Origin of the sequence: Lujinxingia litoralis (genome assembly GCF_003260125.1) — a bacterium.
Lineage (GTDB): Bacteria > Myxococcota_A > Bradymonadia > Bradymonadales > Bradymonadaceae > Lujinxingia > Lujinxingia litoralis.
Window position 1 is genome coordinate 5,001 of sequence record NZ_QHKO01000009.1, and the last position, 57,671, is coordinate 62,671.

Annotated in this window: 44 protein-coding genes and 3 tRNA genes (2 of these 47 cut by a window edge); 28 read left to right on the plus strand and 19 right to left on the minus strand. The window is 65.3% G+C overall.

Going from position 1 to position 57,671, the window contains the following annotated elements:
* The 3 genes from DL240_RS15930 to DL240_RS15940 all read left to right on the plus strand — a co-directional run.
* A protein-coding gene (locus DL240_RS15930; RefSeq protein WP_111730896.1) for a hypothetical protein crosses the window boundary here: on the plus strand, positions 1–320 show its 3' portion. It extends 307 nt beyond the left edge of the window; the window shows 320 of its 627 coding nt (coding positions 308–627); its start codon lies beyond the left edge, outside the window; its stop codon occupies positions 318–320.
* A 125-nt stretch (positions 321–445) separates the two neighbouring features.
* Positions 446–1,369, plus strand: a complete 924-nt coding sequence (locus DL240_RS15935; RefSeq protein ID WP_146618347.1) for a hypothetical protein — start codon at positions 446–448, stop codon at positions 1,367–1,369.
* A gap of 74 nt (positions 1,370–1,443) precedes the next feature.
* Entirely contained in the window at positions 1,444–1,926 is a 483-nt protein-coding gene (locus DL240_RS15940; RefSeq protein ID WP_111730898.1) for an FKBP-type peptidyl-prolyl cis-trans isomerase, read from the plus strand.
* Here DL240_RS15940 and DL240_RS15945 read toward each other — a convergent pair.
* Positions 1,923–3,512 (minus strand): hypothetical protein, encoded by a 1,590-nt coding sequence (locus DL240_RS15945; protein ID WP_111730899.1) that lies wholly within the window; start codon positions 3,510–3,512, stop codon positions 1,923–1,925. The genes DL240_RS15940 and DL240_RS15945 overlap by 4 nt on opposite strands.
* A gap of 461 nt (positions 3,513–3,973) precedes the next feature.
* On the opposite strand from DL240_RS15945, the gene DL240_RS15950 reads away from it, so the two are divergent.
* The gene (locus DL240_RS15950) at positions 3,974–5,701 is read left to right on the plus strand and encodes an Ig-like domain-containing protein (RefSeq protein ID WP_158542633.1); all 1,728 of its coding nucleotides are present in this window, start codon (positions 3,974–3,976) and stop codon (positions 5,699–5,701) included.
* An 83-nt stretch (positions 5,702–5,784) separates the two neighbouring features.
* Here the strand turns inward: DL240_RS15950 and DL240_RS20985 are convergent, their stop codons facing one another.
* Positions 5,785–6,216 (minus strand): sigma factor-like helix-turn-helix DNA-binding protein, encoded by a 432-nt coding sequence (locus tag DL240_RS20985; protein ID WP_111730901.1) that lies wholly within the window; start codon positions 6,214–6,216, stop codon positions 5,785–5,787.
* A 285-nt stretch (positions 6,217–6,501) separates the two neighbouring features.
* Here DL240_RS20985 and DL240_RS15960 point away from each other — a divergent pair, with 285 nt between their 5' ends.
* Genes DL240_RS15960 through DL240_RS20805 form a run of 3 tightly spaced genes read left to right on the plus strand, consistent with a single transcriptional unit; the run spans position 6,502 to position 15,471 of the window.
* Complete coding sequence (locus DL240_RS15960; RefSeq protein WP_111730902.1) at positions 6,502–10,755, plus strand: translocation/assembly module TamB domain-containing protein; 4,254 nt, start codon at positions 6,502–6,504, stop codon at positions 10,753–10,755.
* A gap of 31 nt (positions 10,756–10,786) precedes the next feature.
* Positions 10,787–14,149, plus strand: coding sequence for a POTRA domain-containing protein (locus tag DL240_RS15965; protein ID WP_158542635.1), 3,363 nt, complete (start codon positions 10,787–10,789; stop codon positions 14,147–14,149).
* Complete coding sequence (locus DL240_RS20805) at positions 14,146–15,471, plus strand: Lnb N-terminal periplasmic domain-containing protein (protein ID WP_146618348.1); 1,326 nt, start codon at positions 14,146–14,148, stop codon at positions 15,469–15,471. Before DL240_RS15965 ends, DL240_RS20805 begins: the two co-directional genes overlap by 4 nt.
* Positions 15,472–16,024: 553 nt before the next feature.
* Here DL240_RS20805 and DL240_RS15975 read toward each other — a convergent pair.
* The 4 genes from DL240_RS15975 to DL240_RS15990 all read right to left on the minus strand — a co-directional run bounded on the left by DL240_RS15975 (position 16,025) and on the right by DL240_RS15990 (position 22,866).
* Positions 16,025–18,655: a response regulator gene (locus tag DL240_RS15975; protein WP_111730905.1), complete on the minus strand. Its 2,631-nt coding sequence runs from the start codon at positions 18,653–18,655 to the stop codon at positions 16,025–16,027.
* A 152-nt stretch (positions 18,656–18,807) separates the two neighbouring features.
* Complete coding sequence (locus DL240_RS15980; RefSeq protein WP_111730906.1) at positions 18,808–20,682, minus strand: AMP-binding protein; 1,875 nt, start codon at positions 20,680–20,682, stop codon at positions 18,808–18,810.
* 34 nt (positions 20,683–20,716) lie between these two features.
* The gene (locus DL240_RS15985) at positions 20,717–22,609 is read right to left on the minus strand and encodes an enoyl-CoA hydratase/isomerase family protein (protein WP_111730907.1); all 1,893 of its coding nucleotides are present in this window, start codon (positions 22,607–22,609) and stop codon (positions 20,717–20,719) included.
* Positions 22,606–22,866 (minus strand): acyl carrier protein, encoded by a 261-nt coding sequence (locus tag DL240_RS15990; protein ID WP_111730908.1) that lies wholly within the window; start codon positions 22,864–22,866, stop codon positions 22,606–22,608. The genes DL240_RS15985 and DL240_RS15990 overlap by 4 nt, the downstream gene beginning before the upstream one ends.
* A gap of 526 nt (positions 22,867–23,392) precedes the next feature.
* On the opposite strand from DL240_RS15990, the gene DL240_RS15995 reads away from it, so the two are divergent.
* Complete coding sequence (locus DL240_RS15995; RefSeq protein WP_111730909.1) at positions 23,393–24,724, plus strand: cytochrome P450; 1,332 nt, start codon at positions 23,393–23,395, stop codon at positions 24,722–24,724.
* Positions 24,725–24,868: 144 nt separating this feature from the next.
* On the plus strand, positions 24,869–25,474 hold the full coding sequence (locus DL240_RS16000) for a hypothetical protein (RefSeq protein ID WP_111730910.1): 606 nt from the start codon (positions 24,869–24,871) through the stop codon (positions 25,472–25,474).
* A 117-nt stretch (positions 25,475–25,591) separates the two neighbouring features.
* On the opposite strand, the gene DL240_RS16005 is transcribed toward DL240_RS16000, so the two are convergent.
* Positions 25,592–26,167: a CAP domain-containing protein gene (locus DL240_RS16005; protein ID WP_111730911.1), complete on the minus strand. Its 576-nt coding sequence runs from the start codon at positions 26,165–26,167 to the stop codon at positions 25,592–25,594.
* A gap of 9 nt (positions 26,168–26,176) precedes the next feature.
* Positions 26,177–27,514, minus strand: a complete 1,338-nt coding sequence (locus DL240_RS16010; RefSeq protein WP_111730912.1) for a GAF domain-containing sensor histidine kinase — start codon at positions 27,512–27,514, stop codon at positions 26,177–26,179.
* Between the two features lie 255 nt (positions 27,515–27,769).
* On the opposite strand from DL240_RS16010, the gene DL240_RS16015 reads away from it, so the two are divergent.
* The 5 genes from DL240_RS16015 to DL240_RS16035 all read left to right on the plus strand — a co-directional run bounded on the left by DL240_RS16015 (position 27,770) and on the right by DL240_RS16035 (position 33,890).
* Complete coding sequence (locus DL240_RS16015; RefSeq protein WP_158542637.1) at positions 27,770–28,123, plus strand: cell division protein ZapA; 354 nt, start codon at positions 27,770–27,772, stop codon at positions 28,121–28,123.
* Positions 28,124–28,226: 103 nt separating this feature from the next.
* Positions 28,227–28,838 (plus strand): 5-formyltetrahydrofolate cyclo-ligase, encoded by a 612-nt coding sequence (locus DL240_RS16020; RefSeq protein WP_488253869.1) that lies wholly within the window; start codon positions 28,227–28,229, stop codon positions 28,836–28,838.
* Between the two features lie 3 nt (positions 28,839–28,841).
* A complete protein-coding gene (gene rny / locus DL240_RS16025) occupies positions 28,842–30,539 on the plus strand; it encodes a ribonuclease Y (protein WP_199589840.1) in 1,698 nt (565 codons plus the stop codon).
* 61 nt (positions 30,540–30,600) lie between these two features.
* Positions 30,601–31,932 (plus strand): tyrosine--tRNA ligase, encoded by a 1,332-nt coding sequence (gene tyrS, locus DL240_RS16030; protein ID WP_111730915.1) that lies wholly within the window; start codon positions 30,601–30,603, stop codon positions 31,930–31,932.
* A complete protein-coding gene (locus tag DL240_RS16035; RefSeq protein WP_146618349.1) occupies positions 31,929–33,890 on the plus strand; it encodes a class I SAM-dependent methyltransferase in 1,962 nt (653 codons plus the stop codon). The genes tyrS and DL240_RS16035 overlap by 4 nt, the downstream gene beginning before the upstream one ends.
* A gap of 109 nt (positions 33,891–33,999) precedes the next feature.
* Here DL240_RS16035 and DL240_RS16040 read toward each other — a convergent pair.
* From DL240_RS16040 to DL240_RS16050, 3 genes are all read right to left on the minus strand, one after another.
* A tRNA-Glu gene (locus DL240_RS16040) sits at positions 34,000–34,072 on the minus strand.
* 74 nt (positions 34,073–34,146) lie between these two features.
* Positions 34,147–34,219: transfer RNA gene (locus DL240_RS16045), tRNA-Glu, on the minus strand.
* Between the two features lies 1 nt (position 34,220).
* Positions 34,221–34,293, minus strand: a tRNA-Lys gene (locus DL240_RS16050).
* Between the two features lie 395 nt (positions 34,294–34,688).
* On the opposite strand from DL240_RS16050, the gene DL240_RS16055 reads away from it, so the two are divergent.
* Positions 34,689–35,219: a hypothetical protein gene (locus DL240_RS16055; protein ID WP_146618350.1), complete on the plus strand. Its 531-nt coding sequence runs from the start codon at positions 34,689–34,691 to the stop codon at positions 35,217–35,219.
* Positions 35,220–35,367: 148 nt separating this feature from the next.
* Here DL240_RS16055 and queD read toward each other — a convergent pair whose 3' ends face one another.
* Positions 35,368–35,730, minus strand: a complete 363-nt coding sequence (gene queD, locus DL240_RS16060; RefSeq protein ID WP_111730918.1) for a 6-carboxytetrahydropterin synthase QueD — start codon at positions 35,728–35,730, stop codon at positions 35,368–35,370.
* Between the two features lie 121 nt (positions 35,731–35,851).
* Here queD and DL240_RS16065 point away from each other — a divergent pair, with 121 nt between their 5' ends.
* Genes DL240_RS16065 through DL240_RS16085 form a run of 5 tightly spaced genes read left to right on the plus strand, consistent with a single transcriptional unit; the run spans position 35,852 to position 42,197 of the window.
* Positions 35,852–37,765, plus strand: coding sequence for a bifunctional homocysteine S-methyltransferase/methylenetetrahydrofolate reductase (locus tag DL240_RS16065; protein WP_199589841.1), 1,914 nt, complete (start codon positions 35,852–35,854; stop codon positions 37,763–37,765).
* Between the two features lie 15 nt (positions 37,766–37,780).
* Entirely contained in the window at positions 37,781–38,707 is a 927-nt protein-coding gene (gene cysK / locus DL240_RS16070; RefSeq protein WP_111730920.1) for a cysteine synthase A, read from the plus strand.
* A gap of 43 nt (positions 38,708–38,750) precedes the next feature.
* Entirely contained in the window at positions 38,751–39,593 is an 843-nt protein-coding gene (gene cysE / locus DL240_RS16075; protein ID WP_111730921.1) for a serine O-acetyltransferase, read from the plus strand.
* 37 nt (positions 39,594–39,630) lie between these two features.
* Positions 39,631–40,434 (plus strand): outer membrane lipoprotein-sorting protein, encoded by an 804-nt coding sequence (locus DL240_RS16080; protein ID WP_158542641.1) that lies wholly within the window; start codon positions 39,631–39,633, stop codon positions 40,432–40,434.
* A gap of 14 nt (positions 40,435–40,448) precedes the next feature.
* On the plus strand, positions 40,449–42,197 hold the full coding sequence (locus DL240_RS16085) for a hypothetical protein (protein ID WP_146618352.1): 1,749 nt from the start codon (positions 40,449–40,451) through the stop codon (positions 42,195–42,197).
* Between the two features lie 85 nt (positions 42,198–42,282).
* On the opposite strand, the gene DL240_RS16090 is transcribed toward DL240_RS16085, so the two are convergent.
* Both DL240_RS16090 and DL240_RS16095 read right to left on the minus strand, forming a co-directional pair.
* Positions 42,283–42,849: a hypothetical protein gene (locus tag DL240_RS16090; protein WP_111730924.1), complete on the minus strand. Its 567-nt coding sequence runs from the start codon at positions 42,847–42,849 to the stop codon at positions 42,283–42,285.
* A gap of 113 nt (positions 42,850–42,962) precedes the next feature.
* The gene (locus DL240_RS16095) at positions 42,963–44,078 is read right to left on the minus strand and encodes a coiled-coil domain-containing protein (protein WP_146618353.1); all 1,116 of its coding nucleotides are present in this window, start codon (positions 44,076–44,078) and stop codon (positions 42,963–42,965) included.
* A gap of 227 nt (positions 44,079–44,305) precedes the next feature.
* Here DL240_RS16095 and DL240_RS16100 point away from each other — a divergent pair, with 227 nt between their 5' ends.
* Both DL240_RS16100 and DL240_RS16105 read left to right on the plus strand, forming a co-directional pair.
* Positions 44,306–47,056 (plus strand): CpXC domain-containing protein, encoded by a 2,751-nt coding sequence (locus DL240_RS16100; protein WP_111730926.1) that lies wholly within the window; start codon positions 44,306–44,308, stop codon positions 47,054–47,056.
* A gap of 106 nt (positions 47,057–47,162) precedes the next feature.
* Positions 47,163–47,903: a metallophosphoesterase family protein gene (locus DL240_RS16105; RefSeq protein ID WP_111730927.1), complete on the plus strand. Its 741-nt coding sequence runs from the start codon at positions 47,163–47,165 to the stop codon at positions 47,901–47,903.
* A gap of 17 nt (positions 47,904–47,920) precedes the next feature.
* Here the strand turns inward: DL240_RS16105 and DL240_RS16110 are convergent, their stop codons facing one another.
* The gene (locus DL240_RS16110; protein ID WP_111730928.1) at positions 47,921–50,314 is read right to left on the minus strand and encodes an outer membrane protein assembly factor BamB family protein; all 2,394 of its coding nucleotides are present in this window, start codon (positions 50,312–50,314) and stop codon (positions 47,921–47,923) included.
* Entirely contained in the window at positions 50,311–50,790 is a 480-nt protein-coding gene (locus DL240_RS16115; RefSeq protein ID WP_111730929.1) for a hypothetical protein, read from the minus strand. Before DL240_RS16115 ends, DL240_RS16110 begins: the two co-directional genes overlap by 4 nt.
* Before the next feature lie 262 nt (positions 50,791–51,052).
* On the opposite strand from DL240_RS16115, the gene DL240_RS16120 reads away from it, so the two are divergent.
* The 5 genes from DL240_RS16120 (at position 51,053) to DL240_RS16140 (ending at position 54,145) form a co-directional block, all read left to right on the plus strand.
* A complete protein-coding gene (locus DL240_RS16120; protein WP_111730930.1) occupies positions 51,053–51,472 on the plus strand; it encodes a hypothetical protein in 420 nt (139 codons plus the stop codon).
* A 29-nt stretch (positions 51,473–51,501) separates the two neighbouring features.
* Entirely contained in the window at positions 51,502–51,954 is a 453-nt protein-coding gene (locus DL240_RS16125) for a tetratricopeptide repeat protein (RefSeq protein WP_111730931.1), read from the plus strand.
* Between the two features lie 56 nt (positions 51,955–52,010).
* The gene (locus tag DL240_RS16130) at positions 52,011–52,499 is read left to right on the plus strand and encodes a hypothetical protein (RefSeq protein WP_111730932.1); all 489 of its coding nucleotides are present in this window, start codon (positions 52,011–52,013) and stop codon (positions 52,497–52,499) included.
* A 134-nt stretch (positions 52,500–52,633) separates the two neighbouring features.
* On the plus strand, positions 52,634–52,927 hold the full coding sequence (locus DL240_RS16135; RefSeq protein WP_111730933.1) for a hypothetical protein: 294 nt from the start codon (positions 52,634–52,636) through the stop codon (positions 52,925–52,927).
* Positions 52,928–52,993: 66 nt separating this feature from the next.
* Entirely contained in the window at positions 52,994–54,145 is a 1,152-nt protein-coding gene (locus DL240_RS16140; RefSeq protein WP_111730934.1) for a GAF domain-containing protein, read from the plus strand.
* 111 nt (positions 54,146–54,256) lie between these two features.
* On the opposite strand, the gene DL240_RS16145 is transcribed toward DL240_RS16140, so the two are convergent.
* Positions 54,257–54,592 (minus strand): hypothetical protein, encoded by a 336-nt coding sequence (locus DL240_RS16145; RefSeq protein ID WP_111730935.1) that lies wholly within the window; start codon positions 54,590–54,592, stop codon positions 54,257–54,259.
* Positions 54,593–54,820: 228 nt separating this feature from the next.
* Between DL240_RS16145 and DL240_RS16150 the strand changes: the two genes are divergently transcribed.
* Positions 54,821–56,689: an AMP-binding protein gene (locus DL240_RS16150; RefSeq protein ID WP_158542643.1), complete on the plus strand. Its 1,869-nt coding sequence runs from the start codon at positions 54,821–54,823 to the stop codon at positions 56,687–56,689.
* An 8-nt stretch (positions 56,690–56,697) separates the two neighbouring features.
* On the opposite strand, the gene DL240_RS16155 is transcribed toward DL240_RS16150, so the two are convergent.
* Both DL240_RS16155 and DL240_RS16160 read right to left on the minus strand, forming a co-directional pair.
* Positions 56,698–56,928 carry a hypothetical protein gene (locus DL240_RS16155; RefSeq protein WP_111730937.1) on the minus strand — a complete coding sequence of 77 codons (231 nt, stop codon included), beginning with the start codon at positions 56,926–56,928 and terminating at the stop codon, positions 56,698–56,700.
* Positions 56,929–57,033: 105 nt separating this feature from the next.
* A protein-coding gene (locus DL240_RS16160) for a hypothetical protein (protein WP_158542645.1) crosses the window boundary here: on the minus strand, positions 57,034–57,671 show its 3' portion. 295 nt of this gene lie beyond the right edge of the window; the window shows 638 of its 933 coding nt (coding positions 296–933); its start codon lies beyond the right edge, outside the window; it ends in the stop codon at positions 57,034–57,036.

The window sequence follows — 57,671 nt, forward strand, 5'->3', positions numbered from 1 at the left end:
CAAAGAAGTTCAGCGAGCACGAAGGGTTGAACTATCGCTCGAAGGTGCTGGTTGATGAGTCGCTGAAGGATCCGGCGAATCATCTCTTCTGTGAGGCGGAGCACCTGTATGTCGCTTTGTGGCGGGGGTACGAGCCGGATCGCTGGGGGTACTCGTTGTGGTCGGGCTGTGGGGAGGATAACGAGTTCGCCTGGAAAGAGGTGCTTGATCCGGTGGGATTGGACGGTGATCTGGTCGATGCGGTGGCACCGCTGGCGGAGAGCATTGCGGAGAGTGTGTATCAGGCATCTGAGGCGCAGTGTTATCTGGCGCATTGTTAGATGAGAGCGTAGGTACGCCGCGGGGGGGGGCGGTCGCCCGGGTGGGGTGGGGACGTGGGACGCAGCGTGTGTGATGGCGATAGTAATAGACGTAGGCGGTCGGAGCGGCTGCGAAGGGTGTGCGTTTGAAGAAGCGGAGTGCGTTGTGGACGCGGGCTTATCCGGCGCTGGTGTCGATGGTGGGCGGCGTAGGTCTGGGGCTGGCGTTGACGTTTCTGGTGGGGGCCTGGCTCTCCGCGCAGCCGGGGTGGGAGAGCTGGGAGGCGTTTTTTCGGCCGCGGGCGTTAAGCATGATGTTGGTGCCCTATGTGTTCTTGCTGGCGCACCTGGTGTTGCGGGTTCATGTGGGGCATTTTTTGCTGGAGCGCGGGGAGCTGGAGGCTGCGGAGCGTTATGCGTCTCGGCGGGGGCGTCCCTCGTGGATGAGGAGCCGGCGGGAAGCAGCAAATCATTGTGGGGTGTGGGCCAGAGCGCTGCTGGGGCAGGGGCGTTATCAAGATTGCGAGAAGGTCGTGGGAGAGGGGCTGCGTTTTGCACCGAGCTACTATCAGGCGGAGTTGAGGCGCTGGGGAGTCGAGGTTGCGTTGCGGCGAGATGATCGGCTGGGCGTGCGGGAGCAGGTAGCGGCGCTGGGGCAGGACCTTGGGAAGGGCCGGCGTCAGGCCGCGTTGCGGGCGTGTCTGGCAGAGTTGGCGCTTCGGGAGGGCGATATGAAGGCCTATGAGGAGGAGATGACGCGGGCGTTGTGGGCTGATGCCGGTCATCCCAGGGCACGCATCACGCGAACGTTGGCGATGGTGGAGTTTGCCGGAGAGGGGGCCGAGCACGGCGACGCGCTGGCGATGCTTGCGCTTGTCGAAGCCAGGGTTGGCGACGAGATTCCAGCACGCAGGAGTGAGTTGGCGGCGTTGCGCGCGTGGCTGCTCTCGGCTTTGGCGAGGCATCAAGAAGCAAGGGATGCGCTGGCCGAGGCGGAGTCGGGGCCGCAGGATCTCTGGTCAACACGGGTGCTCGAGAGCGTGCGTGCGGAGCTGGAGCACGCAGGTTGAGCCCGGGAGCAGGCCGCTGAGGAGAAGTATACAAGCGGTCGAGGTCCGGGATGAGGGTAAGGCGCGATTGCAGGGTGGGGTTAGCGTATAAGGTGTGCGACGAGTGCGGCGAGCTTGTGGAGGAGGTCGGCCGCGATCGTCCACGCTTTTATATCCACGGTTACGAGCAGATCTTGCCGGCGCTGGAGCACAAGCTCAGCGGGCTTCATGTGGGAGAGAAGTTCTGCGTGACACTGAAGCCGGGAGAGGCTTTTGGGCGATATGAGGAGCGCCTGTGTCAGCGGGTTCCTCGGTGGCGTTTTCCGTCCGATGTCTCACTGGTCGTCGGGGCTCGTCTGGAGTTGGGGATCGACGACCACGGGCTGGGGATTGATTACGGGACGGTTCTTTTTTGTATCAAAGAGGTCGGGGCCGACGAGGTGGTGGTGGATGGGAACCATCCGTTGGCCGGCCGAGAGCTGACCTACCGCGGAGAGATCGTGGAAGTCCGCGTGGCCAGTTACCGAGAGCTGGAGGCGATGGGGCCTCAGACGTTGCCGCACGGGTTGCGTCTTTAGGGGGCGAATTGCCAGCGCAGGGGCGAGGGGCCCGTAGGCAGGGGCTCGTCGGAGGCTGGTGCGATGGTCTGCGGCGAGAGAAGCAGCGCCTCTGTGGAGGTCAGGCTTCCGCCGGGCTGCCACAGGATCGGGGTCCGGGCGGAGTTCTGGGCACGGGCTCGTGTGGCGAGTGCGGTGATGGCGAGTTCCGGGCGGTCTTCACGGAATTCGAAGCCCACCAGTGCGCGAATCATGTCTTCGTGGAGGGTCCAGTGTCCCTGGCGTTCGGGGACCAGCAGGGTGTGCTGGTAGCTATCGACCAGGGGGTTGCGTGAGGCGACCAGGGGAGCTTCCACAATCGTGAGCCGTCCCGGGCGTAATCCACCGGTGTGGCCGACCTGGGGAACCAGGGTACGGAGGATGTCGTCACGCTGGGGAGGAAGCGCGCGGAACTGCGGCATCTGCGGCAGCCAGGCCCCGAGGTTCACCGGGGCCGCATCTGTGGTGGGAGTGGCGAGTACGAAGGAGCGTTCGGCGATTGTGGCGCATTCCACCGGAGCGTCGGTGCGCAGGGGGAGCGTTGAGGGGGCGTCTTCCGGGATGTCAGTGGCCAGGATGAATTCCATCGGGGTATCGCTCAGGTCGTTGCGAAGCCGGGTGATGGGAGGGGCCTCCCACCAGTCGGCCGGTATGGCGAAGCTTGCACCGATATGCTGGTAGAGGAGGCCGCCGTTTCCGTAGCGCGGGTCTTCGGGATCGGAGTGCCCGAAGGTCAGGGCGCGGATGCGCCTGGCGAGTTCGAGCGGCGTGCGGGCACGTCCCTCCTCCCAAGGATCGCCACCACTGTTGGGCGGCTCCACAAAGATGGGGATCAGCTGCGTACGGGCGTGTTCCGGAGCCAGCCGAGGGACGGGAACCGGGACATCGCCGAGGGTGAGCGTAAGGCGGAGATCGACGGGTTGGCTGGCGAGGCTTTCGCAGTGGCGAGGCAGGGGGGCGAGGCGAAGGCGTCGGCGATTGCCTTCTGACTCCACGTAGGCCAGCGCAGGCCCCTGAATGGTCAGGGTGAGGGGAATGGTGGCGGTCTTAATCGTCAGCCCCACTACGGGCGTTGTGGCGATCTGAGAGAGGTCGTCTGTGGCAGCGAGGAGGTCGGTGGGGTAGGCGCGTAGCGCTCCCTGTGGGAGGTCCAGGAGCCAGTCGCCGCGTTCCAGATCGACGTGGAGTTCCAGAATCGCCTGGGGGTTCCCCGGGGCGATCCACCAGGTGGCTCGGTCGCCATTATCGGAGCGAGCATCCAGCGCGTGCCACGGGCCGATCACGAGGTGGGAGAAGTCCCAGTAGTGAGAAGTAGGCGCCGGGGTGGGGGCAAAACGCATTCCGTCGGGCCATCGAAGCGTGGCGGGAGCCCCCGGAGTCCAGGTGAGTTCGGGGGCATCCTCGGCATGGGGCCATTCGATGGACGGAATGGCGGGGGGCTCGGGGAGGTCGACTTCGGCGGGCGGTGGCGGGGCCTGGCGAGGCCATAACAGGATGGTTGCCAGGGCGACGAGCGCCAGCGAGGCGGCCAGAAGGATGGCGCGCGTGCGAGATGAGAGAGAGGCCATAAGGAGTGGCGAGGGCTGGGGTCCCGGAAGGTGTGTGCTTGCCTGGGGGGGAGTGTAGCGTCGGGGGACTCGGGCGCCAGAAAATGGCCCCTGGCATGCGAGTAGCGCGGCCTGCGGGGGCTAAGGCCGGGCGTTGGAGTGATTAGGTGGCGAGCAGCTCGACTTCGGGGAGGGGGGGCGTGGCCAGGCTGTCGAGGTTGGGGGCTCGGGGGGGATGTAAGTTGCTATCAGGCTATGGTTTTTGCGTCATCAGGGCTGTGCTAGGCTCAGCGTCGATGGTGAGGTGGCCTTTGTGTAGCCGTGGAGGCGGTATGCGAGCGAGTGTCGTGACGAGGCGGCGTGGGGTGCCGGTCGGCGGGATAGGGTGTTGGATAGCTGTGGCATTGCTGATGGTGCTTTGTGGCGGTTGTATTGAGGACCCAGACCTGTTTCAGCCGCGTTTTCGTGGGGATGCTGGCGAGTTGCCTGATGGGGGAGAAGACGCCCCCAGCTGCGAAGAGGAGCCGGTGGATTGTCAGGCAGCCGGCGGATGCGGTTGGGTTGAAGATCGCTGCGGTGAGCTCGTGGATTGCGGATTGTGTCCCGGGGAGGAACGCCTGGAGCTTCGGCCGGATGAGTTGGTGCTGAGCCTGGGAGAGCGTGCCGAATTGCGGGCGGTGTGGCGAAGTTTGGAGGGAGAGCGCGCGGTGGAGCAGGAATTGCGCTGGTCCAGTGATTCGGCCGCGGTGGAGGTGGATGCCTCGGGCCAGGTCCAGGCGATAAGTTATGGCGAGGGGGTGATTCGCGCTTCGTCGGCCGATGGAGGACAGGAGGCCCGTGCCCGGGTTGCCGTGGCGGCGCCCCTGGCGCGTTTGGAGCTGAGCCTGGAGTCGTCGCGCGTTCATGTAGGGGCCGAAGGGGTGGTGGAGGTCGCTTTTTTTGATGCGTTGGAGGCGCCCACGGCGGCGCGGGCGCTGCGCTGGGAGTCGAGCGATGAGAGCGTGCTTCGGGTGGATGATGAAGGGCGCGTTCAGGGGATCGCCAGCGGCCGGGCGCAGGTGTCGGCGCAGGCCGGTGAGGTGCGCGCGTCGCTGGAAGTGGAAGTGTACTTTGTCTGGCGCGACGTGACGCCTGGCGAGATGTTTAGCTGTGGCCTCTCCGGTGCTCGTCGGGCGTATTGTTGGGGGGCCAATGAGGCCGGGCAGCTGGGGGATGGTACGACGGAGGCGCGCGCGGAGCCGCGGGAGATCCTGGGTGGGCTTCGGTTTGAGGCGTTGAGCGCCGGGAAAGACTTCGTCTGTGGGATCGGGGCTCAGGGCGGGGTCTACTGCTGGGGCAATAATGCGCAGGGGCAATCGGGGCAGCCGATCGGAGAGGAGACGCGGCGAGTGCTGGAGCCGACGCAGGTGATTCGACGCACGGCTGCTGGTGCGGAGGCGCTGGAGCTTTCGCGGATGGACTCCGGGCTGGCGTACACCTGTGGGGTGCACGATGCCAGCGCGCGGGTGTACTGCTGGGGGATCAATAACTCCGGGCAGATCGGACGTGTGCCGGCGGATGGCTATCCGGGGGTGTACGATAGTCCGATGGTGATCGGGGGCGATGCGTATGAGGCTGTGCTGGTGGCCACGGCCTACCCGGTGGGTTGTGCGACAAGCCCGAGCGGGGAGGTGGCTTGCTGGGGCTGGCAGAAAGATCTGTTATTGAGTCTGGTAGATGAGGAGGCGCCCGACGTAATCGGTGAGCCGATGCCCCTGGCTACGCAGGTGGCGTTTGTGCAGATGGCCGGCGCTCGACGGCACTTCTGTGGTCTGGATGTCGGGGGGCAGCTTTACTGCTGGGGGCGCAACGGTCTGGGGCAGCTGGGAACGGGGGATCAGGCAACGAGCGGGGCGCCTGTCGAGGCCAGCACCGAGGCGCGCTTTCAGAAGATTTCGATCGGGGCGAGCCACGGGTGTGCGGTGACCCTGGATGGCTCGGAGGTGCACTGCTGGGGAGACAGCCGCTCGGGGCAGGCCGGGCCGTCGCAGGACCGGGTGCTGGCTCCTGTGCCGGTGACGCTTTCGGAGGGCAGTTTTGTGGATGTGGGCGCCGGCGGCCAGCATAGCTGTGCGCTGGCGGCGTCGGGGCGCCTCTATTGTTTCGGCCGGGGGGATGAGGGGCAGTGTGGCCCTGGCGAGGGGGCGGTGCGCGAGGTGCCAGGCTTCTGAGGACAAGGTGGAGCCACAAAAAAAGCGCGTCCGGGAGCGGACGCGCTTTTGGCGTTTCTTGGGGGGGCTGTGCAGCGGGCCCCTTAGTCGTCGTATTCGTCGCGCAATTTCTCCAGCCCGGTGGCTTCGACCTGACGGATGCGCTCGCGGGTGAGGTTTAAGAGCTCCCCGACCTCTTCGAGGGTGATGCCGCCACGGTCGGCGACGTCCAGCGCGCAGGTCTCGGAGAGCTCCCAGACTTCGAGCCCGGGGAAGTTGAGCTTGATGGAGCCGGTGTTGGGGTTGACGTCGAGGTAGAGGTGGTACTTACACGAGACGTAGGGGCAGGGGCGCTCGGCCATGCGGCACTGGTCGCGGTGGGCGGGGCGCTTGCTCTCGATGGAGTTGAAGACCTCGGCGATCTCCTGACGTTCGGCCTCGGAGAGCTTTTTGAGGGCGATCGTTTTGCTGCGGCGGAGCCCTTTTCGGGCGCCGCGTTTGTTGGCGGTCCGCCGTCGCTTTTTATTCTCGGCCATGCGCGTCGACTGCCTCAAAAGGGTTGGCGATCAGGGAAAGTTACGCTAGCCGAAGGTAAGCCGCGCCTCTTCTCTGTGTCAACCGCGGCGGTGAGCGGGCCCGGGAGGCGGTTTTGGGGGTGAATTCGGGGTCGGGAGCGCGCGTCGAGAGGAAGCCGGGAGGCGGCCCGGGCCGCGCTCGGAGCGCGGGGGCAATGGTGGTAGAGTGGCGCGCGACGAGGAGTGGTTGCGCGTATGCGCGACCGATAGGAGGGCGACCGGTGGTCGCTCGGCAGCAGAGCAGTCATGGCACTTCTGGACGACATTCAGTTTCGGGTCTACCGAAGCTACGTGAAGATCCCGCTGATCTTCTTTGTGCCTGCGCTCACGCTGCTCTCGCTCTGGGCCCTGGTGTATTTCGGGGCGAACCATCCCGCGGTCTGGCGCGGGGTTCAGGGGCAGCTGCATCGGGTGCTCAAGGGGCATCTGGAGTTTGAGTACGCCGCGCTCGGCCCGAGCCTGACCACGGTGCGCGGATATCAGGCCCGGCTGATGACGCCGGAGCGCGAGCCGGTGATCGAGGCCCCGGAGCTCTACGCCGACCTGAGTGCGTTGATGCTGATCGGGGGGCGGTTGGAGTTTGAGGAGGCCCGGGTGCGCGAGCCGCGTATCGGGCTCCACTTTGATGAGGGGGGGCGCCTCAATATTTTGCGGGCGCTGGGGATCGGCGACGAGGAGCGGGACCCGGAGAAGGAGGTGCCCCTGTCGGTGGGCTTTGCCCGGGTGCATCTGCAAGACGCTGATTTTGAGTTTGCCGAGCAGCGCTTTGACTTCCGGGTGCCCGATATCGTGATCGATGGGGGCAGCGTGTATGTGGAGCCGGAGACGGTGCTCATCAATGTGGATGCGCTCCACATCGCCGAGGCCGACTTTCGGTTTAAGCCGGAGCTCTTTTATTTTCCGCAGGAGCGCGGCGACTGGACCTTCAAGGTGCGTGATTTTGCGCTGGAGGGCTGGCAGTGGGCCAACAAGGGCTTTGCGGTGGAGCGGGTGGAGGCCGATGTTGAGGGGTTCGGGCTGATCTTCGGGGGGCGGATGACCTTTCCGGGCGGGGAGCGGGCTGAGGGCGGAGGGATGTTTTACGATGCCTGGGGACGGCTCTCGGCGCCCTTTCATAGCCCGCTTCTGCAGTATTTTTTGCAGGATAATCTGCATTTTGACATCGAGCGCCTGGACCTGGAGTTGACCGGGAGCCTGGAGGAGGTGCGGGGTCGTGCCGAGGTGGATGTCAACGTGCTGGAGGGCAACGGTCTCTACTTCGAGGGGTTGGAGGGCACGCTGGCGCTGAATAATCGTTTTGTGACGACCAGCGACCTGCGTGGGGAGTTCTATCAGGGGGAGATCGAGGTCTTCGACGCGTTTTTCAACATTCTGGAGCAGCGTTTCGGGGCACACGCCGCGCTTAAGGGTGTGGACCCGGCCCTGGTGGCCGGCGCCCTGAATCAGGATCAGCCCTTTTTGCACGGGGCACTCGCCGGGGAGGTGATGCTGACCGGGGAGTTGCCGGCGAGCTCGCGGCCTGATCCGGAGACGCCCTTTGCGTTGTTGTATGCGGCGCATAGCCGCTTTGCGCAGGTGGAGGTCGCCAGTCGCGTGCGTCTGGTGCGGGATAACGATCTGCTCTTTCCCAACCGGGAGCTGGTGTTGGAGCGGGGCAGTCAGGTGTGGCTGGATCCCTGGCGGGTGGGGGTGCCCTTTGCCCGGGTGCGTTCGGGGGAGGACCGCCTGCAGCTGCGGAACTACGTCCAGGAGATCGCCTCGATGCGCATCGACGCGCATGCCGGGCCGCCCCCGCGCTTTACCGGGAGGCTGGCCGATATGACGCCGTACGCGGCGTACTACGGGATGGGCGGGCTGAGCGGGCCGGCCGATCTTGAGATGACGATGAAGGGCTTTGTGGGGAGTCCGGAGCTGGCGCTGAGCCTGCGCATGGCTCAGCCGGGCTGGCGTCTGGATGAGGATAACCTGTTGGTTGGCGATCGCCTGGCGCTGGATCTGGAGATCGAGGATGGCGATGTGATCATCCGCCGGGGGGAGTTTGACTCGAACTTCGGGGATCTCAGAGCGAAGGGGCGAGTGGGGTGGATGGCCGGCCCGCCGGCGCCCGGGGCGCCGGCGCCCTGGCCGGTGTGGGAGCGGCGGGCCTGGCAGCCGGTGGATCTCGATGTGGAGGTTCGGGGGCTGGAGCTGGCGCTCTTAAGTCAGGAGATTCACGACCAGTTGATGGCCACCGGCAAGCTCGACGCCGAGGTCGAGCTGGGAGGCGCGCTGCAGGGGTTCTCCGGGGCGTTTGATGCGCGCTGGCGAGATGGCTCGGTGCGCGGCCAGGCGCTGGAGCGGGCGCGGGCCCGGGGGCGTTTTGACCCGCAGGGGGTGGAGCTGGAGCGAACCTGGGCCAACTTCGGTTCGGCGGGGCGTTTCTCCATCAGCGGTCGCTACGGCTATGCCGGCGCGCTCGACGTGGAGTTGGAGGGGCAGTCGATTGAGCTGGCCGAGGTGCGTGAGCTCTACGAGCTGCCGATGTCGGTAGCCGGGCAGGGGCGCTTCTACCTCAAGGGGCAGGGGAGCGTGCGCGAGCCGATCTTCTCGGGCGGGGCCGAGGTCCGCGACCTGGCGCTGGACGGGCGGGTGTACGGCGATGTGGCCACCGCCATTCATACCCTGGACGGGGTGGTGCACCTGGCGGGGGGGCTCTTGCCCTGGGTGTCGGTTTCGATGGAGCTGCCCCTGGATGGCTCGTCGCCCTACTACGCGCGGGTGGGCATGGAGGAGCTCGATTTGATGGCCTTTCTGCCGGAGTTACGGGCCAATGAGATGCTCGACGAGGCGCAGGTCAGCGGGGTGAGCGAGGTGTTTATCGAGCGGGATTTCTCGCGTCATCAGGCGCTCTTCTATCTGACGCAGCTGGAGGTGGAGAGCCGGGGGCAGGTGATCACCAACCGCGGGCCGGTGGCTGTGGGGTATAATAACGGGGAGTTGATCCAGTTTCAGCAGGCCACGCTGGGCAGCGGGGGGCGCTACTTCAATCTGACCGGGGGCATCATGTTGGAGCCGCGGCTGATGGATGTGCGGGTGGATGGAGAGGTGGATCTGGCGCTTCTCGACAGCGTGCGGGCCGGGTTCCCGGAGTATTTTCCGGACTTCTTTGTGGAGGCCCAGGGCAGCGCCACGATGGACATGCGGGTGAGCGGTCCGCCGGAGAACTTTCTGGCGGAGGGCTCCATTGAGTTTGGGGCCAGCGAGTGGGACCTGCGGGCGTTACCCGAGCCGCTGAGTTTGCAGGGTGGGCAGATGATCTTCAGCGATGCGGGCATTGAGATTCCCGCCGAGCGCCCGCTGGCGGGCATCGTGCTGGGAGGGCAGACCCGGGTGGCCGGGACCATCGGGTATCTGGCCGATCAGCCGCGGCGGCTCGATCTGCAGATGTGGAGCCACAATATGAGCTACCGCATCCCGGAGATGGCGCAGCTGGCCTTTGATACCAACCTGCGCATGCAGGCGGAGGACTGGCAGCGGTGGGAGACCTGGCTGGTGAGCGGCGATTTCAACATTCTGGACGGGCTCTACACCCAGCGGGTGCGCATTGTGGAGCAGGAGCTGGCCGGGCGGGTGTTCGGGGCGTTTAACCGGCAGGCCCGGCGCTATGAACAGAGCCTCTTTGAGCTGATCCCGGCGCTGAACGATGTGCGCTTTGACCTCAACGTGCGGGCGCGCGACGGGTTCCGGTTGCAGAGCCTGGTGGAGCGTCTGGAACTCGATCTGGAGTTTCGCTTCGATCTGCGGTTGCGCGACACGCTGGTGGCGCCGCGGATCTCGGGGACGATCGACGTGATCGACGGGCAGGTGGCCTTTCAGGGCGAGGCCTTCGAGGTGCGCTCGGGCTCGGTGCGTTTTGATGATGATGTGGGCAACCCCTACCTCGATATCGTGGCCGGGGCAGATGTGCGCAACACCTGTCGGGAGGCGGATTTCCTCGATGAGAGAAACTCGACGATGATGCTCAGCTCCAACCTCGACGCCACCGGTCAGGAGTATTATCACATCATCATGAACATTCGCGGCTACCTCAATAACCTGGACCTGCTCATGGAGAGCAACCCATACGCCGACCAGCGCGACATTTTGAGCCTGCTCCTGACCGGGTGCACCGTCGATCAGCTCACCGCTTCCAGCGCGAGTCGGCCGACGCTGGAGATCGCCCTGGGTCCGTTGCTCGGGCGGCTGGAGCGGGAGATTCAGGACGTGGTCAAGGTGGAGGAGTTCACGATCATGCCCGGGGTGGAGCGTACCCAGGTGCGCATCGGCGATGCGCTCACCCGGCGGCTGTCCTGGCGTTTTCAGCTCGATACCGGCTTTGCCGATGCCACCGGCGGGCAGCAGTATCAGCTGAAGTACCGCTTAAGCGACCGCTGGTCGACCGAGCTCAGCGAGCGCAGCCGCACGGAGACTCAGCAGTTTTTGATCGATCTGAAGCTGCGCTACCGGCTGCCGCTGGATTAATGACAGACGTGGATGGGCGGTCGGAGCAGGCGTGGAGCAGTCGGTAGACATGGCGAGGGGGGCAGGCAGCGGGGCGCGGTGGCCGGGGTGTGTGTGGGCGGTGGTGCTGGTGCTCTTCGCGTGGATCGGGGCGGCGGGGGCTCAGGAGGCCCCGGCGTCCGGTGGTCCGGATGAGGCGGGCGCCGAGGCGGCGGGAGAGCCGGGCGCGATCAGCCCCTTGAACCCCTTGCCCGGGATTTTTGAGGAGCAGCAGGCCGCGCAGAAGGCCGGGGAGCGCTTTGAGGGGCTGCGCATCGGGCGCTTCTCCTTTAGCTGCGATCTGGACCTGTGTCGGCAGGCGCTGGGGGAGGAGCGCTTTCGGGATATCAGCGGACTTTATGTGGGGCAGCCCTACAGCCAGGAGGCCATGGCGCGGGCGGAGCGCCGGCTGTTGAAGACCGGGTTCTTCTCGGCGGTGAGCGTGGAGCGGCGTCAGGTGGGGCAGTCGGTCTTCATCGCGATGGAGGCTCAGGGGGCAGTGTTGATCCGGCGTGTGCGTTTTGAGGGGCTGAAGCCTCCGCCCTTTGAGAGCGAGCTGCGCAAGGTGCTGATGTATCGCCCGGGGCAGGTGTTTGTGGAGAGTCCGGAGCGGGCCGAGGCGCAACTGGCCAGCCTGGCCGGGATCTTTGAGAGCGAGGGCTACTACGACACCGAAGTGAGTATGGAGGTGAGTCCGGTGCCGGAGCAGCGCCACCTGGTGGACCTGGTCTTTAAGGTGGTGCGGGGCCAGGAGCGCTCGATCTGCGAGATCGGGCTGCGCGGGGTGCGGGGGATGACCACCGCCCGGGCCCAGGAGCTGCTCTTGACCAATGTCTCGGTGCTGGCCCGGCGGGTGCCCCTGGTGCTTCCGACCTACACCACCGAGACGGTGCGGGCCGGGCGCGATGCGCTGATCGCGGAGTACCGTCGGCGCGGGTACTTTCGGGCGCGGGTGGTCTACCAGCAGGTGGAGGAGAGCGGGGAGGAGGGCTGCGTGCGCCTGCTGCTGGAGGTGGATGAGGGGCCCTTCTGGGCGTTGAGCTTTGAGGGGAGCCGGCTCTTTGACGAGGGTACGCTCACCGAGCAGCTGCCCTTTTTTGCCTCGGGCTACGTCGATGCCGATGAGATCCGGGCGGCGGAGGGGGCGATTCGCCAGCTCTATGAGACCCGCGGCTACCCTTTTGCGGCGGTGGAGGGGGAGGAGATCGTGGAAGACCGGCTCAACCGTCGGCTGGTTTTTCGGATCGAGGAGGGGCCCCGGGTGCAGATCAACGGGGTGCGCTTGCATGGGACCAGCGCGTTGGCGGCGGAGGAAGACGTGTTGCTGGCGGAGTTCGGGACGCAGCCCTACGGGCTCTTTGATGCGGCCGGGTACCTGCAGAGTGAGCAGTTGCTGGCGGATATGAGCGGGCTGGAGGAGCGTCTGCGCGGGCAGGGGTATCTCCAGGCGCAGGTACCGATCTACCTGCTGGAGCTCGACAGCTCGGGGGGCGGGATGCAGGTGCATGTGGAGGCTCGCCCCGGAGAGATCACGCAGGTGGATCGGGTGGATGTCAGCGGGGCGCGCGCGCTGCCGGCCGGCACGTTGGAGGCGATGCTGGGGGTGCGGGCCGGCGATGCTTTTGTGCCGGTGAACGTGCGCGCCGATCAGTCGCGGATCTCGCAGTACTATGGCCAGATCGGCTACCCGCTGGCGCGGGTGGAGACGAGCTGTCGGCTGCTCACTGGCGAGGAGGTGCCCTGCGAGGCGCCGCAGCTGCCGGCGCAGTGTCGGGCGATGAGTTTTTCGGAGCTGGACCAGGGGCGCTGCGAGTGGCGCGAGGGGGCGACCCCGACGCTGGCCTGTGCGCGGATTGAGAGGAGCCCGGCCTGCGCGTTCAGCGGCGGGGTGATGGCTTCCCGGGTGCGGGTGCGCCACACTATCGACGAAGGCCCGCGGGTGGAGGTGGGGGAGGTGCTTTTGCGGGGGAATTTCAATACCCGCTCGGAGGTGATCTACCGCGAGTTGCCGTTGAAGACCGGTGATCGCTTCGATGTGCAGAAGCTCATCGAGGGCCAGGGGAACATGCGTCAGCTGGGGATCTTTGACTCGGTGAGCATTGAGACGATCGGGCTGGAGGAGGCCGATCGCCGGGCGGAGACCCTGGAGGCGGCGCTGATCATCACGGTGGAGGAGTCGCGGGCGCGCTTTTTGGAGTTTAGCGTTGGTCTGGAGGGGCGCGATCTGGTGGGCGACGGGCGGCGCCTGTTGCTGACCGGGGAGGTGCAGTTCACCAACCACAACCTGCTGGGCACCGGGCAGCGCTTTCGGCCGCGGTTGATCTCGGCGGTGGATACCCTGGAGCTGGCGCAGCTGGCGCAGGCCGCCGGGGAGGGCGACGCCGGGAATCGAGGGCTGGATTTCTTGTTCGGCGCGGAGCTGATCTACAGCCACCCGCGTTTTCTCAAGGGGAGCACGGGCATCGATCAGCTGCATCTGACGGTGACGCCCTTTTACCTCTACGACCTGCTGGGGGTGACCTACGATCAGGTGTTACGCCAGGAGATGGGCGTGCGCCTGGAACTGCGCAAGGAGCTGGCCGAGATCAGCGAGCGCCTCTACGTGACGCTGGGCGTGGAGGGCAAGCGGGCTCAGACCTGGACGGCCAACGATCCGCGGATCAACGGGGAGCGGGTGTTCTCGGAGTGGCGGGCCACCGCCAAGCTGCTGCCGGAGATCAGCTTCGATCGCCGGGACAGTCCGCTGAACCCGCGGCGGGGGTTTTATCTGGAGCTCAAGCCGGAGCTGGTCAGCGGGGATGCGCTGGGGGTCGATGGGGAGGAGTTTCTGGGGGATAGCTATTTGCGGATGAGCGCGGCGCTGAGCGGGTTTGTGGGGCTGGGGGGCGATTTTGTGCTGGGGCAGGGGCTGCGCTACGGGCAGGTGGTGCCCCTGGCCGGTCGCCAGGCGATGGTGCCGCCGGACGAGCGCTTTTATCTGGGCGGGGTGGGCACGGTGCGGGGGTTTCCGGCCAATGTGCTCGGGCCGGTGGGGCTGCGTCAGCAGCCGCTGGGCGGGGAGTTCCTGCTGAGCTATACCGCGGAGCTGCGTTACCCCTTGCTCAAGGAATGGAACGTGTACGGGGCCACGTTTTTTGACGCCGGGCTGCTGGTCGACTGCTTCGATGAGGCCGGTCAGCGCAGCTCGGGGCGTTGTTTGAAAAATGCCTTCCCGGCCGGGGCGCCCTTCTCCCAGGTGCGCAGCTCGGTGGGGCTGGGGCTTCGCTATCTCATCTTTGACCAGATCCCGCTGCTGTTCGACTACGGGGTGGTGCTGGACCGGCGCCCCGGGGAGAGTTTTGGCAGCGTGCACTTTAACCTCGGGTATTCGTTTTGAGTCGAGACACGCGTGGTACGCGATGGAAGGGGGCGCCGGCGCGCCTGGTGATGATGCTGGCCACCACGGTGGCGCTGTGGCTGGGCGGGGTCGGGTCGGCCGCGGCCGCCAACGAGCCCTGGGCCCAGGGGGTAAGCCGCCCGGAGGATCTGGTGGTGAGCCTGGCGACCTTTAGCCCGGGCGATCCGATCCCGCAGTGGTTCGGGCATACGGCGCTGGTGGTCGAGGATCGCCGGCTCAACGTGGCGCGGCTCTACAACTACGGGATGTTCTCGTTTGATCAGGGGATGCTGCGGCGCTTTGCGATGGGGCGCCTGGAGTTCTGGGTGGCGGCGGCACCGGTGGCGCCGACCTACCAGTTTTACATCCAGGAGGATCGGGATGTGCGGGTGATCGAGCTGAACCTGCCCCCGGAGAAGCGGGCCGAGATGGCGGCTTTTCTGGCCGATAACGTGCGCCCGGAGAATCGCGATTACCTCTATCATCACTACGACGATAACTGCGCCACGCGGGTGCGCGACATCATCGATCAGGCGGTGGGCGGGCAGTTTAAGGAGGCCTTTGACCGGGCCGACCCCCTGACGTTGCGCGGGCATACCCGCAGGCACAGTCAGCATATGATGCCGATGGACTGGCTGCTGATGTTTTTGATGAACGGGGATATCGACCGGGAGATCGCGGCCTGGGACGCGATGTTCTTGCCGGAAGTGCTCGAGGAGGCGGTGCTCGATTTCAGCTGGGTGGATGCCCAGGGCAACGAGCAGCCGCTGGTGCTGCGCACCCACCAGGTGCATCGCTCCAGCCGGGAGCCGGTGCCCCAGGTGCCGCCGACCCACTGGCCGATCTGGCTGGTGGTGGGCGTGGTGCTGGGGGCCGGGGGGCTGGTTTGGGGTCGGGCCTACGGGCGGCGCGCCACGCGGGTGCGGCGAGTGATGTGGGGGGCGCATCTGGCCGGAATGGGGCTCTTGATGGGGGGGCTGGGCACCGGGCTCTTTGTGATGGCGAGCTTTACCGATCACGAGGTGACCTTCTGGAACCTGAATGTGCTGCTGGCCAACCCGCTCACCCTGTGGGCCGGGGGGCAGGGGGTGCGGGTGATGCTGGGGTCTGCCGACGCGGCACGTCGGGCGCTTACCACCTGGAAGGTGCTCCTGGGGCTGGCCAGTTTGGCGCTGGGACTGCAGGTGCTCGGGCTGGTGGTTCCGGCGATCTATCAGGATATGTCGATTCCCCTGGGGCTGCTCTTCCCCTGGATTTTGCTCAACACTCTGGGGGTGATTCTGGCCACGAAAGGCGCCCGGGAGGGGGCGCCAGCGGCCTGAGGGGGCACCTCCCCGGTGAGGGTACGTCGCTGCCCTGGCGAGCCTGAGGAGCGCCGGCATCAGGGTAGCGAGCACCTTCGGGGCGCGTTGGGAGCGAGAGCGCGAGGGGGGGGCAAAGGGGGAAGCGCGTCTTGGGAGTGCCGGCCTGAGGGGGGGCATAAGGGGTAAGCGCGTCGTTGGCGTGCCCGCGAAAGGGTTGGGAGGAGGCTCGGTGGTGAATGGCGAGCGCCGACGCGAGGGTAGGGAGAAGGGTCAAGGGTGGGTGGCGAGTGCCGACGCGAGGGCTCCGGGCAGCCGGCGCGCGTCGGTCAGAAGAGATGTTTCGGGTTAGGAGCAGGGGAGAGGAGCGGGGGCAGAAGAGATTTTCCGGGTAGGGAGAAGGGGTCAAGGTGTGGGTGGAGCGCCGTCGCGAGGGTTAGGAGAAGGGGTCAAGGTGTGGGTGAAGTACCGACGCGAGGGTAGTGAGAAGGGGGGAGAGTGGGGGGCAGAGTGAAACAAGGCTCCCCGGGGAGGGGGAGCCTTGTTGTTTGGAGGGGCGTTGCGGGGGGGCGGGTCAGGCCGATTCGGTGGAGGGGGTCAGGGTGCGCACCGAGGGGGCGCGGGTGCCGCGGTGGACGGCATCGCGGACCAGGGCCAGGAGCTCATCGCGGCTGTACTGGCCTTTATTGAGCACGTGGTGGACGCGTTTGGTGAGTTTGGCGCGCTCGCGCTCGTTGAGGTCCATGGCGGTGACGACGACCACCGGGATGTCGCGCCAGTCGGGGTTTTCCTGGAGGCGGTCGAGGACCTCGAAGCCGTCCATCTCGGGCATCATCAGGTCCAGGAGGATCAGCCCGGGCATCATGCCTTCCTGGAGGAGTTCCATGGCGACGCGGCCGTTGGGGGCGCTGTTAACGCTCCAGCCGGCCTGAATGACGGTGCGCTCCAGGACGTCGCGGGTGGCGTCGTCGTCTTCGACGATCATCAGGCTGCGCTCGTGGGCGCGGCCCTGACCGAAGGTTTCGAGCACGTTGGTCAGGCGGGCGCGGTCCACCGGTTTGAGGAGGTACTCGGAGGCGCCCAGGGCGTAGCCCATGCTCTTGTTGGAGACGATGGTGAGCATGACGACCGGGATCTGGGAGACCTCCGGGTCGGCTTTGAGGCGGGTGAGGACGGTCCAGCCGTCCATCTCGGGCATCATCACGTCGAGGGTGATGACGTGGGGCTGGAGCTCCCGGGCCATCTCCAGGCCCTCGGAGCCGCTGAGCGCCGAGTTTACGCGGTAGCCCTCGCGGTTGAGGAAGCGGCGCATCAGGGCGTGGACGGTGGGGTCGTCGTCGATGATCAGGACCGAGGGGGCGTCGGCGGGGAGGCGAGGGCCGGGGAGGTCGAGGGCTTCGTCGAGTTCCAGGGGATCGTTGACGGCCTGTTCGACCTTCAGGGGCAGGCGCACCCGGAAGGTGGAGCCTTCGCCCAGGGTGCTGGTGGCGGAGATGGTGCCGCCCATCATTTCGGTGAAATGGCGGGTGATGGTCAGGCCCAGGCCGGTGCCGCCGAATTTGCGGGTGGTGGATTCGTCGGCCTGGGTGAAGGCGTCGAAGAGTTTTTCGAGTTTTTCTTGGGGGATGCCGATGCCGCGGTCCTGGACCTCGAAGACGCACCAGTCGCGGTGGTCGAGGGACTCGCTGTAGATCTGGAGGCGGACGACCGATTTGTGGGTGAATTTGGCGGCGTTGGAGAGGAGGTTAAAGAGGATCTGCCGCAGCTTGGTGTGGTCGACGACCATGGCGGCGGGGGCGAGCTGGGCGTCGACGCTGAAGCGGTTGCCGTTTTTTTCGACCAGGGGGGTGATGGTGGCCTGCACGTTCTGGATGAGATCGGGGAGGTTGATGGTCTCCAGGTACATGTCCATTTTGCCGGCCTCGATCTTGGCCAGATCGAGGATGCCGTTGATCAGGCTGAGGAGGTGGTTGGCGGCGGAGCCGATTTTCTGGAGGTCGTCGAGGTACTCGTCCTGGCCTTCTAAGGCCATCTCTTCGCTGATGAGTTCGCTGTAGCCGATGATGGCGTTGAGCGGGGTGCGCAGTTCGTGGCTGGTATTGGCCAAGAAGGCGCTCTTGGCCTCGGAGGCCTGGAGGGCGGCGTCGCGGGCCTCGCGCAGCTCGATCTCGGCCTGTCGGCGGGCGGTGATGTCGCGCAGGATGACCACGCGGCGCTCATCGACGTCGTTTTCGATGGGGGAGACGGAGAGTTCGACGGGGAAGCGCTCCCCGTCGGCGCGCACGGCGTCGGATTCGTAGAGGGCGCCCTCCCAGGCGGGCAGGCCCACCGGGTCATCGTCGGAGAAGAGGGTCTGGCGCTCGGCCAACTCCTCCTCGGTGGAGATGTCCTGCTGGAGGGCGCTGAGCTCGGGGGGGCGCCCGGAGATGGCCGGGACGATGGCGGAGAAGGGGGAGCTGACGATGGCGCCCTGGGAGTAGCCGAAGATGCGGGCGGCGGCCGGGTTGAGGTCTTCGATCTGGCCGTTGAGGGTGAGGGTGAGGATGCCATCGGCGGCGGTTTCGACGATGGCGCGGGTGTGGGCTTCGCGGCGTTGCATCTGGGTGATCGCCCAGTTTTTGAGGGCCTCGTAGGCCAGGGTCATGCTCAACACCAGCACGTAGAGGCCGGCCAGCACGGTCATCTCAAAGATGATCGACTCGCGCTCCCCAAGCGAGGTGGATCGCTCGGCGCCGGCGAGGACGTTGATGTAGTAGATGGCCGAGGCCGTCAGGCTTAAGACAAGCCAGACGACGCCGGAGCGGATGTTGGCCACCAGGATCGCCAGCATAGGGACCACCGAGAGCCAGAGCAGGGGCGGGGAGCCAAAGCCGGCGACCATGGTCACAAAGAGCATGCACCAGTAGACGTTGAAGGCCAGCCAGTTGCCGATGAAGTGGAAGCTGACGCCCCGGCGTAGCATGGCGATGGAGGCGCAGACGGTGCCGGCGCAGATCATCACGCCCACCCCGCTGAACCAGGTGCTGGAGAGGGCGTACATGATCACCGAGTACACCGGCGCCCAGATGGCCAGGGCCAGGGAGAAGACGATGACGATCTTGGCGCGGAAGGCTTGTTCGGGGGATGCGGAAGCGAAGTTGGGGGCAATGCGTGCGAGCAGCGCGTCGAGCAGGCCGACGTCGGCGGCAGGGTGGGTCGAGCTCATGGTCCGGTACCTCGTAAGCCGGGGCGTTTAGATGATGGATACACAGGAGCGTGTGCGCCGGCTGGGGGCGCACACGCGAGAGCGCGTCGGACTGCGGGCAGCTCCGGGGCTCTCGGTATCAAGCGTGGCAAGTTGTATTCGTACTTCTACCGTCATAACCGGCGGGTGCGCTCCAGGACAAGGGCCGCGAGGAGGCGGGCCTTTTTCTGGAGGTGTTCGACGCGGGTTTTGAGCAGGGTGGGCCAGTCGCGGGCGTCTTTGAGCTGGCCGGTGCGGGCCAGGTGCTGGGTGTGGCGGCGTTTGATTTTTCCGCTGGAGGTTTTGGGGATCGAGCCGGGGGGGACCAGGCGCAGCTTTGCCAGGGCGAGGCCAAAATGGTGCTGGAGGGTCTGGCGGACCTGGCGCTCGATCTGCTCGAAGGGGCGCCAGGTGCCGGGAGAGATCTCACAGACCAGGTGGAGGGCCTCGGTGCCCAGTTCGTTGGGTTCGGTGAAGGCGACGACGCGGGCCAGGCGCAGGCCTTTGATGCGGCCGATCTCGCGCTCGATATCGGAGGGGGCGAAGTTCTGTCCGGCGATGATGATGAGGTCTTTGAGGCGATCGACGATGTAGAGCTCCCCGTCGGCGACGTAGCCGATGTCACCGGTGGGCAGCTCGCCGTGGTGCTCGGTGGGCTTGGCGAAGTAGCCGGGGCTGACAGAGGGGCCGCGCACGCAGACCAGGCCGACGTGGCGTTCGCCCAGGGGCTGGTGGGTGTCGAGGTCGCGGATGATCAGGGTGTGTTTGGGGACGATAAAGCCCACGCTGACTGAGGTCAGAGCGTCGGGGTGGTCGGGGGCGCAGGGGGTGGCGAGGCGTTGGGTAGACCAGGCCGCGCGCTCGATCACATCGAAGCGCACCGGGGTGTTGGGGTGTGGGAAGGCCACGGCCAGGGTGGCCTCGGCCAGCCCGTAGACCGGGAAGAAGGCCTGGCGCTGGAAGCCGTGGGGCTCGAAGCGATCGAGGAAGCGGTTGACGGTGCGGTGGTCGATGGGTTCGGCGCCGTTGAAAGCCAGGCGGACCGAGGAGAGGTCGATGCCCTGGAGCAGGCGCTCGGGGAGTTTCTGGGCGACCAGCGCGTAGGCGAAGTTGGGGGCGACGATGAAGGTGGCTTTAAAGCGGGTGATGCCTTTGAGCCAGCTGTCGGGGCGGGCGACAAAGTCGGCGGGGCGCATCAGGTAGGGGGCAAAACCGACGAAGAGTCCCAGGAGGGGGCCGCCGATGAGCCCCATGTCGTGGAAGAGGGGCAGCCAGGAGAAGGAGCGGTCTTCGGGGGAGAAATGGCCGGCCAGGGTGGAGGCGCGCAGGTTGGCCACGACGTTGCCGTGGGTGACGATGACGCCCTTTGGCGAGCCGGTGGAGCCGCTGGTGTACTGCAGGTAGGCGGTCTGCTCCAGGGGGCGTTGCCAGTCGGAATCGGGGATGGGGGTGTGGCGAGCCTGGGCCAGGGCCCGGGCGCTGTCGAGGAGGGTGGCCTGGCCCAGGCTGTCGAGGTCAAGTTCGTTCCAGCGCTCGCGGTGGTCGGCGACCAGGGCGCGGGGGTCGCAGTCGGCGCAGACCGCGCGGATGCGTTCGCTGAAACTGCGCGAGAGTTTGAGTTCGGTGAGCGGGGGCAGGGGGACCGGGATGGCCCCCAGGGTCATGGCGCCGAGAAAGAAGGCCATGAAGTGCTCGATGCTGTCGAGCGAGAGGATCACGCGCTCTCCGGGGCCCACGTTGTGCTGGGAGAGGGCGGCCCGGGCGCGTTGGACCTGCTCCAGCATCGAGGCAAAGCTCAGCGCCCGGGCCTCGGGGCCGGCGGTGCCCGGGGTGACCTCGAAGAAGGATGTGGCCTCGGGGGTGGTGCGGGCGCGGCGTGCGAAGATCGCGGTGAGGGATTGGTCGGGGGCGGGCAGGTTGGCGAGTACGTGGTCGGGGGTGGCGCCGGCCTGGTCCTGGCGAGTCCAGGCCGGGGAGGGGTGTGCTTCGGAGAGGGGGGCGGTCGACATGGTGTCCTCGGTACCTCGGAGGGCGGTGGGAGGCTCAGGCGTAGTAGGGGCGGTTTTGGTCGATGAACGCGCGGACGGCGTCGAGCATCCGGGGGGAGACCCAGGCCGGGGCTTCGCCGCTGAAGAAGGGGCTGGCGAGCCGGGCCACGGTGTCGGGGCGGAGGTACTCGCAGAGGCTGGTGCGCCCGACCGGGTAGCCCAGAAGTTCGCGGGCGATGACGTCGGCGATGGTGGGGTGGGCGAGCTCTCGGGAGGCCCGGGTGGTCTCGATCAGGTGCAGCAGGTGGAGGTGGATGGCGGCAGCCAGGTGCTCGTTGGGCTCTCCGGGCTCGGCGGCCGGGGTCTGCAGGGCGTTGAGGGCCTGGCGGGTGTCGTGGAGGTTGAGTGCGCAGAGATCGGCGGCCAGCCGGGGGGTGAGTTCGGCCAGGGTGAGGTTCTGGCGCAGGTGGGTCAGTGGCGAGGGGACCATGCCGATGTGGGTGAGCGTGGCCTCGATGTCGGCCACCGAGACGCCTTCGGCCGCGGCGGTCACCAGGGGGCAGAGGGTGGTCAGGAGGAAGCGGTCGCTGAGGAAGCGATCGCGGGCCCGGGTGAAGATCACGCAGAAGCCGGCGGCGTCGAGCCACTCAAAGACGTGGGCCAGGGCGGGGACGGGTTTCTCGGGCAGGCGCAGCTCCAGAAGGGGGCGAGTGCCGGTGCCGGGGGTGAGCTGCTCGGAATCAGCCAGGGAGAGGGCCGGCAGGGGGCGGCGCAGCTCCAGGTTGGGGGAATCGGGCAGGGGAGAGCCCGGGGGGCCGGCGTGGACGGCGATGGTGCAGGCGTCGTCCAGGGGCAGGGGACGCGGGCGGTCGGGGTCGAGCAGGGTGATGGGCAGCGGGGAGTCGAGCGCGGGGGGCGCGGTGTCGGGGTGGTGCACGCGGCGCAGCGGTCGCTGGTGGAGTTCGTGCAGGAGGGCAGAAGCCGCGCCGTCGTCGGCGCCATCGAGTTCGAGGAGGAGATCGCGGCGCGGCGGGGTGCGGCGGACGTGGACCCGTTCGGCGACCTGGCGCAGGTAGAGAAAGGAGCGGGCGGCCTGGGCCTGAGGCTCGACCAGCGTTTCGCCGGCGCGGGTGAGTTCGCGGCGGAAGTCGTCTTCGCAGGGCGGGGCGCCGGCCCGGTGGGCGGCGTGGACCATCAGCTCCAGGCAGCGGGTGTAGACCCGGTGGTACTCGGTGGGGAGCTGCGCGATGCGGGCGCGGGTGTGGGCCTCGACCTGTTCGATGCTGGCGGTGCTTTCGACGACCGGGGTGTGTGGCGAGAGGGTGCCCTGGAGCAGGGCGTCGATGGCGGTCTCAATGGCCGCGGCGGTGTCGTCGATGGGGAGCAGGGCATCGATCAGGCCCTGTTCCAGGGCGCGGGCGCCCCAGAGGCGGTGGCCCCAGAGCAGGAAGCCCAGGCCGTGGTGCAGCCCCATCATTCGGGGCAGGCGCTGGGTGCTGCCAAAGGCCGGGGTGTTCAAGTAATCGGCGATCTCGGTCATGTAAAAGGTGGCGTCGGGGCTGTCGAGCGCCAGGCGCACATCGCAATTGAGCGAGAACTCCACGCCGCAGCCGTAGCAGCTGCCGGTGACCACCGCGATGGTGGGGACCGGGCAGCTGTGGACGGCCTGGTAGGCCTGTCGGAGCAGGGCGGTGAGTGCGAAGATGCTCCCGGGGGATTGCACGGCGCTGGCCAGCATGAGCTGGGCGCCGTTGATGAAGCTGCGCTCCTTGCCGGAGGTAAAGACCACCGCCCGGGTGCGTTCCGGGTTGATGTTGGCCATCAGCGCGACGAGCTCGTGGGCGGCCTGCGCGCTGAAGATATTGACCTCGCTGCCGGGCGTATTCATGCACACCCGGAGCAGGCCGCGATCGTCATGAGAGGCGGTAAAGACGGCGGGCCGGTTCATACGCTCACCACTTGTTCGAGGTAGGCGCAGAGCGAGCCCACGGTGAGATCGGTGGGGTTGGAGGCCGACTCTACCCAGCGGTTTAAGAGGACGGGCTGGCCTACAAAGTGCTCCAACTCCAGGGTGAGCACGGTGATGGTCAGCGAATCGAATCCCAGGTCGAGTAGAAAGGAATGATCTTTGCGGATCGTCTCGGGAAGAGGGTTGGATGCGGCGGCACGTATGGCCTTCTCGACGGTGGCGAAGGTCTCACTCACAGGTCACCTCGGGTGCATGAGCCCAGTCGGGCACATGAGAGTTGGTGGAGCGCGTGTTGGGATCGTTGATGGGTTAAGTATGTAGGGTGTTGAACGTGTTGCAAGGATATTTTTGTATTCTTTATTTGAGGGTTTGGTGCAATTTTTGCGCGGATGGTTTGGGGAGGGGGAATTGATCTTGTCGGGCTCCGGGGATCCGAAGGGTGAGGGAGTTGTTGAAAGGGGATGGATGGTTCGTGAAAAAGTGCGGGGAGGTTTTTGCCCTGTGTTTTGCGGTGGATATGGAATTTGTTGACGGGTGGAAGGTCCGGGTTATACCCTTCGAGTTAAGAACATTCAGGAATGGTTTTTGTGTGTTTAACGCCTCGCTGCGCGCGACAGGTGTAATGTGGTGCTGTGTTTTAGGCGTTGCGTTGCTCCTGACCCGGATGCGCGGGTTCTAAGCTTTGCGTCTGGCCGCCGGGGAGCGGTCCGGGCCCTAAAGCGGTGACGAGCGTCGAGGCGTTCATTGCGCCCGGAGAAGACGATGAGCCTGCCCCCTCAGCCCGCCCTGACCAGTCCGCAGCAGACCCTGCAGTGGCTCACTCGCCCCTACGCCTTTCTGGAGTCGTGTGCCCGGGAGTTGGGGGATGCCTTTACGATCGACTTTCGCGACTACGGTCTGGGGGTGGTGTTCAGCCATCCGGACCATATTCAGGAGGTGCTCGGGGGCGACCCGGAGGTGTTTTTCGGGGGGGCGGGCAACGCGGTTCTCAAGCCCTTTCTGGGGCCTCATTCGCTGCTCCTGCTGGAGGGGGAGCCCCACCGGCGCAAGCGAAAGTTGTTGATGCCGAGTTTTTCCCGGGGACGAGTGCAGGGGTACGGAGAGTTGATCGCCCGGGTGAGTCGGGAGATCAGCGTGACGTGGCCGGTGGATGAGCCCTTTTCGGTGCGTCCGTCGATGCAGCGGGTGGCGTTTCGGTTGATCATTGAGATCGTGTTTGGACCCGAGCGCACCGCGCGCCGAAGGCGGCTCTCGGAGGCCTTTGCCAGCGTGCTGGATGATGATCTCTTTAACCTCGCGCTGCTGGGACGTCAGAAGGGGCAGGCCGGTGCGGGGAGTCGCTGGGAGGCGTTTGAGAAGGCGCTTAAGGAACTCAGTGAGCTGATCTACGAGGAGATCGCTGAGCGCCGCGCTGTGCGCGGCGCTCAGCGGGACGACATCCTGGCGATCCTGCTGGAGGCCCACGACGAGGAGGGCCAGGCCATGAGCGATGAAGAGATCCATGGTGAGGTGCTCACGCTGATGGCCACCGGCCATGAATCGACGGCGACCGCGCTGGCGTGGGGCATCTACTGGCTGTTGAGCTCGCCACAGGTTTACGCGCGGGCGCTGCGGGAGGTTGCCGCGTTGGGGCCCCAGGCTGATGCGCAGGCGTTGGCCGGCTGCGACTATTTAGAGGCGCTGGTGAAAGAGATTCTTCGGCTGACGCCGGTCATCCCGGTGATCGCCCGCCAGGTGCAGCGCCCGGTGAGGATCGGTCCTTACACCCTGGAGCCCGGGATGGTGGCGATGCCGGCGATCTATCTGGCTCATCGTCGCCCCGATGTGTACGACGAGCCGGAGCGCTTCCGTCCGGAGCGCTTTCTGGAGCGCACTTACCGTTCTCATCAGTTCTTACCCTTTGGGGGCGGGGTGCGTCGTTGCATCGGGGCGCGTCTGGCGATGTATGAGATGAAGATCGTGCTGGGGACGATTCTGCAAAAGGTTCATCTGGAGTTGCTCGATCCCGAGGCGGTGCGTCCGGTGCGTCGGATGGTGACGATCGCGCCCTCGGGAGGCACCCGGGTGGTACGCCGACCGGAGGTCATGGCCTGAGGGGGAAAGGGCTTGATTTGTTTTCGAAAAGCCTTCACTCTCAAGAGGTAACCAAACGATACATTTTAGTGGGTCGTCGGTGGGACGGTCCGGTCGGTCGTGTAGGTCCTGTGGCCCCTGTGGATGCGTACTGAGGAGGACGAAATGTGGAAGCGAGTGATCAGCCGTGGATCTTTTGCCGTGGTGGTGTTGGCGCTGATGGGCGCGAGCTCTCTGGCGTTTGCCCAGGGCCCGGGACATGGACACGGGCATGACGAGGATGAGGCGGATGAGCCGATCTGCCGCTCCATCAGCGCCTCGCTCAGCGCGACCTTTTATACGGAAGGTTGCGACAGTCCGGTGGGCATGTGCACGGCCGGCGACCTGCTGCAGCGGGGACGACGCGTGGTCGGTCAGACCAATTACGTAGCTGACGGGGTCGGCGGTGGTGCGATCGGTGAGGATAGTATCGTGTTTCCGCCGGTGGAGCCGGGCTCCACCTGGAGCTACGCCGGGGTGCTGCGTTTGATCACGCCGCTGGGGGAAGTGCAGAGCAGCGATATCGGGGTCTTTGATACCGCCGGCGGCAGCTTTACGGAGCTTAACCGGGTGACCGGGGGCACGGGGATTTTTGAAGGAGCGACGGGCACCTTCTTTATCAACGGGACATCCTTTCCGGATGGGAGTGGCTTTGAGGCCGACATCACCGGTGAGGTCTGCGTGACCAGTCGGCGCGCAGCCGGCCAGCTGCGGTGGGTGTTTTTGCCCTGATCCCTGGTGATCGCCCGCGTAACAACAAAAGACGCCCCCGGAGCGAGCTCCGGGGGCGTCTTTTGTTGGCCGGGAGGCGTGTAGCCCGGGGGAAGACGCTTGAGGAGAGGACGGCGTTCAGTGGCCGAAGACCTGCACCCAGTAGGTTGTGAAAGGGGCGCCGGGGGGAGGGTCATGGAGTCCCACACCGATGTAGCGGGCGTCGGGGTTCATCAGCACCCGGCAATGAGCGTCGCTTTCCAGCCACCCCTGCACCAGGGCCGGACCCAGGCGGAAGGTTGCCGCGATGTTTTCCCCCACGGGCTGGCCGTTAAAGCCGGCCCGCGCCGCGCGGTCGGTGAAGTCAGAACCGTCGCTCCCGGTGTGGCTGAGGTGGTCCATGGTGGCCAGGTCGCGGGCGTGAGCCGCGGCGGCCTGAGCCAGCATGCGATCGGCCGCCACCGGGGCCACTGCGGGCATCACGCCGTACCGGCCACAGGTCTGCTGGCGAGCGCGGGCGTGGTTGGTCGCCGCGATCACCTGTTCAATACGTTGGTGGGCGGGGGGAAGAGTGGCGTCTTCAAACTCCCAGCGATCCGCGGCTGTGGAGGGCTCGGAGTCAGGAACGCAGGCGCCGGCGATCACGCCCAGAGTGATACATAATGTAAAGAGCGTCGGGAGGTTGAAGGCGCTTCGTGGTGAGGCGGCGCGCATGGCGGGCTCTCAGCGGGAGGGGGCGTGTCGCGGAAGATCGAGGGTGAAGGTTGAACCTTTGCCCGGGGTGCTCTGCAGGTGGACCTGGCCGCCGAGGCTCTCGGCATAGGAGCGGACGATCCACAGTCCCAGGCCCATGCCTTTGGTCTGGCGGCTGGAGATCACGCGTTCGAAGCGACCGAAGATTCGCTCCACATCGGCCGGCGCGATCCCCTCGCCGCGGTCGATGACGGCGAGCTGAGCGCGCCGGGCATCGGCGTGGATGCGGAGTTCGATGGGATGACCGCCGCCGTACTTGATGGCGTTGGAGAGCAGGTTGGTCAGGATGTGGTCCAGGCGTTCGAGATCCCAGACGCCTTGGACGCTCTCGGGGGCGATCAGGCTAAGTTGGCAGCCGGCGTCTGCCAGGGCCTGTTCAAAGCGTGAGAGCACGTCGCGGGTGATCTGGCAGAGGTCGCAGGGTTCAAGGGAGGGGGCGAGCCCGCCGTCGATGATGCGGCTGACGTTCATCAGCTGATCGATGAGGCGATCCAGACGGTTGACCTGCCGATCGATGGAGCCCAGCCGGCTGACGACCATCTCGGGGGTGAAGGTCTCCGGACTTCGTGTGGCGAAGCGGCGCAGCATTTGAGCGTGCAGCTTAAGTGTGCTCAGGGGAGTGCGCAGCTCGTGGGCGGCGATGGCGATGAAGGTATCGCGAGCCTTGACCGCTTCGTCGAGCTCGGCGTTGGTGCGGGTCAGGGTGTGGTAGAGGCGGGCGTTCTCCACCTTCATGGCGGCGTGTGAGGCGATCCATTCCAGGAGGGCCAGGTCGGTTTCGTCGTAGGCCAGCGTGGTGGTGTGGCGCCCCATCAGGAGCGCCCCGATGCACTTGCCGCCGGAGGTGATCATGGGCGCGGCGATCAGGCTATGGATGTCGATTTCCAGCGCGACGTCGCGCTCTCGGGGGAGGTGGGGCTCTAAGAGCCGGGGGTTCCAGCGTGGGCGAAAGTAGTACTCACGTCGGGCGATGATGCGCTCGATGAGTCCATCGCCGGCCCGGGCGTCGCCGGTGGTAAAGGTGCGGTGCAGGGCGGCGAGTGCCTCGGGGTTGGGATGGAAGGCCGCGGCCGGGTAAACGCCCTGCTGGGGATCGACCAGGTAGACGATGCAGAGGTCAAAGATCACATCCGCGGTGGCCCGGGCCAGTCGCTTGAGCAGGGTGGTCGGGTCGAGTTCGGTGTTGGCCATCGCCCGGTAGAAGCGAATCTTGGCGTCGGCTTCGGTGCGCTCGCCAAGCTCCTCGGAGCGGTCATCAAGACCTTCGGAGGCTTTCTCCAGAATAGGATGCGAGGGGTGGTCGGCCATACAAACTCCACAAGACAGGTGGCGTGCGACCGGCTCAGTGTAGCAGAGCGCTCCGGGAGCGAAAGGCCACGATCGTGGAGGCCGGAGTGATGAGGGCGTTTTGGGGTTGCCGCATCGAATGCCACGCTCTAATAATTGGGCCCACGATCCCCTCGGAGGGAATGATTCCTCCCCGGGGGAACGATGATTGTGGGGCAGCACTGAGTCGACGCTGCTCCTTTTTTTTGAAAGACGACTCGAAGCTCGGAGGTGCACGTGAGTTCGCAAAGTACCAAGACCGGTTCAGGCCGACGCGCGCCCACGTCCGTCTCGGACACCGCTTCGGGGTCGGGACCGATCCAGATCGAGATCCGTGGCCAGAAGTTGACCATTCGAAGTGATCGCGAGGCGACCTTCGTACGCAGTCTGGCGCGATATATCGACCATAAAGCTGAGGAGCTGCAGGCTGCCGCTCCCAGCGCGCCTTTTGATAAATTGATGATGTTGGCCAGCATGACCGTGGCCGAGGAGCTCTTTGAGGCTCGCGACGAGTTGCATCGCATGCATACGCAGCTCAGTGAGACGACCGAGACACTCCTGGACTTGATCAACCAGGTCGAGGAGGCCTGAAGGCGCGATCGAAGCAAGCTCCCATCCCCAATCGAGTGTCTGAGTGCGACCGAGGCTTTGAGCTCGTCCAGCGGCGCATGTGCGCCTGCCAGCGAGTGCAACGGTGAGCGGAACAGACCCCAGAGGTGACCAAAAGACGCGCTTGCGAAAGGCCCTCCGGGCGCGCCGCGGCGCGCTGGGCGCCGAGGTGCGCGCGCGCGCCTCGGAGGCGGTGTGCCAGCGTCTGGAAGCGGATCCGGTGTTTGCCGGCGCCCGCCGCGTGGCGGGTTATCGGGCGGTGCGTGGGGAGCTTGATGTGGACGCGGCCCTGCGAGCGAAGCTCGCGCAGGGCGGGCGCGTGTTTTTGCCCCGCATCGGCCCCGACGATCGTCTGGAGTTTGTGGACGCCGGCCAGCTCGACGGTCTGATTCCCGGGGCTTTTGGCATTGAGGAGCCGGTGGGGCTGGCCAGCGACCCGTCCGAAATCGACGTTTTTTTAGTGCCGGCGCTGGCCTTTGACCGGCGAGGCCACCGCCTGGGGTCGGGGCGAGGCTACTATGATCGGGCGCTGGCCGATCTTCTGAATACCACACTTATCGGGGTGGGCTACGACTGGCAGTTGCTCGATGACGAGCTGCCGACGGAGGCGCACGACCACCCTGTGGATATCATCGCGACCGACGCGCGCTGGCATGTGTCCGGGCCCCGGTCGTCTTTACATACATCGAAGGAGTGACCCATGGAACTGATGGTCTACCTGATCGTCGGGGGCCTCATTGGCGTGGTGCTCGGCTGGCTACTCGCCGGCAGCAAAGCCCAGGCCCGGCAGCAAGAACTCGTTGACCAGCGCGTGGAAGCGCTCAAGCAGGACACTGTTGAGAGCACGCGTCGCCGCGTCGAACAGGAGGTTCGTGGCGAGCTGCAGGAGCCGGTGCGCGAAGAACTCGTTGAGAAGTACAGCGCCGAGGCGCGGGCTGAGGCCGACCGGCTCGTTCAGCGCCTTAAGCGAGAGGCCGAGGCCGAGGCCGATAAAGTCATCAAAGACGCCGAGATTAAGTCGCGTCAGCTGGTATTGGAGGCTCAGAAGGAGGGGGAGGCGGAGCTTAAAACTCGGCGTCTCGAGCAGCAGAAGATCGAGCAGCGTCTGAGCAATCGGGAGTCGAACCTGGATGCCCGCGCCGAGCGTCTGGACGAGCGCGAGGAGGCGGTTAAGGCTCGCGAGCAGCAGGTGGCCGATGGGGAGGCCGGGCTGGCCGGCAGCCAGGTGGAGCTGGAGCGCCAGCGCGCGGAGGTGGAGGTGCTTCTGGAGAAGGTCGCCGGCTACAGCGCCGAGCAGGCCCGCGCCGAGCTGGTGGCCCGCATGGTCAGCCAGGCCGAGCTGGAGGCGAATCGCAAGATCAAGGCCATCGAGGAGCAGGCCGAAGAGGAGGCCGACAAGCGCGCGCAAAAGATCATCAGCGTGGCCGTGCAGCGCTACGCCGGCGACTTTGTGGCGGAGAAGTGCGTCAACGTGGTCAGCCTGCCTTCCGACGACATGAAGGGACGCATCATCGGGCGCGAGGGGCGCAATATTCGTGCGCTGGAGGCGGCCACCGGCGTTGATATCATCATTGATGATACGCCGGAGGCGGTGATCGTCAGCGGCTTTGACCCGGTACGTCGCGAGATCGCGCGGCGCTCGCTGGAGAAGCTCATCGCCGATGGGCGCATCCATCCCACGCGCATCGAAGAGGTGGTGGGCAAGACCGATCAGGAGGTTGCCCAGAGCATCAAGGAGGCCGGGGAGCGGGCGGCCTTTGAGCTGGGCATTCACGGGCTGCACCCGGAGCTCATCAAGATCGTGGGGCGGCTTAAGTACCGTACGAGCTACGGTCAGAATATGTGGTCGCACTCCATTGAGGTGGGCTACCTCTGTGGTCTGATGGCCTCGGAGCTGGGGGTGAACGTGAAGATGGCCCGTCGGGCTGGCCTGCTGCACGATATCGGCAAGGCGCTGACCCATGAGCAGGAGGGGAGCCACGCGCTGATCGGTGCCGACCTCTGCCGCAAGTACGGGGAGCATGAGGTGGTGCGCAACGCCGTGGCCGCGCACCACAACGACGAGCCGCAGAACTCGGTGATCGCGCACCTGGTCATCGCCGCCGACGCGTTGAGTGGTGCCCGGCCCGGGGCGCGCCGCGAGATTCTGGAGACCTACGTCAAGCGCCTGGAAGATCTTGAGCGCATCTCCATGGGCTTTAAGGGCGTGGAGAAGACCTACGCGATTCAGGCCGGTCGGGAGATCCGGGTGATGGTGGAGCACAGTGCGGTCGACGACCAGGCGGCCTTCGCGCTGAGCCGCGACATCGCCCGCAAGATCGAAGATGAGTTAACCTATCCGGGCCAGATCAAGGTCACGGTGATCCGCGAGACGCGCGCCATCGACTACGCACGCTGAGCGTGCGCCCGGCGCGTGTTTCCCAACTAACGCAGTGAGTGTTTTCGGAACGGAAGAAACGATGAATGAGCAACCCCGGACGTTTAAGAGCGAAGTGCTGCAGGAGCTTGCCTGGCGCGGCTTCATCTACCAGCTGACCCACGATGAGCTCGATGAGGAGCTGAGCCAGGGGCCGATGACGCTCTATTGTGGCTTCGATCCCACGGCCTCCTCGCTGCATGTGGGTAACCTGGTGGCGATCATGGGGCTGGCGCACTTCTATCGTCACGGCCATCGCCCGATGGCGCTGGTGGGCGGGGCGACCGGGTTGATCGGCGATCCTTCCGGGCGCAGCACCGAGCGCAACCTGATGGATGAAGAGACGCTCCAGGGGAATGTGAAGTGCATTGGCGGGCAGCTCAACACCGTGCTCCAGACCGCGCGCGCGCTCCACGTTGACCAGGCCCCGGAAGATGGTGAGGCCGTGGAGCTGGTCAACAACGCGGACTGGCTGAAAGAGTGGAGCTTTATCGACTTTTTGCGCGATGTCGGACGCCACTTTCGGGTCAACCAGATGCTGGCCAAAGACTCTGTGCGCGCCCGGCTGGAGGAGCGCGAGCAGGGCATCAGCTACACCGAGTTCAGCTACATGCTGATTCAGTCCTACGACTTTTTGCACCTCTTTAAGACCCGCGGCTGTCGGCTGCAGCTCGGGGGCAGCGACCAGTGGGGCAACATTACCTCCGGCGTGGATCTGACGCGTCGTCGCACCGGGGAGTCGACCTTCGGGCTGACCTTCCCGCTGATCACGTCGGCCGATGGCAAGAAGATCGGCAAGAGCCTGGGAGGCGCGGTCTACCTCGACGGGGAGATGACCAGCAGCTACGCGTTTTACCAGTACTGGATCAACCAGGCCGATGCGGACTGCGGTCGTTTTCTGCGCCTGTTTACCTTCCTGCCCCGCGCCGAAATCGAGGCGCTGGAGCAGAAAGTCGCCGCCGGTGAGAACCGCGGGGAAGTTCAGCAGGTGCTGGCACGGGAGGTGACCTCGCTGATTCATGGACCGGAGGAGTGTGAGAAGGTCATCCGCGCCAGCCGCATGCTTTTTGGCGAGAAGATCGAGGGGCTCAACGACCGCGACCTGGGGTCGATTTTTGCCGAGGTGCCCTCCACCGACGTGGCGCGGGAGCGTCTGGAGGGCGGGGAGCTGGGGCTGCTCGATCTGCTGGTCAACACCGGCTTGCAGAAGTCCAAGGGCCAGGCCCGGCGGCTGCTGGAGCAGGGCGGGGTGTACATCAACAATGAGCGGGTGGAAGACCCGGGGCATGTCCTCTCGACGGGGGATCTGGCCAGCGAGTCGATGCTGGTGCTGCGCGCCGGTAAAAAGCGCTATCACGTGGTGCGATGTGTGTGAGTAAGGCGCGTACCATCAGGGGGGGAGGCGCCGGGAGCATTGGCGTGGCGCTGGTGGGGAGCGCGGCGTTGACCCTGTGGGTTGCCCTGGGAGAGGAGCCACCGCGTGAAGCGGTGGCTTCTTTTTTGGGCGTGGTGGTGCTGAGCACGCTGATGTTGGGGTGGGGGCTGTGGTCGGGGTGGGGCTGGCTCGGTTCGGGGCCGCGCTGGCTCGGTTCGGGGCCGCGCTGGCGCGGCGTGGCGGTGGTGCTGGCCGGGGCGGTGCTGCTGCGGTGTGCGGCGCTGGTAGCCCCGGTGTCGCTCTCCGACGACGTGTGGCGCTACACCTGGGACGGGGCGTTGGTGGCCGCTGGCGAGAACCCCTACGCCGAGACGCCCCGGGAGCGGGTGGCGCGTTTGGGGGGCCAGAACGCCCTGGCGGATGAGGTGCGGGCGGAGCTCGGGCGGATGAACAGCCCGGATTACCACACGCTCTACCCGCCGCTGGCGATGCTGGCGTTTGCCGCGGGGGATGTGCTGGCTGAAGTGGTGGGAGGGAGCGCCGAGCGGTGGCTGCGCGGGCTCTTTGTGCTGGCCGATCTGCTGGCGGTGTTGCTCATCGCCCGCGCGTTGCTGACGATGCGGCGCGCGGTGGGCTGGGCGGCGCTCTACGCCTGGCATCCGCTGGTCTACTGGGAGGTGGCCGGCGGCGGCCATACCGAGGCGCTGGCGGTGGGGTGGATGGTGCTCCTGGTGGTGATGCTCGGTCGCCGGCCGGCCTGGCAGTTGGGAGCGGCGATCGGGGCGATGGCCCTGGCCAAACTTACCTTCCTGGTGGTCAGTCCGGTGGTGGGGATGGCGCTGTGGCGCCGGGGGCGTTTTGCTCACGCCTGTGTGGCGGCCCTGGTGGCGATCGGGGTGGTGGCAGTGGGCTATGTGCCCTTCTGGTTCGAGGACCTGGTGGCCAATCAGCGCGCCAGCGCCGAGCTCTACGCCGAGGTCTTCTCGTTTGATGCCCCGATCTTCTACGCGGCGCGTGCGCTGTTGGGGTACCGCGAGGGAATCACGCCGCCGGTGACGCCGGTTCTGGGGCCGATCTTGCAGGCGGCCACCCTGGCGGGCATCACACTGGCGAGCGCCTGGCAGGATGGCAGCCGCCGCCGGGTGGCCGCCGGCATGTGCGGAGCCTGGGCGGCCTACCTGCTCTTCACGGCGGTATTGCACCCCTGGTACGCGCTGGGGCTGCTGGCGGCGGCGGCGCTGGCCGGGTGGTGGTCGGTGAGCCTGGCGGCTTCGGTGCTCTTGCTCTCGTATCTTTTCTATGACCCGGCGTTTGTGCGGGAGAAGGAAGTGATGGTGATGATCTTTCAGACGTTCTGGGTGGGGGCTTCGGTGATGATGCAGGCCGGTCCCCGGGGGATTCAGTGGATGCTGCGGCGCCGGGCGCGGGCCAAGGTGGAGGTGCTAAGCCCCTACCTGCGTGCGGGGGACCGGGTGCTGGATCTGGGGGCGGGGGAGGGCTTTGTGGGGCAGTTGATCGCCGAGGCCGGGCACGAGGTCGTGCTGGCCGATGTGGACAATCGCAACCGCACTGAGCTGCCCTTTGAGGTCTACGACGGGGAGCATCTGCCCTTTGAGGACGACGCGTTCGACGCGGTGGTGATCGTTTACACCCTGCACCACGCGCGTCGGCCTGATCGTGTGCTGGCCGAGGCCCGACGGGTGGCCCGACGCGTGATCCTGCTGGAGACGGTGTATGAGCGCAGCTGGGATCGCCGCCTGACGACCTTTCTCGACCATAGCGCCAACCGGCTGCGGGGGATGGCACCGGAGCCCCTGCACTTTGATCGGGTCGAGGGGTGGCTGGCGAGGCTTCGCGCTCAGTCGCTGGAGGTTTTGACCTGGCGCTGGCTGGGGCGAGGCGTGCATCGCCATGTGGTGATTGTGGCGGATCGCGCCGAGCGCAGCCGGGACGTCTAAGAGCGGTCCGTATTTCTCAAGGGGGGAGGGAGGCGGGGATGAGGAAGAGCCGCGGAAACCACCCACGAAAAAAGCCGACCATTGCTGGTCGGCTTTCTCGAATCTGGAGCGTCCCCTACGGGATTCGAACCCGTGTCGCCGGCGTGAAAGGCCGGTGTCCTAGGCCTCTAGACGAAGGGGACGTTTCAGCCCCGAAGAGCTGATGTCCTGATATATGTCTGGTGCTGCCAGACGCGCTTAACCGGAGTTAAGCGAGCGTCCCCTACGGGATTCGAACCCGTGTCGCCGGCGTGAAAGGCCGGTGTCCTAGGCCTCTAGACGAAGGGGACGTGAGCCGTGGTGGGCTCGAACCACCGACCCGCAGATTAAAAGTCTGCTGCTCTACCAACTGAGCTAACGGCCCAACAGTGTTCAACGTTCAACCGAAGTTGTCTGCCGAACTTTATCACCGGGCTTGGTGTTTCCAGTGATGTCTTTCAGGGTTTCCCCCGAAAGCGAGGACATATCTACAGCCACCCCCCGGGGGTGTCAACGCCTTTTTCGAAAAATTTTCCGCTCAGCACGGAATAGTTTAACGGGAAGTTCGAATTCTCGAAGTGTTTCAGGTGCTTAGGGTTAAGAGGGAAGAATTGCGGGGGCGATTCGAGTTGGGGTTTATGCGTTCGAGGCCAGGTTTTGTTAGGATCGCGGGCGCAGGGCCACCGAGCTTTGAGCACGCACATCGGGGGGGATGCGGCGATGGCAAGGGCGGCCCGGGTCAAGGAGGTCTCGTTTTTCGAGCTGGCAGAGCGGTTAGAGATGGCACGCAGACAACACGGACGCTGGAGGGATCGACGCGATACGGTACCGGCCCGTCGCAAACGTCGACGTGTGCACCGCCGAGACTTCCCGCCGAGCGCCTCTTATGAGCCGCTCTCGGTGGATCCCCGGGTAGCCACCCGCGGCGTGCAGGTACGCCTCTTAGGCGCAGTGGGGCTGGCCACGTTGACGGTCGTCTGCGTGCTGGCGGTGATCTTTGCCCCTCAGTTTTCGTACGATACGGCGTTTTTAATGGCCATCGGTGGCGGGTCGCTGGCGCTGGCCATTGCGCTGATCTTGAGCGCCCGCCGCGAAGAGATCGTGCATCATCTGGCCCGTGACCTGGCTCAGCGCTCGCTGGCCCCGGCCGACGATGAAGTCGAACCATCGACGCTGGGTGAAGACGGCTCCCTCCTTTTAGAGAGCCCGGAGCGGCACGTTCTCAGCGAATGGAGCTGGGAGGCGGCCGAGGCCAGTGAGGACTTTATCCCCCGGGAGCGTCCCCCCCACACGCCTTACTCGCCGCGGTAGATGCAGCGCGCTGCGCAGATGTTGTGGACCTGGAGCGCGCGCAGCTGCGCGGGATGGTTCCGAACGGCGCGTTCCCGGCGAGCGGTGCCGGGAGCCGGTCTTCGCCAGCGAAAACGCGGTTTCCCGGGAATCCCCCCCCTTACACGCCTTACTCGCCGCGGTAGATGCAGCTCGATTCACAGGTCTCGTGGATCTGCAGCGCGTGCAACTGCGGAAGCACCGGCTTGATGCGGGTCCACAGCCAGCCGGCGAGCACTTCGCTGGTGGGATTTTCCAGCCCCTCAATCTCGTTGAGGAAGTAGTGATCAAGCTGCTCGATCAGCGGCTTGACCGCATCTTTGATATCTCCGTAGTCGACCAACCATCCCATCTCGGGGTCGACTTCCCCGCGCACCGTGACGGTGACGCGGTAGGAGTGGCCGTGGAGACGGCGACATTTATGGCCCTCGGGCACGTTGGGGAGGCGGTGGGCGGACTCGAAACGAAACTCTTTGACCAGCTCGACGATCATATCAGGGTCGGGGGTAGGGAGGAGGGTTGGGGGACATGGAGCCTTGGCCCGAAGTCGACTATAGTGCCGGGCGCAGAGCGCGCAGTCCGTAACGTAAGCCAGCGACGTGAGTCAAATCCAGATGCAATCACCCTTTTTATCGGCGATCGAAGAAGGACCGGTGGTCTTCGACGGTGCCATCGGCACGCAACTCTACGAACGCGGCATCTACATCAATAAATCCTTTGATGACGCAAACCTCTCCAGCCCCGATCTGGTGGCGGCGGTGCACGCCGAGTACCTGAGTGCGGGGGCCGGAGTGTTGACGACCAATACCTTCTCCTCCAACCGCATTAAGCTCCGGCGTCATGGCCTGGAGCAGCGCGCCCCGGAGATCGCGCGGGCCGGCGCCCGCATCGCCCGGGAGGTCGCCGGCGATCTGGCGTTTGTCGCAGGGTCGGTCGGCCCCACCGGGCGCACCCCCACGATGCTCACCGAGGGCGAGCTCGAAGAGATGCGCCAGGCCTTTCGCGAGCAGATCGCGGCGTTGGTGGAGGGGGGCGTGGATCTGATCCTGCTGGAGACCTTTCGCCAGTTGGCAGAAGTGCGCATGGCGCTGGAGGCCGCCCGCGAGGTCTGCGATCTGCCGGTGGTGGCGCAGATGAGCTTTGATGGCGAGCGGCGAACTGGCGATGGCGCCGACCCGGAGCGCGTGGCGATGTTGCTGCGAGAGTGGGGCGCGGATGTGGTGGGAGCCAACTGCATGGAAGGCCCGCACGTGCTCTACGACGTGGTGGTCGACATGCTTAGCTGCGGGTTGCCGGTGATCGCGCAGCCCAACGCCGGGTACCCACGCAAGATCGACGAGCGGCTGGTCTACATGGCGACCCCGGAGTACTTCGGGGTGTACGCGCGGCGCTTTTTTAAGGCCGGGGTGCGTCTGGTGGGCGGTTGCTGCGGCACGGGGCCGGAGCATATCCGGCAGGTTGCCGCCGCCGCGCGCATGCTGGGAGGCGGTCGGGCGAGTCTGGAGGTGAGCGCGCAGCGCTCGGCGCGCCCGGAGGCGGCGCACGAGGAGGTCGCCAGCCTGAAGTCCCCGACGAGACTGGCCGAGAAGATCGAGGCCGCGCACCGGGCCCGGGCTCGCAACGAGGCGGTCAGCCGCGAGAACTTCGTGGTCAGCGTCGAGGTCAATCCGCCCTCGGGGTTGCGTGCCGACCGGGCGCTGGATGCCGCCCGCATGCTTCTTGAGGGAGGTGTCGACGCGATCAACATCGCCGACGGCCCGCGGGCGTCGGTCCGGATGGCCAACTGGGCGCTGGGGCGCTTGTTGCAGGAGACGCTTGATATTGAGGTGATCCTTCACCTCTGCGGCCGCGATCGCAATCTTCTCGGGTTGCAATCGGATGTGCTGGGTTTTGAGGCGCTGGATCTTCGCAACCTGGTGGTGATCACCGGCGATCCTCCCAAGGTTGGCGACTACCCGCACGCCACGGCGGTGTTTGACCTCGACAGTGTGGGCATCCTGCGGATGATCGAGAACTTCAATCACGGGGTCGATCCCGCCGGCAAACCGGTGGGCGATGCCACGGCCTTTTACTGTGCGTGCGGGGCGGAGCCGGCGGCCGCTGACTACGAGCGTGAGTTGCGCCGTCTGGAGCTTAAAAAGGCCGCCGGTGCGCGATTTGTGATGACCCAGCCGGTCTACGACCCGGAGGTGCTCGACCGTTTTCTGGCCGACATCGCGCATCTGGATATGCCAGTGTTGGTGGGGCTTCTCCCCCTGGCCAGCGCGCGTAACGCGGAGTTTTTGCATAACGAAGTGCCCGGGATGGCGGTGCCCGCGGAGGTGCGTCGGCGGATGCATGCCGCCGGTACCGGGCAGGCCGCCCGGGCCGAAGGGGTGCGGATCGCCCAGGAGACGCTCCTGGCGGTGGGGTCGCGGGTGGCCGGTGCCTACATCATGCCGCCCTTTGGCCGCTATCAGGCGGCCCTCGAGATCTTAAGCTGTCTACCGGGCTACGCGTTGACGCCGGCCCTTGAAGAGGCGCGCTGAGCGCCCGAGGTATCGATGGTGATTCATCAGAGCATCGTGGAGTTGGTGGGGCATACGCCCCTGATTCGTCTGTCGAAGGTCGTGGGTGATTGCCCGGCTGAGATTGTGGGGAAGGCGGAGTTTTTTAATCCGCTGGGGAGCGTCAAAGATCGCGTCGGGGCGGCGCTGGTCGCCGATGCCGAGGCCCGGGGCGCGCTTAAGCCCGGCGGGTTGATCGTGGAGCCCACCAGCGGCAACACCGGCATTGCGCTGGCCTTTGTGTGCGCGTCCCGAGGCTACCGGCTTATTTTGACCATGCCCGACACCATGAGCCTGGAGCGGCGTACCCTGCTCAAGGCGCTGGGCGCCGAGCTGGTGTTGACGCCGGGCTCGCTGGGGATGCAAGGCGCGGTTGAAGAGGCGCGCAACCTGGTGGAGAAGACGCCCGGCGCGATCATGCTTCAGCAGTTTCAGAACCCGGCCAACCCCCGCAGCCACGCGCGCACCACCGCCGAAGAGATCTGGGAGAGCTGCCAGGGGCAGGTCGACGCGATCGTCACCGGTGTGGGCACCGGCGGTACCATCACCGGGGTGGCGCGCGCGCTCAAAGAGAAGAACCCGGCGTTTAAGGCCATTGCCCTGGAGCCCGCCGGTAGCCCGGTGCTCTCCGGCGGCGCCGCCGGCCCTCACAAGGTGCAGGGCATCGGCGCGGGCTTTGTGCCTGATATTTTCGACCCCGAGCTCATCGACGAGGTGCTTACCATCGAAGACGACGAGGCCTTTGAGATGTCGCGGCGTCTGGCGCGCGAAGAGGGGCTGCTGGTAGGCATCAGCGCCGGGGCCAACGTCGTTGGCGCCCTGAGGGTGGGCCGGCGCCCGGAGTTCGCGGGTAAGCGTATCGTCACCATGCTCTGCGACACCGGGGAGCGCTACCTTTCGACGCCCTTGTTTCGAGAGCTATAGGCGTGGGCATGCTCGGCCTGCCCACGAACTTCAGGAAGTTATCATGAGTTTGAAACGACCCGGTCTCCGTGCTCAGCCCAGCCCTCCGTCTCGGGAGCGGCGCGGCGTGCTCGGTTTTATTAAAGATGCCGTCGACGATATTCAGGCGGTGCGCCGTGGCGACCCGGCCGCGCGCACCCTGGCCGAAGTGGTTACCACCTATCCCGGCCTCCACGCGTTGTGGATGCACCGCATCTCCCACCGCCTCTGGGGGCGTGGCCATCATCTAAGCGCGCGGATGTTGAGTCATTACAGCCGACACCTCACCGGCGTGGAGATTCACCCGGGCGCGGTGATTGGCCGGCGAGTCTTTATTGACCACGGCATGGGCGTGGTGATTGGCGAGACCTCGGTGGTGGGCGATGACTGCCTTATTTACAAAGGTGTGGTCCTCGGGGGCACCAGCCTCCAGCGCACCAAGCGCCACCCGACCATCGGCAAGGGCGTCACCATTGGCTCGAACGCCTGCATTCTGGGCGCCGTCTCGATTGGGGATGGCGCTCGGGTGGGATCGGGCTCGGTGGTGGTCAAAGACGTGGAGACCTGCGCCACGGTGGTGGGCATCCCCGGACGCGTGGTCTCCAAAGAGGCGAAGAAGACGGTGGGGCCCCCCGATCTCGATCACGATCGATTGCCCGACCCGATGCAGCGGATCGTGCGCGACCTGCTGGAGCACATCGACAGCCTCTCCAATCGTTTGCATATCCTGGAGCAGCTGGTGGACTTAAGTCCCGAGGAGCTTGCCGAGAAGTTGCAACGTCACGAACTTCAGGACGCCCTGGAACAAGAGTTTTTGATGGCTTACCAGGAGGACTGCGTCAAAAAGGGAAGTGAACCTGTGCGCTGAACCGACGACCGAAGCGCTACTGAAGATGGGAGTGATGATGACGATCGCAGATTCTCGACGCTTTGTGGCCTGGAGCGCAGCGCTCCTGGCGCTGACCTTTTGTGTGCCGGCAGTTGCCCAGTCCGACGCCGGGGAGCCCAGCGCGCAGCAGCTGATCGATGAAGCCATGGAGCGCAACGCGCTGGGGTTTGAGTCGGGGCGCGCCCAGCTCACCCTCATCGTGTACGACCGCGCCGGTGAGCGCCGCGAGCGCCGCCTGGATGTGCGCGCTCGACGCGCGAATGAGCAGAGCGCCACACGTGTGGAGTTGACCGACCCGCCCGAGGTCCGGGGCCAGTCCTTCCTCTTTGTGGAGCAATCCGAGGGCGAAGACGACGTCTGGATGTATGTGCCCGCATTCAACGTCACCCGGCGAGTGGAGGGGCGTCAGAAGCGCGGCGCCTTTCTGGGGACGCACTTTACCTTTGCCGATCTGGAGAGCCGCGATCTTCGCGAGGCCAACTACCGTCGCCTGCCCGATGAGCGTATTGGGGAGACGCCGGTTTACGTGGTCGAAGCACGGCCGAAGGAAAGCGCCGGGAGCGATTACAACCGGGTGGTTGCGTACCTGCGCAAAGACGACCGGGTGCCCATGCGCATCCGCTTCTTTGGCAAAGATAACCAGCTGGAGAAGACCCTCTTCAGCGAGCGCCTTAATCGAAGCGAGGGCGGGCAGGTGTACATTGAGCAAATGACGCTGCGCTCGGAGCAGGGGGGCTACACCACGATCGTGATCAATGCGCTGGATCCCGGGGCGGAGCTTCCCGAGTCGATCTTCAGCCGTGACGATCTGGGCCGGTGACTCCGGCGATGTTGATGCGGACCGGTGCGTGGGGCTGGTGGGTGGGGCTGATAGTGCTGGCGGGCACGTGTCCGGCGGAGGCGCAGGAGATTCTCTACGATCCGGAGAACCCGGCGTTTCAGGAGGTCCGGGAGCCCGCCCCGGAGACGCCTGTGCAGGACGAGCAGGCGTGTGGCGAGCCGGAGTGTGAAGCGGAAGGCGCCGAGGTGCTCGTGGACCCGGAGAACCCGGGTGCCGAGGTGCTCGTGGACCCGGAGAATGCCCGCCCTGCGCACCTGGTGGCTTACCCACCGACCTCCGGGGCCTTTCAAACCACCGAGCTCACGATTCACCTTGGAACCGGCGTCTGGCGAGACCTGGCCGCCGATGCCCCCGACGAAGACCTCTGGGAACTTTCCACCGAACTCGGCCTGCGTATCAGCTACGAGCCCTCCTCCCGGCTGCGAGCGGTGCTTGCGGCTCGGGCCTCGCACTGGGCCGCCCGCCCTGTGGGCGGGCCCTTTCGCGCCTACGATGATGTCGCCCTCGACGAGGCGTACATCGTGTGGCGCCCGGGCCGTCTGCGCCTGAGCATCGGCAACCAGCGCACCCCCTGGGGGAGCACCGACATCACTCGCCCCGGCGACGTCATCAACCCTTCCGGCCTGCGCTCCCCGGGAAGCGGGGGGGCGTTTGGGGCGAGCCTTCCCCAGCTGACCGCCGAGGCCGCGTACACCTTCGATGCGTTCGCACTCAGTGCGGTGGTGGTGCCGTTCTTTAAGCCCGATAACCTGGCGCTTTTCGGCCGTGACACCGCGCTGGCCACCCGGCGCAATCCCTTTATCGCCGAAGAATTGCCCTTCATCCTGCTCGCCCAAGATCTTCTCGACCCGAGCATCTGGCCCCAGGCCCAGCCGCTGCTCCAGAGCGCGAACCGGCCCATGGCCACCCCGGCCAACGCGAGCGTGGGACTACGCGTGACCACGACGCTGGCCAACACTGACCTGGGCCTGGGAGGGTATTACGGCTGGGATCGCACACCTTATATGGAGATGGATGAGGACCTGCGAACGCTCCTAAACCTCATCGCCGAAGATGGGCAGCTCTTCGCCGATTTTGATGCCATCGGGTTTGCCGCGCGCAACCCTGAAGCGATCCCGCTCTCCCAGCGTCTCTCGGCCCGAGCCGAGGCTGGCGAGACGCTCTTTCGTTCGGAGTTTCGCCGGCGTTTGACTGCCGTGGCAGACCTCGCGCGCTACGTCGGCCCCATCGGGGTGCGCGCCGATGTGGCGTTTTCACCCCGGCGCGTGTTCTACACCACGACGATGGCGCCGGTGATTCGAGCCAGCGTTTTCTCGGCGCTGGGGCTCTCCTATGAGCGGCTGCTCGCCGGAGAGCGGGTGTTGGCGCTGACCCTGGAGGGGTTCTGGCTGCATCCTTTTGCGGCGGATGGCGCACTGAGCCGAGCGCTGGTGCCCCGGGAGCAGGCGGGAGATGCCGACGACGAGCTACTGATCTTCGAGGGCGGGTACTACGGAGTGGCCGGTGCGCTGAACTGGGGCACGGGGCTGTGGAAGATCGATGTGCAGGCCGGGGCCATGCTCTCGATCGCCCCGGGAGACGTGATCGGCCAGCTGGCCCTGGAGCGCCCCTTTGCCCGGGGGATGCGGGCTCGCCTGAGCGCCAACCTCTTCTACGGGCCCGACCCGGCGGAGCGGTTGACTTTGGGCGGGCTCTGGTCGGCCAATGACCAGGTGGCGTTGAGTGTGGTGGGCTCCTTTTGAGACGCCGGCCGACGCGAGACATAAAAAAGCCGCTCTCCTTCACGGAGGGCGGCTTTTTTTGACGCAGGTCAGATGGGGAAGGGGCTTAGCCTTTCACACCGAAGAGACGCGCGAAATCATCGAGCAGCGCCCCTTCTTCCTTGGCGATGGGGTTGGTCAGACCGAAGAACCCGCCGGAAGCCTCCGCCACGGCTTTGCTCCACTTGATCATGTCCTCGCCCATCGTGCCTTCCGGGTCTTCGTCGATCATGTGCGCGATGACCACGTTGGCCCGACTAAAGAAGTGATCGGTGGGCTCTTCTTCCAGGAGCATCGTCAGAAAGTTGGCAGCCGGCGTGCCTTCGGCGATCCCGAAGCGGTCGGCCAACTCCTGGACTTTGGCGGTCTCGGCGTTGGAGATCGTGCCATCGGCCCAGGCCATCTGGATCAGCGGCAGCAGCGGGAGCACCCGGGCGGTCTCGGCGTCGAAGCCCAGCGCCATGGCCTCGGCAGCCACCTCTTCATCGGTGTTCAGCGACGCGGCGATGGCCTCGCGCTCCTGCTGGCGGATGGCTTCCAGCTGCTTCTCGCGACGCAACTCCTGGAGTTTGGCCGCTTCCTGCTGTTTGATGTACTTTTCTTCTTCTTCCCGGGGATTTTTTCTATCAGCCATCGCGGGGCTCCATTCGTCAGTTTGGGAGTGTCACGGACGGGCGCAATATAAGTGCGGCACCGGGGCCAGGCAACCATGATGATGGATCCCTCCCCGGTGTGCTGGCCACCGGCTCAGCGCCAGGCTTCTTCGGCCTGCTCACGGAGTTCGCGAGCCCGCTCGCGCAGCTCTTCGACCTGAGCCTGGAGCGCCCGACGTTCTCGGCGCAGCGTACGCAGCGAGCGTTCGGTGGCGCCCGGGCTCAACGATGAGGCCGGCTCCGACATCTGCTCCGGGTCGACCAGACTCTCGATGACCAGAGTTTCGTCGCTTCCCTCAAAGTCGGGCTCCGGGGTCTCGTCTGCGCCGTCCCAATCGGGAGCACTTCCGCCTTCAGAGGGAGCTCCGACTTCCGGATCCGCACCCGACTCCATGTCTCCGGGCGCGGGCTGGTCAGAATTACTTCCATCATCCGTGGCGTCGGTCGGGCGCGAGTCGCCACCCTGCCGGACGATCTGCCGGGCGCGGTTGTTCTCTTCAAAGAAGCGCTCCCGCTCTGAAAAGTCACGCGCACGCCGCATCAGCTGTCGAGAGCGCTCCAGCTCCTGGAGCCGGGCGTCGACGGCACCCAGGCGCTGGCGGAGCTGGGCCTCGGTGTCTTCGAGCTCGTCGGCCACGGCCAGAAGATCGCGTGGGTGACCGCCCTCGACCTGGCGGGCCTGGGCGATGATGCGCGAGACGCGCTCCGGATCGACTTGATGGGGAACCGCATCCAGGCGCGTGCGCTCCTGGCTGAGCCGATTCAACTCGGCGATGAGTCGGGTTTGCTCCGGTCCACGGGCCCGGGCGAGCTCGCCCTCCAGGCTGCGCTGACGCCGGGCCAGCTCGTCGACCAGCGCCTGCCGAGCTTGCTCCAGCGCTTCCTGGCCGGTGAGAACCGCTATCTGAAGATCCTGCACTCCCTCCAGAAGTCCGTGGCTGGCTCGGAGCGCGGCCTCCAACTCCCGGCGACTTGCCTGGCCGCTGGCCTCGTCACGCTTCAGCTTTTCGACGCGCTCCACAGATTTCTGATACTCGCTCAGCGCGGCCTCCAGACGGGCCTCGGCCTCAACAAGCTCTTCCTGTCGTTGCTCCCAGAGCTGACGGGGAGGTCCGGGCGACTGCGCGTATGCCGCACCACACCAGAGCAAGAGGGCTATGATGAGCCCCAGCACCCTGAACCATCGTTTGTGGTGAAACGTACCCGGCATCGTCGCGTACCCCTGGTCATGCCTGTGTCACGGACCAACCCGTGGACGTCGTGCTCGTGTTTGGAGCAAAAGTCGTGCCAGTGCGGGAAGGATGATGGAAATCCCGGAGCATGCCTACCCGGATGATCTCAAGGCTTGAAGGCCTGTAAAATCCCGTGGTATGCAGCACAACCGGTCACGAACCTCTTACTTTTTACGCGGTTGACGCACTCTGGCGAGGCACGTCCATGGAATATCAAGCGGGCGCCGAGGCGCCTTATCAAGGGCATCTGGGGCGCACAGCACAGACCTCGGTTCTGATCAGCAGCGCCGGCGGCCCGGTGTTTCCTGCCAGCGTTTATACAGGGATCAACACTCAGACGCATCCCGAGCTTCGCCAGCGCCTGCTCGACGGGACGCTCAACGTCGTGGAGTGCCCCTTTGAGGAGGGACGCACCTATGACCTGGCGATCTCGGTGATTTACCACGACGAAGAGCGCCGCCTCTTCGTGCTGGTGATCCCCGAAACGTTGCGACACGAGGAATTCAAGCGCCGCAGTGCCTTGCTCGAAGAGCTCGCCAGAGAGCGGGAAGTGCTGCCGAACTATGTGCGCAACTTCTATACGATCTTTGATCCGGCGCGCCTCATCGAACTGGAAGAGGCCGCCGATCAGGAGGAGGTCGCCCAGAGTGCGCCGGCGCCAGGCCCCGCTCCCGCGCCGGCAGTGGACGCGGAGCGCCGCGCTGAACTCGACCGGGTGAAAATTGAGCTGACCCGCGAGCAGGCGCGCTTGACCAGCCTGCAGTCCTCGCTGGAGTCCTCGCAGGCGGAGTTGCAAAAAGCGAAGATCAGCCTGGAGAGCGAACGGAGCGCGATCGAGCAGGCGCGCACCGAAATTGAAGAGGCGCGCACCGAAATCGCCCGGGCCCGCGCAGACATTGAGCAGACGCGTGTCGATATGGACCAGGACCGCACTCAGCTCAACGATGTGGCCTCGCGCGTGGAGCGCGACAGTGAGTTGGTTCAGCACACCCGCGCGCGCCTCGAAGAAGAGAGCGCGCGCCTGGAAGAAGAGCGCAGCCTGCTCGAAGAGGCTCGCCGCGCGCTCCAGGTCCAGGAGCTGAACCTGGAGCAGGAGCGTCTGCGCCTGGAGCAGGGCGCACCGGCCACCCACGCTGAGGAAGCCACTCAGGTGGTGACCGACGATCAGTTCATCGAGATCCTGAATCCCGATGCCGCGTCGCGTCCTCCCGCGCCGGGCGCTCCAGAAGCTGATGCCGAGGGGCTTTCCCGCGCCTCGGCCCCCTCCGAGCACCGGCTGGAGCGGGCGACGCTGGCGGGGCTTCCGACGAACTTTGATGAGGCTGCAGGCGGAGAACTCGCCTTTGCCCAATCGAGTACCGAGCAGCTGCTCGTGGGCTACTCGCTAAGCGACGAACGCATGCGCATGTTTGAAGAGGCCGCCCAGGTGCGTTTTCTCTTCCAACTTCATGACGTCGATGGCGTGCCGGTGATGGCGCTGACGCTGGCGGCGCTCAACGCCGCGGGAGATGTTGACGATGCCGTGGCGCTTCCGCTACCGGATGCCCGGGAAGAAGAGAGTGCGCTCCTTGATACCCTGGCACAGGAACAACAACGCCTGGGGTTTGCGCTCTACGGCGAGGACAACAGCCCCGGGCTGACCTGGGAGGGCGAGTCCCCCATCGCTGCCAACATTGCCTGGGCGCGCGAGAGAGTGCGCGCCTGGCGCCAGGCCTTCAATCTAGACGACTCCGAGGCGCGCTCGGCCATTGCCCTCGGCGAAGTCGAACTCGTCGGGCAGATGCGCCATCCCTTTGTCGATGGGCGTTTCTCCCGCATTGACACCGCTTCCGAGGCGTTGCTTGCCGCGGGCGTGGTCGGCTACTGGTCACGCACCGATCAGGTTGCCTACCTGATAGGAAATCGCGGCTTCCCCCTGGTGCGTTTCCGCGAGATTCAGAAGCGCGTCGCCCGTCAGGCCCTCAACTGGGGCATTGCGCTGGGCAACGAACTTCAGCAGGTGGCCATCGATGAATCCATCATCACCGATCGCATCAGTCTGACGCATCGTCTCCTGGCCAGCTTTGCCGAACTCTGTGTTGGCGTGCGCCCCAACGATCTCGACCCGATTCAGCAGTGGGAGAACTGGGACGCGCTGATTCAACTGGCTCAGCGCCACAACGTCACCCCCGAACCCGACGTGTTGGAGCTGGCCGAACTCAGCCTCAAGCGTGCTCAGGAGTATGAAGACATGCTCGACGGGGAGGACGCCAGCGAAGAAGCCGAGGCCATCGACCTCGACGACGCCGAGGTGCTGGAAATCATCGAGGAGTCCGAGGCCGACGTCGACGCGCTCGTCATGGAGCATCGCCTGGAAAGCGGAGAATCGTTTTTCCTGGTGGATAAGGCCAGTGCTGAGCTCCTGGCCGAGCTGGAAAACGCCGGCCGTGGCGAGCTGGATACACGCCTCAACGCTCCCTCCGAGCGGCTGGTCGCGGCGCAGGTGCTTGTCGCCCGCTTTGGGAGCGACGCGCTGGGAGCCGTCTTTGAGAGCGCCGAAACGATGACCCCGGCGGAGTGTGAGGCCTTGGCCCGCTTTGTGGTGGCCCGCGCCGGCGAACTGGCGCCGACCCTGACAAACCTCCTCCCCACCGCCGGCGCTCCGGCCACCCTGATCATCGCGCGCGCGCTGGTGGCTGCCGAGCGTACCGAGACCATTCCCGTGCTGCTCAAGGCGCTCTGCGACGCTCATCAGCAGGGCAACCCGCGGGTCCTGGCCGACGTGTTGGCCCAATTTGGCGATGCGCTGACGGCACCGCTCTCCCGCGCTCTCAAAGACGCTCCCGACGACGAGCACCTCACGCTGGCGCTCATCAGTCTTGACCGAACTCGCCCGGGCACCCTTGACCGCCTGGCCAGCGACGGCAGCAAACGCCTGCGTCGTGCCGCTCAACGCGCTCGCGAGTTGGCCGAATAACTCGGCCAGTCCGGCGTTTACTTCCAGGGATCCCGGATCCATAGTGGGGGACTACTCGCCCCCGCCCCGGGGTCATTGATCTTTACCTGTCAGACGCGGTCCACGCATGCTCATCGGAATTTTTAGCGACGTTCACGCCAACATCGACGCCCTCAAGCCCGTCGTTGAAGCGTATAAGGATCACCAGCCGGCCATCGATAAGTACGTCTGCCTGGGCGACGTTGTCGGTTACGGCGCCGAGCCCAACGCCTGCTGCGAGCTCGTTCGTGAGCTGGCCGAGGTGACGATCCTGGGCAATCACGACGCCGCGGTCTGTGGTCGCATGAACTACGCCTATTATTACGACGCCGCCCGCAACGCGCTGGACTGGCACGCGAATAAGCTGCAGGAAACTCACCACGAGTGGCTGCGCACGCTCCCCTACCGCGAAGACTGGGAGAACCTGTGTTTCTGCCACGGCTCGCCCATCAACAAAGAAGATTTTGAGTACGTCTTTAATCTTCAGCAGGCCAGTCAGCTCATCGAGCACTGGGACGAACTCAACGAAATCACCTTTATCGGCCACTCGCACCTGACCAAGTCATTTGCGCTGCATCCCGAAGATGGCGCCGTTGAGATCTTCGGTCCGACCCTGAAGTTTGAAGAGGGCCGCAAGTACATCGTCACCGTCGGCAGCGTCGGGCAGCCCCGTGATAACGATAACCGGGCCTGCTACGGCGTGTACGACACCGAAGAGCGCACCTTCACCTTTAACCGGGTTGACTACGACATTCGTGAAGCGGCCCGGAAGATCTTCGAGTCGGAGCTCTCCAGCGACTTCGCCAAGCGTCTTTTCTTCGGTATTTGAGCGGCGGGCGCATCGCCTCAGACCCCGCCCGGGAGCACGGCCATAAAGTGATCGGTACGCCAGGCGCTGATCCGATCTTCGGCGCCGGCTTCGGTCGCTTGCTCCCCCATAATCAGCTGAAATGGTGCGGTCAGTAACGCCTGCTCCGGGCTCTCGACCGCCTCAAACGCGTGCAGTGTACGCCCGGTACTGAGCGCTCGCACCTCGACGCCTCCGCCTACACTGATCAGTGCGTCGCCCAGCGCAAAGAGATCCAGGTTTCCGTAGAGCAGGAGCGTCTCTTTGCCCGGGGTCACTCGCCAGCGTATCTCGCCGTCGGCGAGCCGAAAGCAAGTCATTTCGGCACGGTCGGTGCGCACGATGCCGTGGAGGACTCCTTCAAGCATCACTGCCAGAGCCCGGGTGGGCCGATAAAGCCCGGCGCTGAGCAGATCGAGAGTCCAGCTCACCTGGGGCTGTACCGCTTCCAGGGCGATGCCGCACAGGGTGACCTGACCGTGGCGCTCCACCGGGACGACGAGCCATTGATCGATATAACTCGGGGGCCCGCATACCCAGCCATTCAGACGCAGCTGCCAGACTGAGCGTCCGGTGAAGGGATAATACGCCTGGATCGTGGAGCCGCGATGATGGGGATCATGGGTGATGGCATAATAACGCCCCTGATGCGCACTCACGCCGGTCTCAGAGTGGCTGCCCACACGCACGCGCCAGAGCACGTCGCCGCTTTTGGGGCTCAAGGCCAGAAGTTGGCCTTCGGTCGTGCGTGCGCACAGGAGCGGTCCGTCAAAGAGCACGCCGCTAAAACGTGCCGGGCCCGCGCCAAAACGCCAGCGCACGACGCCACGGCTCAGTTCCACCGCGGCGATCTTGCCCTGATCGCTGGCGACCACCAGGAGATCTTCGCTGGCGTAGTACGCGACCTCTTGCAAGGCCCCAAATCCGGTGCCCAGAGCCGCGCTGCCGGCCGGCACGCCGCTGGTGGCGTCCAGCCAGCGAACTTTGCCCTCGCCCTCGGTCACCACCACCCAGGGGCCCGCCACCCGGGCGCGGACTTCGGCTCCCACCGCTGAGCGCGCTTCGGTCCAGCTCCAACGCTCTCGACCGCTCTCCAGCTCAATCATCATCGTGGCGATCGGGGTCGATACCAGCAGCCCCTCGCCGACCACCTGTAGCCCCTCCAGGTCGAGCCCGCTGCGGTGATACTCCCAGCGTCGCTGCGGAAAGAGGGTATGCACCTGGCTGAGGGGCCAGGCAAACGAGGGCGTCGGAGTCCGCGGCAGCGCTTCGGGCTCCAGATGCCCTTGCGCGCGCAGATACTCTTCGGGCGAATCATGAAAGAGATCGTTGCCGCAGAGATCGCGGTGCCAGCGACGCAGCTTCTGAACCTCTTCATCCAGATCGACGAAACGCTGATTGAGTTCCAGGCGAGGATTGAGTTCGGCCAGATCTTGAACAAAAAGTTCGCCCAGGCTGAGCATCCGATCCAGGCATTCCGGTGGCGCGACCGACCAGCGGTAGCCCCCGGACTCCAACTCCCAACGATCGCCATCGTCCCTTACCTTGAGGTCGAGGTAGGGCAGTGCTTCAATAAGCTCGAGCCCCCCATCGGCGCGTGACTCCAGATGGCTGAGCAGCTGGCGAGCGCGTTCCAGGAGGCTTCCCATCGCTAAAAAGGGATAGTGGGTGGCGAGTTCGACGTCGTCTTCTCCCAGCTCCGCGCGAAGAGTTCCATCGAAGAGCAGGGCGTGAAGATCAAAGGTCTGCTCGCCATCGTAGTCGCGTAAGGCTTCGTCTCGCCCCACAAATTCGTAGCTCAGCGTCAGCCCTTGAGATGACGAGGTGGCCGAGGCCCGATCGGCAGGCAACTCGCCGGCGATGGGAACCCGGGCCCCGAACGCCGGGAGGCGGCTGCGTTTAAGGGTGCCCAACCACTGGCTGAGCTGGCGCACATAACGCTCTGAAGAAAAGCGCTCCGAGATGCCAAAAAGCTCTCGCAGCAGATCTTCGGCCGCCTCGCAGACCGCCCGGACAAAGCTGCCAGAATTCATCGGTAGATTGCGGGCAACCACCTGCTTATCGCGTCCCAGACTATAGGCGCTTACCAGCAACTGGCCGGCGTGCCCGATCAGTACCAGCTCCCAGGGCTCGTGGGGAAACTCCAGGATGACCTTGGTCCGCGTGCCCAGGGAGAGGGCGACCAGCCCCTCCATCAGCCCCCCGATCACCGCGAAGATCGCTTCTTCGGGGATCAACGCCGTCAGGTTGGTGCCGTCGACCACGATATCGATGATGTCGCGGATCTCCAGCAGGTTCATCGTGCTTTCTGCCGGCCGGAGCGGGTCGAGCGCCGTCAGATAGCGCACGTCTTCCTTCCACCCGCGTCCGACAATGATCTCGACCTGGCTCATGGATCCTCACCATGCACGACGGCACGGCCGCTACGGGTTAGCTCCCGCCACAGGGTCTTGCCTACGTCAAAGTGGGGCGCAAGTGCAGCCAGATCGTGCTCGTCGATATAGACGTGATCAATGCATTCGGAATGAAGCAGGGCTCCGAAGATGGTGCCTGCAAGCTCCGGTCGGGGGAGCACGGAGACCTTGTGATAGAGCTCGCTACACACCACCAGATGCAGATGGTTATCGGCCATCTCGCGCGAAGGGGGGATACGCTCCTTGACCTGGTCGGCGCGATAGAGCGGTTGCGTGTTGCGACGCTTGCGAACCGGTGCGGGCTCTCCCTCTCCCTGGTGGGCATCCAGGGTCTGGGAAAAACGCTGCAGAACGACCTGGCGAATCGCCGCATAGGCGTCTTCGACATAGGCAGCCTCCCCGGTTAACTCCAGATCCAGGGAGTGCGCTTTAATTTTGAGTCGGTTCTGGCTCATGGTGACCTCCAGGGGAGTGGCGCTTCACGTCAGCAAACAGGGGCCGGCACCGGCACATTTCACCCGTGTCTGAACGTCGGCAGGCCGCGCAAGTATAGGTCGGTGAGCACAACAGCGACAAGGTGAGCGCCCGGGGCGAAGGGGGAGTCAGAAAAAAAACGGGGTCACCACGCAACATGGAGCGCAAACCAGCGATAACAGAGTGCAGGGCACACCATGCTTGCCCGCGTCTAACGCTCACCCCTTCGTGAAAGGAGGCTCCATGTCCGGCATTCAGGGTGTAGGTTCCGGCACCCCACCACAGATAAATCAAGATCTTCAGGAGGCGGCCAGCCCCAATGGTGGTCGCTTTAAGCAGATGCTCTCCCGGGTGGCCGACGGGGCGCTGGCCGGGGTCGCCGCCATCGCGCCGGTGTTTCCCGGCGGTCAACTCGTGGCCATGGCCGCCACCGGCCTGCGCGAGCTTAAAGCGACCTCCCCGGGAGGCCTGGCTCCGGGAGGCCAGGGCGATCAGATCGACCGCATGTTCGAGATGCAGCGTCAAAATCAGGTTTATAACCTGCAATACCTCCAGCTTCAGACCGAAATGCAGGCGGATAACCGGCGATTTTCCACCCTTTCTAATCTGATGAAAGTTCGTCACGACACCGCCAAGGCCGCCATCAATAACATGCATGCTTGATGATGCCTTACTCTCAGGGAGCGTCTACGATGCAAACCTCATCTTCCAACATCTCTCAGGCTCATCAAGAGCTGCAGCGTGCCTATCTGCTCGTCGGTTTTGGTCATCTCACAGAGGCGATTGCAGCCTGTGAGCGCGCCGAGTGTCTGATGCCGGAGGAGGCCCTCCCGGGGACTCTCAAAGGTGCGATCCTTACCGCCAGTGGCCAGCTTCCGGCCGCGATGCGTCAGCTCCAAAAGGTGCTTCGAGTCCATCGCGACGACTTGCTCGCCACACTCTATCTGGCCGAAGCCTGTTTTCTGGCCGGGCGCCATCGCCGTGCCTGGCGACTGCTTGATGGACTCGACCCCCACGTGCTCAACGAGAGCCCTCATGGCCCCCTGGCCGCCGCGCTCCGAGAGACCTGGGAGCAGATCCCGCCCGATGAGCTGCCGAAACCCCTGGAAGTGAACCTCGACGAGGAACCTCAACCGGCTGCTTGAACGCGTTCATCTAGCCCGGTGCTGGCCACGACCACGAGGCCGCGGGAGTGAAGTGTATGGAGATCTCACGTCTGGAAGCAGGCTGGGGGGATGGGGATATCGAGGCATTTTCGGCCGCGCTTGAGGAGCATCTCTGCGCGGCGCTTTCTGGGGCCGCCCAGGGCCACGACATCGGCGCGGTGCAGGCCTCGATGCCCCCCTCGCAGCGCACAGACGCCCCGCCGGCCTCCCCTCCCCCCGGACGGTCTCCGACCACCTTTGGGGCTCGCCTGCGCTCAACCCTTGAGCCGATGGTGGTCGACGCGATGCGCAATCCGGAACAGGCTCGAACTCTGGCGCACCGGACGCTGGAAGCCCTTACGGACCTTCAGCTGGAGCGCTTCCCGGTGCTCAATGTACCTGGAGCTCGCCAGAGCATGATGTCCACGATGGGCTCCGATCCCTATGTGCTCCGCCAACTCAGCGAGGTGCTCATTGACCTGGCCGATGAACTCGCGCACCGCGCTCGCTCCGGGCGTATGCCCCCGAATTGGGGAGATGAGTGAGCTTGAGGTACGCCGCAATTGAACCTTGCTCGCTCTATCTCAGGAGCGTTATGCTCTGCGCCTGAGTGTGCCGCCTGTGCTGCGCCCGCAGCTGCGGGCGGTCTTCTTCGTTCGTGAGCTACGGAGCACGCAGCATGAGCGCATCCATCTACAGTCCACCTGCAGAACTGCCCGGCTTTCGCGCCGGTCATTGCCCCGAGTGCACGCAAGATGTCCTTGCGGCCCGTGATCTCGTCGAGAACGAGCTGGTCGAGATATGCGTGCACTGCGCCTGCAACCTTAGCCGACATAGCCCCGAAACCCTTCGCTGGGTCGAGGCTCCCGATGTCGTGGAACTCGGTTACTTTATCGATGGTCTGGAGAGCGAGAGTTGCGACTCCAATGGCGGGTGTCGCGACGGCGCCTGTGGGGTTCGACAGCCGACCTGAGCCGATCAGACGGAGGGGCTACGCCCTCCGGACCTTTTGAGATTTCATCCCTTTGAGGAGGCGTTGATGCAATACGAGGTGTTCATCCCTGCGGCCGAAGAAGAAGGCTTCGATGTGACCATTACGGTGGAAGCCAGCAACTGGACGCAGGCCCTTAAAACAGGCCTGGAGCGCCTCGGCGAAGGGATGGTTCGCAATGTGATGTGCGACATCAAGAGCGACAACAGCATTCACGTCACCGATGCTACCAGCCACCGCGTCTTCATCATCAAAGAGCTCGAAGGGGCAGCCGGGACCGAGGAGCCCGCTGCGGCGGCGACCATCAAAATGGAGCCCCTCAAACAAGAGCCGCCAACGTCGAAGTCGGAACCAGAGCCGGAGAGCAATAGTGAGGTTGAATCCGGCGGCGAGGAAGAACTCGAAGCGCAGGAGGCCGCAGACGTGGCGCCGGCGGAAGAGGAGCAAGCCCGGCCCGAACCCGAAACGACAAGCCCCGCCGACGCCAAGGACGAAGCGGCCGCGGAGCCCCAGGTCGAGGAGGAGTGGAAGTCCGATGACGGTAAAATGCGCATCAGCTCCTCCACCTTCGAGGCGCTTCAACGCGAAGATGTCGAAGAGAAGGCGCGCGTCATCAGCGAGTCCCGCAATAAAACGGATGAGCGCAAGGCTGTCTCGATCGGCCGCACCGAGGAGAAGGTCGCTGCCAATCTCATCGAAGACGTCTTTCTCGAAATTCAGGCGATCCATGAAAACAACATGGCGCTCGAAGACGTCGTCAACTTTGTGATGGATATGGTCATGGAGAAGCTCGACGCCGAGAGCGGCTCCATTCTCTTCGCCGACGTCAACGGTCGTGAACTCTACTTCGCGTCGGCCCGGGGGCCCAAGGCCAACGAAATCATGAGCTTCCGGGTCCCGATGGGCGAGGGCATCGTCGGGTTTTGTGCTCGCGAAGGCGTCAGCCTGGCGATCAGTGACGTGCACCAGGAGCCGCGCTTCTACAAAAAGATCTCCGAGGCGCTGGGCTACGAAACCACCAGTCTTGCCTGCTCGCCAATTCAATATCAGGGTCGAGTCTACGGGGCGATCGAGGTGATCAATAAGAAAGGGGCGAGCTCGTTTGCAGGACAGGAAATCAGCGCGATGGCCTACATCGGTCGTCAGCTTGCTGAGTTCATTCACGAGCTGATCATGGCCCGCGAGAAGCTCGAAGCCTGAGTCAGGCTCGCGTGTTCTGCTGAGGTTTGATCAAAAAAGCCGCCAGCCCTTTTAGGGCTGGCGGCTTTTTTTGTCGCTTCACGCGCATCGCTGTGGCGCCTGCCGTCGCGCTTACATGCCGGCAAAAGCCATGCTCAAGCCGAGCCAGGAGAGCACCAGCCCAATGCCCCACTGCAACACCACCTGGGTCAGGCCCACGCCCATACTCTTGAAGAAACTCGTGTTGTAGGCACTCATCACCACCAGTAGCCAGACCACCGGCTTGAGGACCCAGCCCAGCAGCGGTACCAGGCCCACAAAGAAGAGGAGGACGTTCAACATGAACGAGATCCCCATCGCTTTGCCCAGTCCGTTGCTGCTGGTGCCGTGTCCCATGAACGAGAGCGCCAGCTTGAGCGCCAACGCCTGCACGAGAAAACTCACCACAAAGAAGATGATCATCGACATCGCGTTCCTCGTTCCGGAGTGTGCCGCCCGCAACGCCGTTGCCTGCGAGCTTCGGTTATCCTGACGTGCATGAGTGTAGAGACGTACGTACCTCCTCGCAAACGTAGGAACCATTGGGAATTCTTCCAGTGCACTCCCGCTCCCGCGTCGACAGGTCCTAAAACTTCGCGGTACAAGCAAACAGGATCCGCCGCAGGTTTTGGACTTCTCCTGGATGATGAGTCGGCGATGACCAGCGAATTTTACGATGATGCGCAGGCCCGCTCGCGCCAGTGGCCCTCGCTCTTCGGGCTTCTGCACACGCGCGCACAACGCTCACCGGCGCGCGGTATCTACATGCGCGATGGGCGCGGGGCTCAGGAGTTTCGGACCTACACGCAGCTCCTCTCCGGTGCGGAACGCGTCGCCCACGCGCTTCAGGAGCGCGGGGTGGGCCCCGGGGAGCGCGTGCTGATCGCACAGCCCACCGGGTTCGATGCGTTGATGAGCTTTTTCGGGGTCTGTGCCCTGGGTGCCATCCCGGTTCCTTTGCCCTGGCCGCGCGACATCGATGCCTTCAAGGGCCTGGCCAACCTGGCGCGCTGGCGGCGCATTGCCCTGCGCTACGATGCCCGGGTACTCCTGTGCGCCGACCTGGGAGTGCGCGCCGAATCCGGCTGGCGAGGCATCTGGCCTCCGCATCCCCTCCAGCTGGTGCTGGACCCGCAACACCTGCTCGCCAGGCAGCCCGCCCGGGTATGTATCGAGCCCTATCAGCCCCGGGCTGATGATGTGGCGTACATCCAGTCCACCTCCGGAACCACCGGAGCCCCACGCGGGGTAGAGCTTACCCACCGGGGGCTGCGCACGTCGCTGGAGGCGATCGGGCGCCGTATCAACGCGTCGAGTCGCGATGTCCAGGTCTCCTGGCTCCCCCTGGATAACATCATGGGGCTGGTCGGCGCGGTCTTCTTTGCCATGCACTGGGACATCCGGTTGGTGCTCATGACGCCGGAGCGCTTTCTGGCGCAGCCCGAGGACTGGTTCTGGGCCATCCATGATCATCGCGCCACGCTGAGCCTGGCGCCGAACTTCGCCTACAACTACTGCGTGCGTCGCTGCCAGAGCTCGGCCCTTAAGGGGCTGGACCTCTCCTGCTGGCGCATCGCGATGAATGGTTCCGAGCCGGTACGCGCCCAGCACATGCACCGCTTTCGCGAGCGCTTCAAACCCTTCGGGCTTCCGGCCTTTGCGCAGATGCCGGTCTACGGCATGAGTGAGGCCACCCTGGGAGTGAGCTTCCATCAGGCCGGCAAAGCCCCGCGCATCGACGGCATCAATCGCCGTCTCCTGGAGTGGGAGGGCAGGGCCGAGCCGCTGCCGGCCGAAGGCGCGCCCAGCCCCTACGAACGCATGCACGTCGTCTCAGTAGGGCGCCCTCTGGAGCCCCTCTCCCTGAAGATTGTCGACTCCCGAGGCCGCGAGCTTCCCGAGCGTGATCTGGGGGAGATCGCCATTGAGGGGCCCACGGTGATGGCCGGCTACGTGGCCTCCACCGTGCGCGACGCGGATGGCGAGCCGCCCACACGCCTGGAAGAGGGCTGGCTGAAGACCGGCGATCTTGGCTATCTGGCCGACGGGGATCTCTTCTTCGTGGCTCGCCGCTCCGATTGCATCGAAGCCGAGTCGGGACAGCGTCTGATCTTCCCCGAAGAGGTCGAACTCTTCGTGGACTCCGTCGACGGCGTGCGCTCCGGGAGTACCGCGGTGTTTGCCGCGCACCAACACGGGGCCGAGACGCGCATCGTGGTCGCCTTTGAGGTTCAGGCCGGTGCCGACGCCGCGGAGCTCGATCCGCGCATCACGGCCTTGCTAAAAGCTCACCTCGATGTGCACCCGGCGCGCCTCCTGCACCTCTCGCCACGCACCATCCCGAAGACCGCCTCGGGCAAGGTGCGTCGCCAGCTCTGCGCCGAACTCTACGGCGCCGGGCGCCTGGAGCGCCGCTCGGCCGGCGCGCTGCGCGCCGGCCTCCGAGACCTGGGCGAGGCGCTGGCGGCAAGCTCGGAGTCCGCGGCCGCGCGCCTGCGCGCGCTCTTTGGCGCCTCCCGGGGCTGAGCGCGCCTTTAGCGCTGGCAGACGCGTCCTTCCTCCACTCGCCGCAGCCCGCAGCGCTGGCCGGTGGGGCAGTCGCCGGGCTCCGCGCAGCTCTTTCGGCACCCCTGAGGTTCACACACCTCGCTCTCTGCGCACTCATAATCGCTCTGGCAGAGCGGCGCGTCCTCGTCGGGCCCGCATCCCATCAGGCCCAGCGTCAGGGCCAGCATCGCCATCACCCGGGTGAGTGTTGCTCCCATCACATCCTCCCGCGTTGCACACAAAAAACGGGCCGTCACCCGAAGATGACGGCCCGCACTACCTCAACCGAGGTCTACGTCAGGTGACGTGACTCAGAGAGTACCTTAGAAGTCGACATTACTGCTGGTCACACCGGTCAGCGCATCGGCGTTGAGCGGCACTTCATCGCAGGATTCCGGGCTGGAGACGTCGCTGCCAGCAGCGGTGCAGAGGAACACGTCGTAGTAGTCAGGTGCGGACTGTGCGGTATCGTTGCAGGTCGGACCGAATTCACCCACCACAATGGTGTGGCTTTCATCGAGGACGATCAGGTCGCCAGTCTCCTCATCCCGGAACTGCACGTACACCGAGCCGCCACAACCCAGGGCCACCACCGTGGAGTCCGTGAAGTTGGTGGTGATCTCGGTGCCTTCGGCGTCGTTCCGGTTAAAGGTTTCATCGAGCGGGCACTGACCATCCAGGTCCGGAGCAAGGCCATCCAGCACCGTGAAAGTGTCGAAGAATTCCGACTCAGCGCCGATGTCATCACCCACGGCTTCGCCGTACGCGATCGGGTTACCGCTCTCGTTTCTCAGCTCCACGTACATGATCTTGGCGCCGGGGGTGTTGTAGCCATAGGTCGTGTCGTCGCAGCGATCGGGCGCTTCCACGTCGGTCACATCGTTGATGCGAACCGTGTAGTACTCAGTCGGCACTTCGTCGATCGGCACACACTGGCCGGTGGACGCACTGCAGACCTGCT

Excerpts from the sequence above, each read along its gene's own strand:
- DL240_RS16115 (WP_111730929.1), bottom strand. The coding sequence starts at position 50,790 with ATGAGCCAGAACCGACTCAAAATTAAAGCGCACTCCCTGGATCTGGAG.
- DL240_RS16120 (WP_111730930.1), top strand. The coding sequence starts at position 51,053 with ATGTCCGGCATTCAGGGTGTAGGTTCCGGCACCCCACCACAGATAAAT.
- DL240_RS16110 (WP_111730928.1), bottom strand. The coding sequence starts at position 50,314 with ATGAGCCAGGTCGAGATCATTGTCGGACGCGGGTGGAAGGAAGACGTG.
- tyrS (WP_111730915.1), top strand. The coding sequence starts at position 30,601 with ATGAATGAGCAACCCCGGACGTTTAAGAGCGAAGTGCTGCAGGAGCTT.
- DL240_RS16155 (WP_111730937.1), bottom strand. The coding sequence starts at position 56,928 with ATGGGAGCAACACTCACCCGGGTGATGGCGATGCTGGCCCTGACGCTG.
- DL240_RS16125 (WP_111730931.1), top strand. The coding sequence starts at position 51,502 with ATGCAAACCTCATCTTCCAACATCTCTCAGGCTCATCAAGAGCTGCAG.
- DL240_RS20985 (WP_111730901.1), bottom strand. The coding sequence starts at position 6,216 with ATGGCCGAGAATAAAAAGCGACGGCGGACCGCCAACAAACGCGGCGCC.
- DL240_RS16145 (WP_111730935.1), bottom strand. The coding sequence starts at position 54,592 with ATGTCGATGATCATCTTCTTTGTGGTGAGTTTTCTCGTGCAGGCGTTG.
- DL240_RS15975 (WP_111730905.1), bottom strand. The coding sequence starts at position 18,655 with ATGAGCTCGACCCACCCTGCCGCCGACGTCGGCCTGCTCGACGCGCTG.
- DL240_RS15945 (WP_111730899.1), bottom strand. The coding sequence starts at position 3,512 with ATGGCCTCTCTCTCATCTCGCACGCGCGCCATCCTTCTGGCCGCCTCG.
- DL240_RS16080 (WP_158542641.1), top strand. The coding sequence starts at position 39,631 with ATGACGATCGCAGATTCTCGACGCTTTGTGGCCTGGAGCGCAGCGCTC.
- rny (WP_199589840.1), top strand. The coding sequence starts at position 28,842 with ATGGAACTGATGGTCTACCTGATCGTCGGGGGCCTCATTGGCGTGGTG.
- DL240_RS16005 (WP_111730911.1), bottom strand. The coding sequence starts at position 26,167 with ATGCGCGCCGCCTCACCACGAAGCGCCTTCAACCTCCCGACGCTCTTT.
- DL240_RS15985 (WP_111730907.1), bottom strand. The coding sequence starts at position 22,609 with ATGAACCGGCCCGCCGTCTTTACCGCCTCTCATGACGATCGCGGCCTG.
- DL240_RS15980 (WP_111730906.1), bottom strand. The coding sequence starts at position 20,682 with ATGTCGACCGCCCCCCTCTCCGAAGCACACCCCTCCCCGGCCTGGACT.
- queD (WP_111730918.1), bottom strand. The coding sequence starts at position 35,730 with ATGATCGTCGAGCTGGTCAAAGAGTTTCGTTTCGAGTCCGCCCACCGC.
- DL240_RS16095 (WP_146618353.1), bottom strand. The coding sequence starts at position 44,078 with ATGCCGGGTACGTTTCACCACAAACGATGGTTCAGGGTGCTGGGGCTC.
- DL240_RS16000 (WP_111730910.1), top strand. The coding sequence starts at position 24,869 with ATGTGGAAGCGAGTGATCAGCCGTGGATCTTTTGCCGTGGTGGTGTTG.
- DL240_RS16130 (WP_111730932.1), top strand. The coding sequence starts at position 52,011 with ATGGAGATCTCACGTCTGGAAGCAGGCTGGGGGGATGGGGATATCGAG.
- DL240_RS16090 (WP_111730924.1), bottom strand. The coding sequence starts at position 42,849 with ATGGCTGATAGAAAAAATCCCCGGGAAGAAGAAGAAAAGTACATCAAA.
- DL240_RS15960 (WP_111730902.1), top strand. The coding sequence starts at position 6,502 with ATGGCACTTCTGGACGACATTCAGTTTCGGGTCTACCGAAGCTACGTG.
- DL240_RS16100 (WP_111730926.1), top strand. The coding sequence starts at position 44,306 with ATGGAATATCAAGCGGGCGCCGAGGCGCCTTATCAAGGGCATCTGGGG.
- DL240_RS16010 (WP_111730912.1), bottom strand. The coding sequence starts at position 27,514 with ATGGCCGACCACCCCTCGCATCCTATTCTGGAGAAAGCCTCCGAAGGT.
- DL240_RS16135 (WP_111730933.1), top strand. The coding sequence starts at position 52,634 with ATGAGCGCATCCATCTACAGTCCACCTGCAGAACTGCCCGGCTTTCGC.
- DL240_RS16150 (WP_158542643.1), top strand. The coding sequence starts at position 54,821 with ATGACCAGCGAATTTTACGATGATGCGCAGGCCCGCTCGCGCCAGTGG.
- DL240_RS16105 (WP_111730927.1), top strand. The coding sequence starts at position 47,163 with ATGCTCATCGGAATTTTTAGCGACGTTCACGCCAACATCGACGCCCTC.
- DL240_RS16065 (WP_199589841.1), top strand. The coding sequence starts at position 35,852 with ATGCAATCACCCTTTTTATCGGCGATCGAAGAAGGACCGGTGGTCTTC.
- DL240_RS16055 (WP_146618350.1), top strand. The coding sequence starts at position 34,689 with ATGGCACGCAGACAACACGGACGCTGGAGGGATCGACGCGATACGGTA.
- DL240_RS15995 (WP_111730909.1), top strand. The coding sequence starts at position 23,393 with ATGAGCCTGCCCCCTCAGCCCGCCCTGACCAGTCCGCAGCAGACCCTG.
- DL240_RS16085 (WP_146618352.1), top strand. The coding sequence starts at position 40,449 with ATGCGGACCGGTGCGTGGGGCTGGTGGGTGGGGCTGATAGTGCTGGCG.
- cysK (WP_111730920.1), top strand. The coding sequence starts at position 37,781 with ATGGTGATTCATCAGAGCATCGTGGAGTTGGTGGGGCATACGCCCCTG.
- DL240_RS16140 (WP_111730934.1), top strand. The coding sequence starts at position 52,994 with ATGCAATACGAGGTGTTCATCCCTGCGGCCGAAGAAGAAGGCTTCGAT.
- cysE (WP_111730921.1), top strand. The coding sequence starts at position 38,751 with ATGAGTTTGAAACGACCCGGTCTCCGTGCTCAGCCCAGCCCTCCGTCT.